This window comes from Geodermatophilus sp. YIM 151500 (assembly GCF_025716945.1).
GTDB lineage: Bacteria > Actinomycetota > Actinomycetes > Mycobacteriales > Geodermatophilaceae > YIM-151500.
Map to the genome: position 1 here is coordinate 364419 of NZ_JAOVZT010000002.1, position 57671 is coordinate 422089.

The 57671-nt window shown below is 74.9% G+C and carries 46 protein-coding genes (1 of these 46 only partly in view); 28 read left to right on the plus strand and 18 right to left on the minus strand.

Features of this window, described 5'->3' with window-relative positions:
• The first annotated feature begins 404 nt into the window (after positions 1–404).
• The 3 genes from OF117_RS05300 (at position 405) to OF117_RS05310 (ending at position 1520) form a co-directional block, all read left to right on the plus strand.
• Positions 405–581, plus strand: coding sequence for a hypothetical protein (locus tag OF117_RS05300; protein WP_263551759.1), 177 nt, complete (start codon positions 405–407; stop codon positions 579–581).
• Positions 582–689: 108 nt separating this feature from the next.
• Positions 690–1079, plus strand: a complete 390-nt coding sequence (locus OF117_RS05305) for a F0F1 ATP synthase subunit epsilon (RefSeq protein WP_263551760.1) — start codon at positions 690–692, stop codon at positions 1077–1079.
• A 39-nt stretch (positions 1080–1118) separates the two neighbouring features.
• Entirely contained in the window at positions 1119–1520 is a 402-nt protein-coding gene (locus OF117_RS05310) for a DUF2550 domain-containing protein (protein ID WP_263551761.1), read from the plus strand.
• A 10-nt stretch (positions 1521–1530) separates the two neighbouring features.
• On the opposite strand, the gene OF117_RS05315 is transcribed toward OF117_RS05310, so the two are convergent.
• Positions 1531–2160: a cob(I)yrinic acid a,c-diamide adenosyltransferase gene (locus OF117_RS05315; protein ID WP_263551762.1), complete on the minus strand. Its 630-nt coding sequence runs from the start codon at positions 2158–2160 to the stop codon at positions 1531–1533.
• Positions 2161–2307: 147 nt separating this feature from the next.
• On the opposite strand from OF117_RS05315, the gene murA reads away from it, so the two are divergent.
• Positions 2308–3588 carry a UDP-N-acetylglucosamine 1-carboxyvinyltransferase gene (gene murA, locus OF117_RS05320; RefSeq protein ID WP_263551763.1) on the plus strand — a complete coding sequence of 427 codons (1281 nt, stop codon included), beginning with the start codon at positions 2308–2310 and terminating at the stop codon, positions 3586–3588.
• A gap of 4 nt (positions 3589–3592) precedes the next feature.
• Here the strand turns inward: murA and OF117_RS05325 are convergent, their stop codons facing one another.
• A complete protein-coding gene (locus OF117_RS05325) occupies positions 3593–3949 on the minus strand; it encodes a hypothetical protein (RefSeq protein WP_263551764.1) in 357 nt (118 codons plus the stop codon).
• 294 nt (positions 3950–4243) lie between these two features.
• On the opposite strand from OF117_RS05325, the gene OF117_RS05330 reads away from it, so the two are divergent.
• Entirely contained in the window at positions 4244–6295 is a 2052-nt protein-coding gene (locus tag OF117_RS05330; protein ID WP_263551765.1) for a methylmalonyl-CoA mutase family protein, read from the plus strand.
• A gap of 31 nt (positions 6296–6326) precedes the next feature.
• On the opposite strand, the gene OF117_RS05335 is transcribed toward OF117_RS05330, so the two are convergent.
• The gene (locus OF117_RS05335) at positions 6327–7157 is read right to left on the minus strand and encodes a YqjF family protein (RefSeq protein ID WP_263551766.1); all 831 of its coding nucleotides are present in this window, start codon (positions 7155–7157) and stop codon (positions 6327–6329) included.
• An 89-nt stretch (positions 7158–7246) separates the two neighbouring features.
• Between OF117_RS05335 and OF117_RS05340 the strand changes: the two genes are divergently transcribed.
• Entirely contained in the window at positions 7247–8020 is a 774-nt protein-coding gene (locus tag OF117_RS05340) for an enoyl-CoA hydratase-related protein (protein ID WP_263551767.1), read from the plus strand.
• Positions 8021–8183: 163 nt separating this feature from the next.
• Here OF117_RS05340 and OF117_RS05345 read toward each other — a convergent pair whose 3' ends face one another.
• A complete protein-coding gene (locus OF117_RS05345; RefSeq protein WP_263551768.1) occupies positions 8184–9071 on the minus strand; it encodes a hypothetical protein in 888 nt (295 codons plus the stop codon).
• A gap of 108 nt (positions 9072–9179) precedes the next feature.
• On the opposite strand from OF117_RS05345, the gene nucS reads away from it, so the two are divergent.
• The 3 genes from nucS to OF117_RS05360 all read left to right on the plus strand — a co-directional run bounded on the left by nucS (position 9180) and on the right by OF117_RS05360 (position 12032).
• Positions 9180–9851, plus strand: a complete 672-nt coding sequence (gene nucS / locus OF117_RS05350) for an endonuclease NucS (RefSeq protein WP_263551769.1) — start codon at positions 9180–9182, stop codon at positions 9849–9851.
• An 89-nt stretch (positions 9852–9940) separates the two neighbouring features.
• Positions 9941–11722, plus strand: a complete 1782-nt coding sequence (locus OF117_RS05355; RefSeq protein WP_263551770.1) for a 3-hydroxyacyl-CoA dehydrogenase family protein — start codon at positions 9941–9943, stop codon at positions 11720–11722.
• 73 nt (positions 11723–11795) lie between these two features.
• Complete coding sequence (locus OF117_RS05360) at positions 11796–12032, plus strand: hypothetical protein (protein ID WP_263551771.1); 237 nt, start codon at positions 11796–11798, stop codon at positions 12030–12032.
• 108 nt (positions 12033–12140) lie between these two features.
• On the opposite strand, the gene OF117_RS05365 is transcribed toward OF117_RS05360, so the two are convergent.
• The 6 genes from OF117_RS05365 to mce all read right to left on the minus strand — a co-directional run bounded on the left by OF117_RS05365 (position 12141) and on the right by mce (position 18975).
• Positions 12141–12752, minus strand: coding sequence for a class F sortase (locus OF117_RS05365; protein ID WP_263551772.1), 612 nt, complete (start codon positions 12750–12752; stop codon positions 12141–12143).
• Positions 12753–12865: 113 nt separating this feature from the next.
• Complete coding sequence (locus OF117_RS05370) at positions 12866–13795, minus strand: DUF4397 domain-containing protein (protein WP_263551773.1); 930 nt, start codon at positions 13793–13795, stop codon at positions 12866–12868.
• A gap of 103 nt (positions 13796–13898) precedes the next feature.
• Positions 13899–15653: a hypothetical protein gene (locus tag OF117_RS05375; RefSeq protein WP_263551774.1), complete on the minus strand. Its 1755-nt coding sequence runs from the start codon at positions 15651–15653 to the stop codon at positions 13899–13901.
• A gap of 108 nt (positions 15654–15761) precedes the next feature.
• Positions 15762–16889 (minus strand): DivIVA domain-containing protein, encoded by a 1128-nt coding sequence (locus OF117_RS05380; RefSeq protein WP_263551775.1) that lies wholly within the window; start codon positions 16887–16889, stop codon positions 15762–15764.
• Positions 16890–17106: 217 nt separating this feature from the next.
• A complete protein-coding gene (gene ccrA, locus OF117_RS05385; RefSeq protein ID WP_263551776.1) occupies positions 17107–18438 on the minus strand; it encodes a crotonyl-CoA carboxylase/reductase in 1332 nt (443 codons plus the stop codon).
• A 69-nt stretch (positions 18439–18507) separates the two neighbouring features.
• The gene (gene mce / locus OF117_RS05390) at positions 18508–18975 is read right to left on the minus strand and encodes a methylmalonyl-CoA epimerase (protein ID WP_263551777.1); all 468 of its coding nucleotides are present in this window, start codon (positions 18973–18975) and stop codon (positions 18508–18510) included.
• 160 nt (positions 18976–19135) lie between these two features.
• Here mce and OF117_RS05395 point away from each other — a divergent pair, with 160 nt between their 5' ends.
• From OF117_RS05395 to OF117_RS05420, 6 genes are all read left to right on the plus strand, one after another.
• On the plus strand, positions 19136–20326 hold the full coding sequence (locus tag OF117_RS05395; protein ID WP_263551778.1) for an acetyl-CoA C-acetyltransferase: 1191 nt from the start codon (positions 19136–19138) through the stop codon (positions 20324–20326).
• Positions 20327–20390: 64 nt separating this feature from the next.
• Positions 20391–21416: a methylmalonyl Co-A mutase-associated GTPase MeaB gene (meaB, locus tag OF117_RS05400; protein WP_263551779.1), complete on the plus strand. Its 1026-nt coding sequence runs from the start codon at positions 20391–20393 to the stop codon at positions 21414–21416.
• Positions 21417–21433: 17 nt separating this feature from the next.
• Entirely contained in the window at positions 21434–22891 is a 1458-nt protein-coding gene (locus OF117_RS05405; protein ID WP_263551780.1) for a phytoene desaturase family protein, read from the plus strand.
• Positions 22892–23023: 132 nt separating this feature from the next.
• Entirely contained in the window at positions 23024–23560 is a 537-nt protein-coding gene (locus tag OF117_RS05410) for a MarR family winged helix-turn-helix transcriptional regulator (protein WP_263551781.1), read from the plus strand.
• A 23-nt stretch (positions 23561–23583) separates the two neighbouring features.
• Entirely contained in the window at positions 23584–25287 is a 1704-nt protein-coding gene (locus tag OF117_RS05415; RefSeq protein WP_263551782.1) for a methylmalonyl-CoA mutase, read from the plus strand.
• Positions 25288–25405: 118 nt separating this feature from the next.
• Positions 25406–26383, plus strand: coding sequence for a tetratricopeptide repeat protein (locus OF117_RS05420; protein WP_263551783.1), 978 nt, complete (start codon positions 25406–25408; stop codon positions 26381–26383).
• A gap of 108 nt (positions 26384–26491) precedes the next feature.
• Here the strand turns inward: OF117_RS05420 and OF117_RS05425 are convergent, their stop codons facing one another.
• The 5 genes from OF117_RS05425 to OF117_RS05445 form a co-directional block, all read right to left on the minus strand.
• The gene (locus tag OF117_RS05425) at positions 26492–27883 is read right to left on the minus strand and encodes a neutral zinc metallopeptidase (RefSeq protein WP_263551784.1); all 1392 of its coding nucleotides are present in this window, start codon (positions 27881–27883) and stop codon (positions 26492–26494) included.
• Positions 27884–27989: 106 nt separating this feature from the next.
• Positions 27990–30653 (minus strand): 1,4-alpha-glucan branching protein GlgB, encoded by a 2664-nt coding sequence (glgB, locus tag OF117_RS05430; protein ID WP_263551785.1) that lies wholly within the window; start codon positions 30651–30653, stop codon positions 27990–27992.
• A 75-nt stretch (positions 30654–30728) separates the two neighbouring features.
• Entirely contained in the window at positions 30729–32114 is a 1386-nt protein-coding gene (locus OF117_RS05435; RefSeq protein WP_263551786.1) for a maltokinase N-terminal cap-like domain-containing protein, read from the minus strand.
• Positions 32111–33934: a maltose alpha-D-glucosyltransferase gene (gene treS, locus OF117_RS05440; protein ID WP_263551787.1), complete on the minus strand. Its 1824-nt coding sequence runs from the start codon at positions 33932–33934 to the stop codon at positions 32111–32113. The genes OF117_RS05435 and treS overlap by 4 nt, the downstream gene beginning before the upstream one ends.
• Positions 33935–34087: 153 nt before the next feature.
• Positions 34088–36115 carry an alpha-1,4-glucan--maltose-1-phosphate maltosyltransferase gene (locus tag OF117_RS05445; protein ID WP_263551788.1) on the minus strand — a complete coding sequence of 676 codons (2028 nt, stop codon included), beginning with the start codon at positions 36113–36115 and terminating at the stop codon, positions 34088–34090.
• Positions 36116–36302: 187 nt separating this feature from the next.
• Between OF117_RS05445 and glgP the strand changes: the two genes are divergently transcribed.
• Both glgP and OF117_RS05455 read left to right on the plus strand, forming a co-directional pair.
• Complete coding sequence (gene glgP, locus OF117_RS05450) at positions 36303–38852, plus strand: alpha-glucan family phosphorylase (protein ID WP_263551789.1); 2550 nt, start codon at positions 36303–36305, stop codon at positions 38850–38852.
• A gap of 122 nt (positions 38853–38974) precedes the next feature.
• The gene (locus tag OF117_RS05455; protein ID WP_263551790.1) at positions 38975–39943 is read left to right on the plus strand and encodes an FHA domain-containing protein; all 969 of its coding nucleotides are present in this window, start codon (positions 38975–38977) and stop codon (positions 39941–39943) included.
• Between the two features lie 35 nt (positions 39944–39978).
• Here OF117_RS05455 and glgX read toward each other — a convergent pair whose 3' ends face one another.
• Positions 39979–42129: a glycogen debranching protein GlgX gene (gene glgX / locus OF117_RS05460; RefSeq protein WP_263551791.1), complete on the minus strand. Its 2151-nt coding sequence runs from the start codon at positions 42127–42129 to the stop codon at positions 39979–39981.
• Positions 42130–42207: 78 nt separating this feature from the next.
• Between glgX and OF117_RS05465 the strand changes: the two genes are divergently transcribed.
• Positions 42208–43008 carry an ABC transporter ATP-binding protein gene (locus tag OF117_RS05465; protein ID WP_263551792.1) on the plus strand — a complete coding sequence of 267 codons (801 nt, stop codon included), beginning with the start codon at positions 42208–42210 and terminating at the stop codon, positions 43006–43008.
• A gap of 8 nt (positions 43009–43016) precedes the next feature.
• Here the strand turns inward: OF117_RS05465 and OF117_RS05470 are convergent, their stop codons facing one another.
• Positions 43017–43682: a GAP family protein gene (locus OF117_RS05470; protein ID WP_263551793.1), complete on the minus strand. Its 666-nt coding sequence runs from the start codon at positions 43680–43682 to the stop codon at positions 43017–43019.
• Between the two features lie 79 nt (positions 43683–43761).
• Here OF117_RS05470 and OF117_RS05475 point away from each other — a divergent pair, with 79 nt between their 5' ends.
• From OF117_RS05475 to OF117_RS05495, 5 genes are all read left to right on the plus strand, one after another.
• Positions 43762–44331 (plus strand): TetR/AcrR family transcriptional regulator, encoded by a 570-nt coding sequence (locus OF117_RS05475; protein WP_263551794.1) that lies wholly within the window; start codon positions 43762–43764, stop codon positions 44329–44331.
• 39 nt (positions 44332–44370) lie between these two features.
• Positions 44371–45156, plus strand: a complete 786-nt coding sequence (locus tag OF117_RS05480; RefSeq protein WP_263551795.1) for an enoyl-CoA hydratase/isomerase family protein — start codon at positions 44371–44373, stop codon at positions 45154–45156.
• Positions 45157–45274: 118 nt separating this feature from the next.
• Entirely contained in the window at positions 45275–46417 is a 1143-nt protein-coding gene (locus tag OF117_RS05485) for a PLP-dependent cysteine synthase family protein (RefSeq protein WP_318014220.1), read from the plus strand.
• 350 nt (positions 46418–46767) lie between these two features.
• A complete protein-coding gene (locus OF117_RS05490; RefSeq protein ID WP_263551796.1) occupies positions 46768–47547 on the plus strand; it encodes an electron transfer flavoprotein subunit beta/FixA family protein in 780 nt (259 codons plus the stop codon).
• Between the two features lie 69 nt (positions 47548–47616).
• The gene (locus OF117_RS05495; RefSeq protein WP_263551797.1) at positions 47617–48582 is read left to right on the plus strand and encodes an electron transfer flavoprotein subunit alpha/FixB family protein; all 966 of its coding nucleotides are present in this window, start codon (positions 47617–47619) and stop codon (positions 48580–48582) included.
• 277 nt (positions 48583–48859) lie between these two features.
• Here the strand turns inward: OF117_RS05495 and OF117_RS05500 are convergent, their stop codons facing one another.
• On the minus strand, positions 48860–51247 hold the full coding sequence (locus tag OF117_RS05500; protein WP_263551798.1) for a DUF222 domain-containing protein: 2388 nt from the start codon (positions 51245–51247) through the stop codon (positions 48860–48862).
• Positions 51248–51468: 221 nt separating this feature from the next.
• Between OF117_RS05500 and OF117_RS05505 the strand changes: the two genes are divergently transcribed.
• From OF117_RS05505 to OF117_RS05525, 5 genes are all read left to right on the plus strand, one after another.
• Complete coding sequence (locus OF117_RS05505) at positions 51469–52986, plus strand: MFS transporter (RefSeq protein WP_263551799.1); 1518 nt, start codon at positions 51469–51471, stop codon at positions 52984–52986.
• 72 nt (positions 52987–53058) lie between these two features.
• On the plus strand, positions 53059–54264 hold the full coding sequence (locus OF117_RS05510) for a cysteine desulfurase family protein (protein WP_263551800.1): 1206 nt from the start codon (positions 53059–53061) through the stop codon (positions 54262–54264).
• Positions 54261–55334, plus strand: a complete 1074-nt coding sequence (mnmA, locus tag OF117_RS05515; protein ID WP_263551801.1) for a tRNA 2-thiouridine(34) synthase MnmA — start codon at positions 54261–54263, stop codon at positions 55332–55334. Before OF117_RS05510 ends, mnmA begins: the two co-directional genes overlap by 4 nt.
• Positions 55335–55479: 145 nt before the next feature.
• Positions 55480–57411: a bifunctional metallophosphatase/5'-nucleotidase gene (locus tag OF117_RS05520; RefSeq protein WP_263551802.1), complete on the plus strand. Its 1932-nt coding sequence runs from the start codon at positions 55480–55482 to the stop codon at positions 57409–57411.
• Positions 57412–57516: 105 nt separating this feature from the next.
• Positions 57517–57671 carry the 5' end (the start) of a methionine synthase gene (locus OF117_RS05525; RefSeq protein ID WP_263551803.1) on the plus strand. The gene runs 865 nt beyond the window's last position, so only the first 155 of its 1020 coding nucleotides appear in the window; its start codon is at positions 57517–57519; its stop codon lies beyond the right edge, outside the window.

A 57671-nucleotide genomic window follows, 5' to 3' on the forward strand; every position in this document is an offset into this window, starting at 1 on the left:
CCCCTCGCTTCGCGAGCTCAGCGAGGGGCCCTGCAGCCGGGCCGTTCCAGCCTGTCGCCGCGCTCGGCGCGGGCCCCTGAAGGGTGGCCGTTCCCCCCTCGCTTCGCGAGCTCAGCGAGGGGCCCTGCAGCCGGGCCGTCCAGTCCGACCACGGCCGGGTGCCCTGACGGGGCACCCGGCCGTCGTCGTCCCGGGTCGGTCACCCCGCGCAGCCGGGCGGTCGCGTTCGGCCGAGTCCGGGCCGGGACCTTTGTCCTGACTTGACCGCACACGTCGTCCGGCGCGCCGTACCTGCTTCACTGGAACGGGTGGTGTGCGATGCAATGCCTGTGGCCGGTCGGGTCACGCGCTCACCATGCAACCGACGGGCCCGAGGAGCGGGCGCAGTGGACCGAGGACGACAGGTGGACACACACGCCGCGGGGGCGGGCGGAGAGCCCGACTGGACCTGGCCGCCCTACGCCCCGGAGGAGCCCTCGGCTCCGCGGTACCGCATCGAGGAGTGGGCTCCGGCCTCGTGCGTCCGTCGTCCCTGGCTCCGGCTGGGCCGCTGGACGCTGCTGTACCGCCGGGCCGAGTGACGTCCGCCGGGCAGCCGCCTGGCAGCCCCACGTGCGCCGCTAGAGTGGCCCGTAACGCGCCGGATGGGCGCATCCGCGCCGTCGGCGCGGCGGACCCCGAGGAGTGTCGTGGCGACCCTGCAGGTCGAGTTGGTGGCCGTCGAGCGGATGATCTGGTCCGGCGAGGCCAGCATGGTCATCGCGCGGACGACGGAGGGCGAGCTCGGTGTCCTGCCCGGGCACGCCCCGCTGCTCGGGGAACTGGCACCCGGCGGGGTGGTCACCATCCGCACCGGGTCGGGGGATGACCTGGTCGTGGCCGCCCACGGCGGCTTCCTGTCGGTCACCGACCGCGGCGTGTCCATCCTGGCCGAGACCGCGGAGATCTCCACGGAGATCGACGTCGAGCGCGCCCGGGAGGCACTGCGCCGTGCCGAGTCCGCCGGCGACGATCCCGAGGCACTGGCCGCCGGGCGCCGCGCGCAGTCGCGGCTGCGGGCCGCCGGCGAGACGGTCTGACGAGCCGGTCCCGGTAGGCGCGACGCCCGGGGTGCACCCGTGACCGAGGTGGTCCTCCTCGCCGCCGCCCTCCTTGTGGTCGGGCTGGTCGCCGCCTTCCTGCTGCGCCGCCGCTTCCTGCTCTCCGGGCTGGGAGCGGTCACCATGTGGCTGCGCCCGAGCGGGTCGACCCGCTGGTCGGTCGGGGTCGGTTGGTACGGCGGTGACACCCTGCTCTGGTACCGCGCGCTGTCGCTGTCGGTGCGCCCGCAGGAGCGCCTGTGCCGCTCCGAGCTGCGCGTCGACTCACGCCGCGGCGCCGGACGCGGCGACCTGGCGCTGCCCGACGACGTCGTCGTCCTGTCCTGCCAGACCGCCGCCGGCCCGCGGGAGCTCGCCATGGACCCCAGCTGCGTGACCGGCTTCCTGTCCTGGGTCGAGTCGGCTCCGCCGGTCCGCTAGCCCGCTCGGCTCAGGCTCCCGGCGCCGCCGGGTCAGCGGCGTCGCGGGCCGCTCGCTGGGCGTGGGCACCGCTGTGCGCGCCCGGCTCCCAGAGCACGTCGCCGTCCGGGTTGGCCACGCGGGCGAGGATGAACAGCAGGTCCGAGAGCCGGTTCAGGTAGCGGGCGGTCTCGGTGTTCGTGCGCTCGGCGTCGACGGCCAGCAGGGCCCAGACGCTCCGCTCGGCCCGGCGGACGACGGTGCGCGCCTGGTGCAGCAGTGCGGCGGCGGGCGTGCCCCCGGGCAGCACGAAGCTGTTCAGCTTCGGCAGTCCGGCGTTCCAGGTGTCGCAGGCCGACTCGAGGCGCTCGGTGTAGGCGGCGGTGACCCGCAGCGGCGGGAACTCCGGCTCGGCGACCACGGGGGTGGACAGGTCGGCGCCCACGTCGAACAGGTCGTTCTGCACGCTGCGCAGCAGGTCGGCGACCTCGTCGGACGGCGCCCCGAGGGCGAGCGCCACGCCGATGACGCTGTTGGCCTCGTCGACGTCGGCGTAGGCGACCAGCCTCGGGTCGGTCTTGGCCACCCGGCTCATGTCGCCCAGGTGCGTCCGGCCGGCGTCGCCGGTCTTGGTGTAGATGCGGGTCAGCCGGACGGTCATGGCCGCGACTCTAGGCGGCCCCGTGCGGGGCGCCGCCGCCGACCGGCTCCGCCGGGTCGCCCGCCCGCCGACCGGCCGGGTCCGGCCGCCGCATGGTCCCCCGTCACCGGCCCGGGAGCCGCCGGGACGGCCCCGTAGGGTGGGCCGGTGGAGTGCTTCGAGGTGACCGGCGGGGTGCGGTTGGCCGGCCGCGTGCGGGTCACGGGCGCCAAGAACAGCGCGTTGAAGCTGATGGCGGCCGCGCTGCTGGCGCCGGGCCGCACGGCGGTCGACGAGGTCCCGGACATCCTCGACGTGGCCATCATGAGCGAGGTGCTGCGCCGTCTCGGGTGCGCCGTCGAGTACACCCGCACGCCGGGCTCCGGCGGCGGTGGCCGGGTGGTCATCGACGTCCCCGACGAACCGTCGACGGAGACCGACTACGACCTCGTCCGCCGGATGCGTGCCTCGATCTGCGTGCTCGGCCCGTTGGTGGCCCGCTGCGGCAGCGCCCGCGTCGCGCTGCCCGGCGGCGACGCGATCGGCTCTCGCGGGCTGGACATGCACATCGCCGGCCTGGAGCGCCTCGGCGCCACGATCGACAGCGAGCACGGCTTCCTGGTGGCCACCGCGCCGCGCCTCTCCGGGACCGCGATCTGGCTGGACTTCCCGTCGGTGGGGGCGACGGAGAACCTGGTGATGGCCGCCGTGCTGGCCAAGGGCACCACCGTCGTCGACAACGCCGCCCGCGAGCCGGAGATCGTCGACCTGTGCGCGATGCTGACCGCGATGGGCGCCCGGATCGACGGCGCCGGCACCTCGACGATCACCGTCGAGGGCGTCGACGAGCTGGTGCCGGTCACCTACACCGCGGTCCCCGACCGGATCGTCGCCGGGACCTGGGCGATCGGGGCGGTGATGACCCGCGGCGACGTCGTCGTCGAGCGGGGCGTGCCCGGGCACCTGACGGTCGCGCTGGACAAGCTCGCCGATGCCGGCGCGCAGGTGTCCGTCACGCCGGACGGGTTCCGCGTCGTCATGGACGAGCGACCGCGCTGCGTCGACGTGGTCACCCTGCCCTTCCCGGGCTTCCCGACCGATCTGCAGCCGATGGCGGTGGCCCTCGCCGCGGTTTCCACCGGGACGGCGCTGGTCACGGAGAACGTCTTCGAGGGCCGGTTCATGTTCGTCAACGAGCTGGTGCGCCTGGGCGCGTCGGTGCGCATCGACGGGCACCACGCCGTCGTCCGGGGCCGGGAGCGGTTGTCCAGCGCGCCGGTGGTGGCCACCGACATCCGGGCCGGGGCCGGCCTCGTGCTGGCCGGGCTGGTGTCCGACGGCGTGACCGAGGTGCAGGAGGTGCACCACGTCGACCGCGGCTACCCCGACTTCGTGGAGCAGCTGAAGGGCCTCGGCGCGCAGGTGGAGCGGGTCTCCCGGCCGGGCTGACCGGCTACTGCTCCCGACCGGGGAAGGCGATGGCCAACGCGCGGGCGCGTTCGGCGTCCTCGGGGAAGACCAGCACGTCGGTGCGGTGCGCGGCCGGGAAGCGGACGGTCGACCGGATCCCGGCGTCGGAGAGCACCGCGCGCAGCGCCAGCGCCGACTCCCGGTGCGAGAGCGTGGCGATGCGGGTGAGCAGGCCGTCGTCCGGTGACGGCGGAGGGGTGCGGCGCCGCCGGCGGGGGTGGCGCTCCGGGCTGCCGGGACCGGAGAAGGCCCAGCGGGTGAACAGGAACAGCAGCAGCAGGACGAGGATCGCGACGCCCCATCCCACCAGGAAGTGCAGGTCGCCTGCGTCGAGAAGCACCGTGGACCTCCGTCGGGACCCCTGCGAGTGTGCCACCACCACCCCGCCGCTCGCGCCGCGGCAGCGCGCCCGACCGGCGCCGCGGCCGTCCCCACGCCCCGGCGCCGCGGCCGTCTCCCACGAGCCCCGCCGTCCCCCCGCCGAGCCCGCAGGGCGCCGCGGCCGTGCTCGTGGCACTCCGCCGTGCGTGCCACGGGCCAGCGCGGGACGGCGTCCCGCCCCGGCTCGTCGAGCGGGGGGACCAACCGGCCAGGCGCGTGCTACCGGTCGGTAACTTCCCTACACTCCGGCGGCATGGCGTTCCCGTCGTCCCCGGAGCGTGACCGGCCCTGGGTGATGCGCACGTACGCGGGGCACTCCTCGCCGGCCGAGTCCAACGCGCTCTACCGGCGCAACCTCGCGAAGGGCCAGACCGGCCTGTCGGTCGCCTTCGACCTGCCGACGCAGACCGGCTACGACCCCGACTCCGAGCTGGCGGTCGGCGAGGTGGGCCGGGTCGGGGTGCCGGTCGCCCACGTCGGCGACGTGCGCGCGCTCTTCGACGGCATCCCGCTCGCGGGCACCAACACGTCGATGACGATCAACGCGACGGCCATGTGGCTGCTCGCCCTCTACCAGACCGTCGCCCTCGAGCAGGCCGCCGAGCGGGGTGATGGGCCGGCCGGGGCCGATCCCGCGGACGTGCTGGCGCGGCTGGCCGGCACGACGCAGAACGACATCATCAAGGAGTACCTGTCGCGGGGGACCTACGTGTTCCCGCCCGGACCCTCGATGCGGCTGATCACCGACACCGTCGCCTACACCGTGTCGGCCATGCCCAGGTGGAACCCGATCAACATCTGCAGCTACCACCTGCAGGAGGCCGGGGCGACGCCGGTGCAGGAGATCGCGTACGCGATGAGCACCGCCATCGCGGTGCTCGACTCGGTGCGCGACTCCGGTCAGGTGCCGCGGGAGCGCTTCGGCGAGGTGGTCCAGCGCATCTCCTTCTTCGTCAACGCGGGCGTCCGCTTCGTCGAGGAGATGTGCAAGGTGCGGGCGTTCACGCGGCTCTGGGACGAGCTGACCCGCGAGCGGTACGGCGTCCAGGACCCCGGGCACCGCCGCTTCCGGTACGGCGTGCAGGTCAACTCGCTGGGGCTGACCGAGGCCCAGCCGGAGAACAACGTCCAGCGGATCGTGCTGGAGATGCTCGCGGTGACGCTGTCGAAGGACGCCCGGGCCCGCGCCGTCCAGCTGCCGGCGTGGAACGAGGCGCTGGGCCTGCCCCGGCCGTGGGACCAGCAGTGGTCGCTGCGGATGCAGCAGGTGCTGGCCTACGAGACCGACCTGCTCGAGTACGACGACCTGTTCACCGGCTCGGTCGTCGTCGAGGAGAAGGTCGCCGAGCTCGTCGACGGCGCCCGTGCGGAGATGGCCCGCATCGAGGCGATGGGCGGCGCGGTCGCCGCGGTGGAGAACGGCTACATGAAGGCTCGGCTGGTGGCCTCGCTGGCCGAGCGGCGGCGGCGGATCGAGGCGGGCGAGGACGTCGTCGTCGGCGTCAACCGCTTCGAGGGCAGCGAGCCCAACCCGCTGCTCGCCGACCTCGACGCCGCGATCCAGGTCGTCGACCCCGCCGTGGAGGCGGCCGCCTGCGAGTCGCTGCGGACGTGGCGGGCCGAGCGCGACCCGGAGCCCGTCCGGCGGGCGCTGACGCGGCTTCGCGAGGCCGCCGGCACCGACGAGAACCTGATGGCGGCCACCCTCGAGTGCGCCCGCGCCGGCGTGACGACCGGGGAGTGGGCCGGCGCGCTGCGCGCGGTGTTCGGCGAGTACCGGGCGCCGACCGGCGTGGCCGGGGCGACCGCCGGCGGGGAGGCCGGCGGAAGCCTGGCCGTCGTCCGGGAGCGGGTGCGGGCCACCGGGGAGGAGCTGGGCGGGCGGCTGCGGTTCCTCGTCGGCAAGCCGGGCCTCGACGGGCACTCCAACGGTGCGGAGCAGATCGCCGTCCGCGCCCGGGACGCCGGCTTCGAGGTGGTCTACCAGGGCATCCGGCTCACCCCGGCGCAGATCGTCTCCGCCGCGGTCGAGGAGGACGTGCACGTCGTCGGCCTGTCGGTGCTCTCCGGTTCGCACCTGCAGGTCGTGCCGGCCGTGCTGCGCGGGCTGCGGGAGGCGGGCCTGGACGACGTCCCGGTCGTCGTCGGCGGCATCGTGCCCGACGCCGACGCCCGTCGGCTGCGCGAGCTGGGGGTGGCCCGGGTGTTCACCCCGAAGGACTTCGCGCTCACCGAGATCATGGGTCAGGTCGTCGACGTCGTCCGCGAGGCCCACGGCCTCGACCGGACGCCGACCGGAGTGTGAGAGTGCAGGATTCCTGCACCGTGGTGCTCCGTCAGGGCAGGCGGGGGCCGAAGCGGGTGTCGACGCCGGGCGAGAAGAGCACGCTGTCGGGCGGGCCGCCGCACCGCAGCCCGGCCGCCGCCACGAGGTCCTCGTCCAGGTCCAGCAGCTCCGCGGCGTGCAGCGGCCACGGCGGGTGCTCGTTGGGCCAGTAGACGGTGCGGCCGCGGCCCGCGGGCTGGTGCAGGCCCCAGCGCGAGGTGAGGAAGCCGGCCAGCGGGCCGGGATCGACCAGCCGCTCGCCGACCCGGACGGCGATCCGGCTGCGCGCCCCGCGCGGGCCCGGCCAGCGCCGCCGCGACGAGTAGGAGAAGACGTCGCCGTCCCGGCCCGTCCGCATGCGGGCCCAGACGTAGGGCAGCCCGGCGATCCAGCGGGCGGTGAGCACCGGCGCAAGTCGCTCGGCCTCCAGCGAGGCGAAGACGACGCCGCGGCGACCCTGCTCGTCGACCGAGTACAGGCGCACGTTCGTCTCGGCGAACGAGCCGAGGTACGGCAGCCCGGGCGTGCCGAGCAGGCCGATGCGGCGCATGCGGAAGGGGATCAGCCCCACCCACGTCGCGCCGTCGAAGACGTCGGGCCGCGTCCCGGCGGGCAGCAGCGGTGCGACGACGGCCGGATCGGCCCGCCAGTGCAGGAACGCGACGTCGCGCCAGCCCTGGGTGAAGACGGTGCGGCCGACGGCGCGGGGCGCGGTCGTCGTGACCGCTTCGACGGCCGCCCTCCGGGCGGCGGGCACCGGGTCGGGCACCGGGCCGGACACCGGGTCGGGTGCCGTCGGGTCGGGTGCCGTCGGCTCGCGGGCCGTCGCGTCGGGGGCCATGACGCACCAGCGTCCCAGTCCGGCGCCGCCGTTGCCGGGGACACGGTGGGCGTGGTGGAGTCGCGGCAGAGACGAGCGAGGAGGTCGGGATGGCGGGCGAGGGAGCACCACGGGTCGAGCGGGACGGCGAGGTCGTGCGCATCACCATGTGCCGGCCGGCCCGGCGCAACGCGCTGTCACGCGAGCACCTGCAGCAGCTCCTCGCGGCCGTGACCGCGGCCGGCGGCACGGACGCCACCGGGATCGTGCTCGCCGCCGAGGGCCCGGTGTTCAGCGCGGGGCACGACTTCGCCGACGTCGCCGCGGCCACGCTGCCCGAGGTGCGCAGCCTGTTGGCGCTGTGCACCGAGCTCATGCAGACCCTGCAGGACGTGCCCCAGGTGGTGCTGGCCCGGGTGCACGCGCTGGCCACCGCCGCGGGCTGCCAGTTGGTCGCCTCCTGCGACCTGGCGGTGGCCGCCGAGTCGGCCGGCTTCGCCGCCCCCGGCGGCAAGGGCGGCTGGTTCTGCCACACGCCGATGGTCGCCATCGCCCGCAACGTCGGGCGCAAGCGGGCGATGGAGCTGGCGCTGACCGGCGACGTGATCGACGCTCGGACGGCGCTGGACTGGGGCCTGGTCAACCGGGTGGTGCCCGACGCCGAACTCGACGCCGCGGTCGACGAGCTGATGGCGCGCGCGACGCGCGGCTCGCGGGCGAGCAAGGCCTGGGGCAAGCAGACGCTCTACGCCCAGCTCGACCGGCCCGAGCGCGACGCCTACAGCACCGCCGTCGAGGTGATGGCCGCCGCCAGCCAGCTGCCCGGCGCGCGCGAGGGCATGACCGCCTTCCTGGAGAAGCGCCCACCGGTCTGGCCGGACTGAGGAAGGACCTCTCCGCCCCCCACCGCTCGCGGGCTCGCGGCGGGCCCCTGCAGAGAGGCCCCCTTCCTCCCGCCCTCCACCCGCTCGGCGCGGGGCCCTGGACGGGCCGGTCCATGCCGTGACCGGCTCGGGGCGCCCCCGGGCGGACCCGGACGGGGGTGCCTCAGCCCTCCACGAGGTCGGCGCAGCCGGACTCGTGCGGCAGCAGCGGCCGCAGCAGCAACGACCAGCGCCGGCCCTCGTCGTCCACCCACGGCGTGACCGCGTTGGCCGACGCGGCCGCCTCCAGCACGGCCTGCGCCGCCTCGGCCCGGGCCGCCACGCAGGACAGCCCGAGCCGCTCGTCGAGCGCCTCGCCCGGCAGCGGCGGGCCCGGCCAGACCACCTCGGGCTGGGTCAGGCCGTCGCCGGGGTCGGTCCACCCGGTGGCGACGGCCGCGACGGCCTCGGGCACGTAGCGCTCGGAGTCCGCCCCGGCCGGCGCGATGAGCTCGTCGAGCAGCGCGGACAGCTCGGCGCGCGCCTGCTGCTGCTCGGCCGTCAGCCCGTCGGCCGGAGTCCCGGGCAGGCCGGTCACCCCGAGCGCGTAGACCTCGAGGGTCTCGGTGCCGCCGCCGGTGACCACGGTGAACCGGGTCGACGGCGCGTCGGCGACCGGCGGCGAGCCGAGGTCGGCCGCCGACCCGACGCCCGCCGCGAGCGCGCGGTCGACCAGCTCCCCCACCCGGGCCGGCTCGACGCGCTGCACCTGCAGGTTGGGCAGCGCCGGGCCGGGGTAGATCGCCGGCACCGGACCCTCGGTGATCACGCGCCCGTCGGCGTAGACGGTGGCCAGCGGGAGCCGGCCGGCCAGCATCTGCGGCGTGACGAACCCGCCGGTGTGGGCGACCTGGATCACCGGGGCGGCGGCGTCCGGTCCCGGGGCGTCGCCGGACGGCGACGCGGCGGGGTCGGCCGGCGCTCCGGCGTCGCCGCCCGCGCCCGCGGCGCAGGCCGGCAGCAGGACGGCGAGGGCCAGCAGGGCGGCGAGGCGGACCGCGGAGGTCGTCATGCCCGGCTGGACGAACCCCGGGCCCCGCCGGTTCCGCCGCACGGGGCGCCGAGACCGGTTCGAGACCCTGCCGGGGGACGGCGTCCCCGCCCGGTACCGTCGGCGCCCGTGCGCCTGGTCATCGCCCGCTGCTCGGTCGACTACATCGGCCGGCTCACCGCCCACCTGCCGATGGCGACCCGGCTGCTGCTGGTGAAGGCCGACGGTTCGGTCTCGGTGCACGCCGACGACCGGGCGTACAAGCCGCTGAACTGGATGAGCCCGCCGTGCTCGCTGCGCGACGAGCTGGCCGACGGCAGCGGCACCTGGACGGTGACCAACAAGGCCGGCGAGCAGCTGGTGATCACCATCGCGGCGGTGGAGCACGACTCCTCGCACGAGCTCGGGGTGGACCCGGGCCTGCAGAAGGACGGCGTGGAGGCCGAGCTGCAGCGGCTCCTGGCGCTGCACGTGGAGACCCTCGGCGCCGGCTGGTCGCTGGTCCGCCGCGAGTACCCGACCGCGATCGGCCCGGTCGACCTGCTCTGCCGCGACGCGTCGGGCACGACGGTGGCGGTGGAGGTCAAGCGGCGGGGGGAGATCGACGGGGTCGAGCAGCTCACCCGCTACCTCGAGCTGCTCAACCGCGACCCGCTGCTCGCCCCGGTGAAGGGCCTCTTCGCCGCGCAGGAGATCAGGCCGCAGGCCCGGGTGCTCGCGCGCGATCGCGGCATCGACTGCTGCACCGTCGACTACGCCGTCCTCAAGGGCACCGACGACCCGAGCCAGCGGCTGTTCTAGCCCGGGGCCCGGCCCTCCACGGGGCCGGGTCACCGGTGAGCGGCCCGGGTGGGAGACTGCCCGGACGGACGGCGGGAGGAGTCGGCAGCGTGGCCAGGGAACTGTCCGAGGTCGGCGTCGTGGGGCTGGGCACCATGGGCGCGGGCATCGCCGAGGTGTTCGCCCGGGCGGGGCTGTCGGTCACCGCCGTCGAGGTCGACGACACGGCGCTGGCCCGCGGGCGCGGGCACGTGGAGCACTCCACCGGTCGCGCGGTCAAGCGCGGCAAGCTCGACCCCACCGAGCGCGACGCCATCTTCGAGCGCATCCGCTTCACCACGTCGATGGAGGACCTCTCGCAGGCCGAGCTCGTCGTCGAGGCCGTGCCCGAGCGGATGGAGCTCAAGACCGAGGTGTTCGCCGCGCTGGACAAGATCTGCCCACCGGACACCATCCTGGCGACGAACACCTCGAGCCTGTCGGTCACCGAGCTGTCGGTGGCCACCGGCCGGCCGAACAAGGTCGTCGGGATGCACTTCTTCAACCCGGCGCCGGTGATGAAGCTGGTCGAGGTCATCCGCACGGTGGTGACCGAGCCGTCGGTCGTCGACGACGTCGAGGCGCTGGCCGACCGCCTCGGCAAGGTCGACGTGACCGTCGGCGACCGGGCCGGTTTCATCGCCAACGCGCTGCTGTTCGGCTACCTCAACCACGCGGTGTCGATGTACGAGAACCGCTATGCCAGCCGGGAAGACCTCGACGCCGCGATGCGGCTGGGCTGCGGGCTGCCGATGGGGCCGCTGGCGCTCATGGACCTCATCGGGATCGACACCGCCTACGAGATCCTCGACACGATGTACCGGCAGTCGCGCAACCGGCTGCACGCGCCCGCGCCGATCATCAAGCAGATGATGACGGCCGGCCTGCTCGGCCGGAAGGTCGGACGCGGCTTCTACACCTACGCCGAGCCCGACTCCGCGGAGGTGGTGCCGGACGCGCACACCCCGGCGCCGGGCAGCGCCGCGGCCGGCGCCCGCCCGGTGCAGCGGGTCGGCGTGGTCGGCTCCGGGACGATGGCCACCGGCATCGTCGAGGTCCTGGCGCTGGCCGGCTACGACGTCCGCTTCGTCGCCCGCGCCCCGGAGAAGGTCGACGCGGTGACCGCGGCGCTGACCCGCAACCTGGACAAGCAGGTGCTGCGCGGGAAGGTCGCCGAGGGCGACCGGGACGCCGCGCTCGCGCGGGTCGCCGGGACGACCTCGCTGGACGAGCTGGCCGACCGCGACCTGGTCGTCGAGGCGGTCGTCGAGTCGCTGCCGGTCAAGGAGGCACTGTTCGCCGCGCTCGGCGAGATCACCCGGCCGGGCACGGTGCTGGCCACCACGACGTCGAGCCTGCCGGTCATCCGGTGCGCGCAGGCCAGCGGCCGCCCCGGCTCGGTGGTCGGCATGCACTTCTTCAACCCCACCCAGGTGATGCGGCTCGTGGAGGTCGTCTCCACGATCGCGACCGACGCCGAGGCCGCGGCCACCGCGCACGCGGTGTGCGAGCGGCTCGGCAAGCACGCCGTGGCGTGCACCGACCGGGCCGGCTTCATCGTGAACGCGCTGCTGTTCCCCTACCTCAACGACGCGGTGAGGATGCTGGAGGCGAACTACGCCACGGCCGACGACATCGACGCGGCGATGAAGGTCGGCTGCGGCTACCCGATGGGGCCCTTCGAGCTGCTGGACGTGGTCGGCCTCGACGTCGCGCTGGCCATCGAGCGGGAGCTCTACGTCGAGTTCCGCGAACCCGGGTTCGCGCCCGCCCCCCTGCTCGAGCACCTGGTCACCGCCGGGTACCTCGGCCGCAAGACCGGTCGCGGCTTCCGCGTCCACACCGCCCGCTGAGCCGGTGCCCCGGCGCCGACCCACCCCGGCCCGGCGCCGGGGGAGCGGTCCGCCGGACCGTCGTCCCGACCCCGTGGAGGAGGCCGCCGACGGTGACTGGGCGGTGCGCCCGGTCAGCGGCGCCGCGACGGGGAAGACCTACCGCTGCCCCGGCTGCGACCAGGAGATCCGCCCCGGGACGCCGCACCTGGTGAGCTGGCCGGCGTACCCGCGGGACTCCGACCTCGACCCCTGGGACACCGACGCCGCCGCCGGCGACCGGCGGCACTGGCACACCGCCTGCTGGCGGGCGCGCGGCCGGCGGCGGTGACGGAGGACCACCCTTCCCCCCACGCCTCGCGCGCCCGGCGCGGATCCCTGGAGCGTGGCCGTGCCAGCGTGTCCCCATGCTCGCGGCCGGCCCGTCGAGGCCGTTCCGTCACGTCAGCCGGGCGAACACGATGACGTTGTCCTCGTACCTGCGCCGGTCGTCGTCGAACGCGCCGCCGCAGGTGATCAACCGCAGCTCGGCCCCCGCCGTCGGGCCGTACACCTCGTCGGTCGGGAAGGCGTCCTTCCCGACGCGGGTCACCCGGGTGACGGTGAACCGGGCGCTCGCGCCGTCGTCGAGGTCGACGACCACTTCGTCGCCCGCGCCGAGCCGGGGGAGGCGGTGGAAGACCGCCGGCCCCTCGTAGGAGTCGACGTGCCCGACCACCACCGCGGGGCCCGGCCGCCCGGGGACGGCGCCGCCGGTGAACCAGCCGGCGGTGCCGAAGTCCTGCGGCACCTCGAGCGCCCCGGCCCCGTCGACGCCGAGCGGGACGAGCCCGCTGTCCACGCCGGCGGCCGGCACCCGGATGCGCACCGGGAGGACCGCGCCGGCCGGCTCCGCCGGATCCTCGGCGCCGGTCGCCGGTTCGGGCGCGGGCAGCGGCTCGGCGAGGACGACCGGGCGGGTGCTGCCGCTCCCGGGCGTCGCCGCCGGGGCGCGGTCCGCGTCCGGGACGGCGAGCGCCACCGTGCCCACGAGCGCGACGAGCGCCAGCACCGCGGGCCGGGCGCCACGCGGCCCCCGCCGTCCGCGGTGCCGGCCGGTCCGCCGCCGTGACCAGGGCCAGGGTCGCGGGCCGCGGTGCTGGCCGCCCGGCGTGTCGAAGTGGCTCACGAGGAGCGGGACGCGTGCCGTCCGGCGCCGTGGCGCCCCGCCGGCGGCCGGTGCCGGGACGCGGTGGCCGCCGTCAGCACGACCAGCGACAGCACCGCCGCGACGGCCCAGCCCCGCGACGGCGATCCGGCCGTCCCCCCGGCCCCCGCGTCGACCCCGCCCACGGGCATCGGACCGTCCGCACCGCCCCCGGTACCGCCCTCGCGGGTGCCCAGAGGTCCGCCGGCGACCAGGCCCTCGCTGGCCGCGTCGAGGACCGGCTGCACGGTGAGCCCGCCCTGCGGCCCGTCGAGCACCAGCAGGCTGTAGACGGCTCCGGGTGCGATCTCGACCGGCAGCTCGGTCGGCGGCGCGCCGTCGGCCGCCACCTGCAGGGTGGTCGGGCCGGCCGGCACGTCGACGTAGTCCCCGGTGCTGGCGAAGGCGAGGTCGGCGGCCAGCTGCGGGCCGTCGGGCAGCCCGACGTCGAGGTTCTCGGCGCTCGCCGCGGCGCTGACGACCCGGACGCGGGCCTGACCGGCGGGTGGCGCCTGCAGCGAGTCCTCGATGATCTCCAGGCCCAGGTCGGAGAAGTACCCGACGCCGGCCACCGTGCGGGCGCTGCCGGGCTCGACCTGCACCGTCGTCGACAGCACGGGTGGCGTCGACGGGTCGGCACCCGCGGCCCGCATGCTGACCGCGTACGCGCCGGGCGCCACGTCCCGGTACTCCGAGACCGTGCCGTAGCCGACCCCGGGGAGCGTGACACCGACCGCCGGATCGGCGACCGAGTCGACGTAGACGTCGACCGCCGGCGTGTCGGGGGAGAGGTGGGCCAGCCGCAGCAGGGCGCCCCCGTCGGTCTGCGCCGCCTGCGCAGCCATCCCACCGAGCAGCGGCACGGCGGTCAGCAGGCCCACCGCCGATGCCCGCACGACTGCTCTCATCGCTGACCTCCGGTGGCTCGGGGGGCGGGCATCCGGGCCGCCCTACCCCCGAGCCGGGACTCACACGTGGGTCGTCCGGCGCGTCCATCCCGGCGTGTCGCGCTCACGGCGTGGCCGACGAGACGGCCGCGTCGGGGTCGGTAGCGTAGCGGTAACCCACCAGCACGCCCTCCGGTGTGACCTCCACGCTGTCCGGCGCGAACGGCGGCACCTGGGCGTCCAGCCAGGCCACCAGGCGGCGGGTGGCCGCGGCGCCGGGCGTGAGCGGCTCGTCGCCCAGCCGGTCCAGCAGCACCCGCCGCGCCAGCACGCCGTCGGCGTGCCCGCCGTCCTCGGGCGGGAAGGCGGCCACGCCCACGCCGTACTGCGCCGCGAGGGCGGCGACCACCGACAGCGCGCGCGGGTCGACCTCGCCCGAGCGCAGCAGCTCGGCCGCCCGGCCGCGGGCCCCGGTGGTCGGGTTGGCGAGCACGGCCGCGGCCAGCTGCCTCCGGCGCTCGAGCTCGGCCGGGGTCGGCGTCCCCGGTTCGCGGTCGACGACGCGGACGGCGCCGCCGGGGACGGGGAAGCCGGCCAGCGTGCGCGCCCCGGCCGGCGGGGGCGCCGCGGTCACGCCGAGCGCCGGAGGGGAGGTGTCGTCCGGGGGCGTGCGGCGCAGCCGGTCCTCGTCCCCCCCGGCGTGCACCAGTTCCGCCCACAGCCGCGGTGGCGCTCCGACGGCCGTCTCCTCCGGGAGCTGGCGGGCGGTCCAGTCGAGCAGCGCCCGGTAGCCGCGTTCGGGCTGCGCGCCGTCCCCGGCCCGGACGGCGAGCGCGCCGGCGGCGACCAGCGCGGCGGCGACGGCGGTCGCGGCGCCGACGCGAGCCGCGTGCGGCACGCCCCGGCGCGACGCACGGTCCGCCAGTGCGGCGAGCAGCACCGCCGCCAGGGGCAGGCACACGACGAGCGTCGGCACGCGCCCGGAGACGACCGCCACCGCGGCCGAGGCGGCGAGCGCGGTGCCGGGGACCCGCAGCCGGCCGCCGGCCAGGACCGCGAGCACGCCGACGGCGGCCAGCACGAGGGCCGCGGCGCGAGGGCCGGGACCGGACCCGGCAGCCGGCGCCCAGCGGTCGAGGAGCAGCGCGACGACGAGGAAGCCGGCCGCGGCGGCAGCGACCGGCGCCCGGCCCGGGACCCGCCGGGGCGTCGACCCGCGTCGAGCGAGCAACACGGTCGCGGTCGCCAGCAGGAGCAGCAGGGTGTCCGGGGCGACCAGCACGGCCACCGCCGCGCCGACGACGGCTCCGACCACCGCGGCGGGCGTGGGTCGGCCGGCGGCCACGAGCCAGGCGCCGGCCAGCAGCCAGGGCAGGGCGAACGTCGCGGGGCCGTCGGTCGCCGCGCCCGGGACGAGCAGGAGCGGCACCCCGAGCAGGGTCGCGGCCAGGGCGGCCGCGGGATGCGGGAGGCCGCGGCGGCGGGCCACGAGGGCGGTGAGCACCGCCGCGGCGAGCACCGCGACCAGCGCCGCCTCGCGGCCCGCGAGGGCCAGCACGGCGTAGCGGTCGAAGGCGCCGGTCAGCGTCGCGTGCAGGGCGACGTGCAGCGCGGCCAGCCCGTCCGGGGAGAGCGCGGCCGACGACGGGTCGGCCTGCGTGCCGATCCGGACGTACGCGTCGGCGGCGGCGGCCCCCTCGGCGGCGCGCACGGGGGCGCGCAGCCCGCGCACGCCGAGCAGCACCAGCAGGGCGACCGCGGCGACCCCCCACAGCGCCTCCGGCCGGACGACGGGCGCCGGGCGCCGGGCGCGCCGGCGGTGCGGGCCCGACCGCCGCGCGCGGGTTCCGTGCGGGCCGCGAGCGCGCTGGTCGGTCACGGGCCCTCCCCGGCTCGGACGTGGAGGAGCGCCGGGGCGCGGCCGGCGCCGGGATGCCGGAGGCGGGGCGCGGTCACGGGGTGCCGGCGACCCCGCCGTCCGGATCCGTCAGCGGCGGGACTCCGCCGGCTGGTCGATCGCCTGCGTCGAGGGACCGGAGACCGGCGCGGGGGCCGGGGCGCCGGGGGAGGTCGTGCCCGACGGTGCACCCGCGGGCACACCGCCCGGTCGAGGCGGCATCGGCAGCCGCGCGCCGCCGGTCGCCGGGTCGCCGGTGCGCGCCCCGGCCGGCACCGCGAACTGGGTGGTCACCGGGTCGTGCCGGGCGGGCTGGCGCGCCGCGCCGCCGTCGGGCTCGCCCGGACGCAGCTCGCCCGGACGCGTCTGCTGGTCGACCGGCGGGCGGCGGTCGCCCCCGGCGTCGGCGGCCGGGCCGGGGCGGTCGGAGAGGTCGGGCAGCGAGGCCAGCAGCTGCCGGGCCTGCAGCAGCCGGCCGGTCAGCTCGTCGCGGACGTCGCGGATGGCCTCGGCCCGCGCCTCGGCCTCGGCGACGAGCTGCGCGGCGTGCCGCTCGGCGGAGGCGATGCGCTGGCGGGCGGCCTCGGTGGAGACGCGCTCGCGTTCCTCCTCGGTCCGGGCGGCCTCGGCGCGGCGGGCGCGCTGGGCGATGTCGAAGTCCTCCTCGACCTTCGCCCGCCGGGCCTGGGACTCGGCGTCGAGCCGGGCGACGCGCTCCTGCGCCTTGGCGACCAGCTCGTCGGCGCGGATCTGCGCCTTCTGCGCGATCTGCTCGGCGTTCTGCCGGGCCTCGGCGATCATCCGCTCCACCTCGGCCTGCCCGGCGGCGTGCCGCTCGTGCATGGCCCGCTCCTCGGCGGCGGTCTGCTCGCGGACCGCCTGGGCGTCCAGCTCGGCCGCCCGCCGGATCTCGGCGGCCTCCTCCTCGGCCAGCTGCAGCATGTGCTGGATGCGCTCGCTGATGTTCTCGAACGTGGGTGCCGCCGCCGTGGCCGCCTTGCGGCGCAGCGACTCGATCTCCCCGTGCATCGCCGACAGCTGGCTGGCCAGGTCGGCCGACCGGCCGACGGCGGCGTCGCGGTCGGCCAGCGCGATGCGGTAGTCGGCCTCGAGGCGGTCGATGGTCTCTGCGACCTGGTGGCGGTCGTAGCCCCGCAGGACCACGTCGAACGAGTGCTGCGCCTCGTGCACCGGCAGGTCGTGGCGGGGGTCGTTCATGCGCTCATCCTCGCAGAGTCAGCGACAGCGCTCCGCGTGTCGTCCGGAGCTCCCGGCGTCAGGGTGCCAGGCCGACGCCGTGAACCGGCGCCGCCCCGCCGCGCCGCGTGGCGGCCCTCCTCCAGGGTCCCGCCCCGGCCCCGTCCAGAGGCTCGCCGTGAGCCTGCGAACGGTGAGGAGGACGGGGCCTTTCTCCGGTGGGGGGCAGGAGGATCTTTCAGACGCCGCGGAACCGGTTGATGGCGGTGAGGTGCCGCTCCCGCTTCTCCGGGTCGCGCACGCCCAGGCCCTCCTCGGGGGCGAGGGTGAGCACCCCGACCTTGCCCTGGTGGGTGTTGCGGTGGACGTCGCAGGCGGCCTGGCCGACCTGCTCCATCGGGTAGACCTTCGACAGGGTGGGGTGGATCAAGCCGCGGTCGATGAGGCGGTTGGCCTCCCACGCCTCCCGGTAGTTGGCGAAGTGGCTGCCGATGATCCGCTTGAGGTTCATCCACAGGTAGCGGTTGTCGTAGGCGTGCAGGTAGCCGCTGGTGGAGGCGCAGGTGACGACGGTGCCGCCCTTGCGGGCCACGTAGACGCTCGCGCCGAACGTCTCCCGGCCGGGGTGCTCGAAGACGATGTCGGGGTCGTCGCCGCCGGTCAGCTCGCGGATCCGCTTGCCGAAGCGCTGCCATTCCCGCGGGTCGGGGGTGGCCTCGTCCTTCCAGAACCGGTAGCCCTCCGCGGAGCGGTCGATGACCAGCTCGGCGCCCATCGACCGGACGATGGCGGCCTTGCCCGGGCTGGAGACCACGCACACCGGGATGGCGCCGCCGTTGAGCGCCATCTGGGTGGCGTAGGAACCCAGCCCGCCGGAGGCACCCCAGATCAGCACGACGTCGCCCTGCTTGAGGTTCGCGCCGTGGTGGCTGACCAGTTGCCGGTAGGCCGTCGAGTTGACCAGTCCGGGCGCGGCGGCCTCCTCCCAGCTCAGGTGCGCCGGCTTGGGCATCAGCTGGTTGCTCTTGACCAGCGCCAGCTCGGCCAGCCCGCCGAAGTTGGTCTCGAAGCCCCAGATCCGCTGCTGCGGGTCGAGCATCGTGTCGTCGTGGCCCATCGGGTCCTCCAGCTCGACCGACAGGCAGTGCGCGACGACCTCGTCACCCGGCTTCCACCGGTTGACCCCGGGGCCGACCCGCAGCACGACGCCGGCCAGGTCGGAGCCGACCACGTGGTAGGGCAGGTCGTGGCGCCGGGTCAGCTCGTTCTGCCGTCCGTAGCGGGCCAGGAAGCCGAAGGTCGACACCGGTTCGAAGATCGACGTCCAGACGGTGTTGTAGTTGACCGAGGAGGCCATGACCGCGACGTAGGCCTCGCCCGGTCCCAGCTCGGGGGTGCGCACCTCCTCCACGTGCAGCGACCGGCGAGGGTCCTTCTCCCGGGTGGGCAGCCCCTCGAACATGTCCTGCTCGTCGCGGCGGACGAGCACGCCGCGGTAGGACGCCGGCACCGGCAGTCCGCCCAGGTCGCCGAGGGCATCGGCGAGGATGGCGTCCCTGATCTCGTGCACGCTGGCCTCCCGGGCTCGGCGGTGCGAAGCGGGTGCGCGGATGTTACCGACCGGTAGTGCCCGCGGCGGTCAGGGGGCGGCGGCCGGTTCGACGAGCTCGACGAGAACGCCGCCGGCGTCCTTGGGGTGCACGAAGTTGACCCGGCTGCCCGACGTGCCGCGCCGCGGCCGGTCGTAGAGCAGCCGCAGGCCGCGCTCGCGCAGGGTCGCGCTCGCCGCCTCGACGTCGTCCACCCGGAAGGCCAGCTGCTGCAGCCCGGGGCCGGACCGGTCGAGGAACCTGGCGATGGTCGAGTCCGGTCCGAGCGGGGCCAGCAGCTGGATGCGGGTCTCGCCGTCCCCGACGGCGAGCATGGCCTCGCGGACGCCCTGCTCCTCGTTGGTCTCCTCGTGCACCGAGTGCACGCCGAAGGCCTGGGCGTAGAAGGCGATGGCCTCGTCGAGGTCGGGCACGGCCACCCCGACGTGGTCGATGGTCGTGAACAGCTCGGGCGGCAGTCCGGCCGGGCGTGCGGCGGGGTGCGCTGCATCGGTCACCCCGGCATCCTGCCGCGCCGCCGTCCGCCTCCGGGAGGGGGGCCTCCGGCCGGGGCGGTGCCGGGCGGCGCGCCGTCGTCCTAAGCTCGGGAGGAGGCGTGCCGTCCCCGGACGGCCCGGACGACCCGGCCGCCACGTGGCGGCCGGCACAGGAGGCGACATGTCCCGCTCGGTCATCGTCAGCGGTGCCCGGACCCCGATGGGCCGGCTGCTCGGCTCGCTGAAGGACTTCTCGGCGGCCGACCTCGGCGGCGTGGCCATCAAGGCCGCGCTCGAGCGCGCCGGCATCTCCGGCGACCAGGTCGACTACGTGATCATGGGGCAGGTCCTCCAGGCCGGCGCCGGGCAGAACCCCGCCCGCCCGGCGGCGGTGGCCGCCGGCATCCCCATGTCGGTGCCCGCGTTCACGCTCAACAAGGTGTGCCTGTCCGGGCTCGACGCGATCGCCCTCGCCGACCAGCTGATCCGCGCCGGGGAGTTCGAGGTGGTCGTCGCCGGCGGCATGGAGTCGATGACCCAGGCGCCGCACCTGCTGCCCGGCTCGCGCACCGGCACCAAGTACGGCGACACGACGCTGGTCGACGCCATGGCCCACGACGGGCTGTCCGACACCTTCGACCAGGTGGCGATGGGGGTGCTCACCGAGCAGGCCAACAGCCGCTACGACCTGACGCGCGAGGAGCAGGACGCCTTCGCCGCCGCCTCGCACCAGCGGGCCGCGGCCGCGGCCAAGAACGGGCTGTTCGACGACGAGATCACCCCGGTGCTGATCCCGCAGCGCAAGGGCGACCCGATCGAGTTCCGCGACGACGAGGGCATCCGCGCCGACACGACGGTCGAATCGCTGGCGCGGCTGAAGCCGGCGTTCGGCAAGGACGGCACGATCACCGCGGGCACCGCCTCGCAGATCTCCGACGGCGCCTGCGCGGTCGTGGTGATGTCGGCCGAGAAGGCGGAGTCGCTCGGTCTCACCCCGCTGGCCGAGATCGGCGCGCACGGCGTCGTCGCCGGGCCCGACGCGACGCTGCAGACCCAGCCCTCGCGGGCGATCGCCAAGGCCTGCGCGCGCGAGGGCATCGAGCCGGAGGACCTCGACCTGGTCGAGATCAACGAGGCCTTCGCCGCGGTCGGCATCGTCTCCACCCGCGAGCTCGGCCTGGACCCGGAGAAGGTCAACGTCAACGGCGGCGCGATCGCCCTCGGTCACCCGATCGGCATGAGCGGGGCGCGCATCGCCCTGCACCTGGCGCTGGAGCTCGGCCGCCGCGGCGGCGGCACCGGCGCGGCCGCGCTGTGCGGCGGCGGGGGCCAGGGCGACGCCCTGGTCCTGCACGTGCCCGCACGCGGTTGACCGGCTCGCGGGGCCGACCGCGCACCCCGGTCCCGTCACCGGCGCGCGCCGACGGGGGGGTGACGTGACCGACGCCGGTACCGCCGTGCAGCAGCCGGCCGCGTCCCCGGCCGGGGGACGGCGGGGCCGGCGGGCGGTCGACGTCCCGACCCTGGTCGAGCGCGCCCGCGACGGCGACGCCCGGGCGGTCGCGCGGCTGATCTCGCTGGTCGAGGACGCCAGCCCGCTGCTGCGCGACGTGGCCGCCGCGCTCGCGCCGCACACCGGGCACGCCCAGGTGCTCGGGCTGACGGGTTCGCCGGGCGTCGGGAAGTCGACGACGACGACGGCGCTGGTGCGTGCGCTGCGCCGGGCCGGCAAGCGGGTCGGCGTGCTCGCCGTGGACCCGTCGTCCCCGTTCTCCGGTGGCGCGCTGCTCGGCGACCGGGTGCGCATGCAGGACCACGCCGGCGACCCCGGCGTCTTCATCCGCTCCATGGCCTCGCGCGGGCACCTCGGCGGGCTGGCCTGGGCCACGCCCCAGGCGCTGCGGGTGCTCGACGCGGCCGGCTGCGACGTCGTCCTGGTCGAGACCGTCGGTGTCGGGCAGTCGGAGCTGGAGATCGCCTCGCTGGCCGACACCACGCTCGTGCTGGTCGCGCCGGGCATGGGCGACGGGATCCAGGCCGCGAAGGCGGGCATCCTCGAGGTGGCCGACGTCTTCGTCGTCAACAAGGCGGACCGGGACGGCGCCGACCAGACCGTGCGCGACCTGCGCTACATGCTCTCGCTCGGGGGGCGGCACTCCGAGGCGGGGCACTGGCGCCCGCCGATCGTGAAGACGGTGGCCGCCCGCGACGCCGGCAACGGCATCGACGAGGTGCTCGCGAAGGTCGACCAGCACCGGGAGTGGCTGACCGCCTCCGGGGAGGGCCTGCGCCGGCGCAGCGAGCGGGCGGCGGCCGAGATCGAGGCGATCGCCGTCGCCGCGCTGCGCGAGCGGATGGGCGACGTGCACGGGTCGGCCGCGCTCACCTCGCTCGCCGACCGGGTCGTGGCCGGGGAGACCGATCCGTACCGGGCGGCCGACGACCTGCTCGACCAGCTCTGACAGGTCAGGATGGGCGCGTGCAGGGGCAGCCGGACGCCGTCGTCGTCGGGGCCGGGCCGAACGGCCTGGCCGCGGCGCTGCGGCTGGCCGCGGCCGGCCTGCGCGTGCAGGTGGTCGAGCGGGCCGCCGTCCCCGGCGGGGGGATGCGCACCGAGGCGCTGACGCGGCCGGGCTACCTGCACGACGTCTGCTCGTCGGTGCACCCGATGGCGGCCGCCTCGCCGTTCTTCCGCGAGTTCGACCTGGCCGCGCGCGGCGTGCGCCTGCTGCACCCGGAGATCCCGTACGCCCATCCGCTCGACGGGGGCCGGGCCGTGGTGGCGCACCGGTCGCTCGCCGACACGGCGCGGGCGCTGGGCCCGGACGGCGCGGCCTACCGCCGCCTGTTCACCCCCGTCGTCGAGCACGGGGAGGACGTCGTCGACTTCTTCCTCGCCAGCGCCCTGCGCCGACCGCCCACGCGCAGCATCCCGGCCGTCGCCTGGTTCGGGCTCAACGCGCTGCCCGACGTCCGGTGGCTGACCCGGCGCTGGTTCGAGACCGACGGGGCCCGTGCCCTCGTCGCCGGTGCCGCGGCGCACTCGCTGCTGCCGCTGGACCGGGCCATCACCTCCGGTTTCGGGCTGCTGCTGGGCATGCTCGCGCACGTCGCCGGGTGGCCGCTGGTCGAGGGCGGGTCGCAGCGGATGGCCGACGCGATGGTGGCCGCCCTGGAGGAACAGGGCGGCGAGGTGGTCACCGGGCACGAGGTCACCGACCTGCGCGAGTTCGAGGGCGTGCCCGCCGTCCTGCTCGACACCTCGCCGCACGCGTTCGTGCGGATGGCCGGCGACCGGGTGCACGAGGGGTACCGCCGCTGGGTCGACCGGTACCGGTACGGGGCGGGCGTCTTCAAGGTCGACTACGTGCTGTCCTCGCCGGTGCCGTGGGCCGCCCCGGAGGTGCGCCGCGCCGGCACCGTCCACGTGGCGGGCTCGCTCGCGGAGACCATCGAGGGGGAGTCGGCGCCCGCGGCCGGGCGGGTGCCCGAGAAGCCGTACGTGCTCGCCGTCCAGCCGACCGTCGTCGACCCGACCCGGGCGCCGGACGGCGGGCACGTCTTCTGGGCGTACGTGCACGTGCCGCACGGCTCGGACGTCGACATGACCGGCGCGATCGAGGCGCAGATCGAGCGGTTCGCCCCGGGCTTCCGCGACACCGTCGTCGAGCGGCACATGATGGACGCGCGGCAGATGGAGGCCTGGAACCCCAACCACGTCGGCGGCGACATCGCCAACGGCGAGGCGTCGCTGCGGCAGATGCTCGCCCGCCCGGTGCCGCGGTGGAACACCTACAAGACGCCGCTGCGCGGGGTCTACCTCGCCTCGGCCGCCACCCCGCCGGGCCCGGCCGTGCACGGGATGTGCGGTGACAACGCGGCACGGGTGGCGCTGCGCGAGGTGTTCGGGATCCGGGAGGCACCCCCGCTCCGGTAGCGCTCCGTCCGGGCACGACGGCCCTCGGGACCAGGGGCCGGGCCCCGCCCGCGGCCCGCGCCTCGTGCGTGACGGTGGCGCGGGCGGTCCGGGCCGTGCTCCGCGGAGCTACCCGGCGGTAGTTTCGGTGGCATGGTGCGCGCGCTGGGACTGCCGTTCGACCCGATCGAGCGCGCGGGCGAGCACTGGGAGCAGCGCTTCGGGCCCGCCTCGGCGATGCGCGCGGCGACGAGCGTCTTCCGGGTCCAGCAGATCCTGCTCGCCCGTTTCGACGAGGCGCTGCGGCCGCACGAGCTCAGCTTCGCCCGGTACGAGGTGCTCGTGCTCCTCACCTTCAGCCGCACCGGCGAGCTGCCGCTCAAGGTCATCGGCAGCCGGCTGATGGTGCACCCGACCAGCGTCACCAACGCCATCGACCGGCTGGTCGCCGCGGGCTACGTGACCCGGCGGCCCAACCCGGCCGACGGCCGTGGCGTGCTGGCGATGATCACGCGCAGCGGCCGCGCGGTCGTGGAGCAGGCCACCCGCGCGCTCAGCGACCTCGATTTCGGCCTCGGCGACCTCCCGGAGGCCGAGCGCGCGGAGCTCTTCGCGATCCTCCGGCGGGTCCGGCTGGGCGCCGGTGACGTCGCGGGCGCCGATACCGCCCGGGCGGTCGACGGCGGATAGTTGGACGTCCTACTATCGGAGGCATGAGCGACGAGGCTCCCCGGACCGCCCACGACCGCTGGCAGCAGCGGTACGACGCCGCCCTGTCCACCGGCAAGGTGCGCGACGCCGACTTCACGACGCTGTCCGGGGTGACCGTCGACCCGGTCTACGGGCCGGACGACGAGCGCAGCGTCCCGGGCTTCGAGCGCATCGGCTATCCCGGCGAGTTCCCGTTCACCCGCGGTCTGCACGCCACCGGCTACCGCGGGCGGGCGTGGACCATCCGCCAGTTCGCCGGCTTCGGCAACGCCCGGCAGACCAACGAGCGGTACAAGATGATCCTGGCCGAAGGCGGCGGCGGGCTCTCCGTCGCCTTCGACATGCCGACCCTCATGGGCCGCGATTCCGACGACCCCCGCAGCCTCGGCGAGGTGGGCCACTGCGGGGTGGCGATCGACAGCGCCGCCGACATGGACGTGCTCTTCGACGGCATCGACCTCGGCGCGACCACGACGTCGATGACGATCAGCGGCCCCGCCGTCCCGGTGTTCTGCATGTACCTGGTGGCCGCCGAGCGGCAGGGCACCGACATCGGCGCGCTGAACGGCACCCTGCAGACCGACATCTTCAAGGAGTACATCGCGCAGAAGGAGTGGCTCTTCGCGCCCGAGCCGCACCTGCGCCTGATCGGCGACCTCATGGAGTACTGCGCGGAGCACATCCCCGCGTACAAGCCGATCAGCGTCTCCGGCTACCACATCCGCGAGGCGGGCTCGACCGCCGCCCAGGAGCTGGCCTACACGTTGGCCGACGGGTTCGCCTACGTCGAGCTCGGCCTCTCCCGCGGCCTGGACGTCGAGACGTTCGCCCCCGGCCTGTCGTTCTTCTTCGACGCGCACATCGACTTCTTCGAGGAGATCGCCAAGTTCCGCGCGGCCCGTCGCATCTGGGCGCGCTGGCTGCGCGACGTCTACGGCGCGAAGACGGAGAAGGCCCAGCAGTTGCGCTTCCACACCCAGACGGCCGGCGTCAGCCTCACCGCCCAGCAGCCGGACAACAACATCGTCCGGACGGCGGTGGAAGCGCTCGCCGCGGTGCTCGGCGGCACCCAGTCGCTGCACACCAACGCCCTCGACGAGGTGCTCGCCCTGCCCAGCGCGAAGGCCGCCCAGATCGCGCTGCGCACCCAGCAGGTCATCGCGGAGGAGACCGGCGTCATGAACGTCGCCGATCCGCTCGGCGGTTCCTGGTACGTCGAGGCGCTCACCGACGAGCTCGAGCGGCAGGCCGAGGAGATCTTCGCCCGGATCAGGGACATGGGCGCCGACGGCACCTCGTCCTCTCCGATGACCTCCGGCATCCTGCGCGGCATCGAGGACGGCTGGTTCACCGGCGAGATCGCCGAGGCGGCGTTCGTCTACCAGCGGGCGCTGGAGAAGGGCGACAAGAAGGTCGTCGGCGTCAACACGCTCACCGGCTCGGTGGACGCGGACGACGAACTGGAGATCCTCCGCGTCGGCCACCAGGTCGAGCTCGACCAGAAGGCCGAGCTCGCCGAGCGCCGGGAGGGCCGGGACGACGAGGCCGCCCGGGCCGCGGTCGCGCGCATGGTCGAGGTCGCCCGCACCGAGCAGAACCTGGTGCCCGCGATGCTCGACGCCGTCCGGGCCGAGGCCACGCTGGGCGAGATCTGCGACGCGCTGCGCGCCGAGTGGGGCTCGTACACGGAGCCGGCGCGCTTCTGACCGGGTCACCGTCGGCCGCGTGGTGGACGGAGCCGGTCGCCGACGCGGGATCGACGGCATGACGGCCGCGCTGAGCGCCGTCCGTCCCGACGAACCGGCGCGGTGGGAAACTGGGAACATGCAGCCCACCCGCCCCGGCCGTCCCGACCCGCGCGCCCAGGCCCAGCAGGCCCAGCAGGCCCAGATGGCCGCCTCCTTCGCCGGGGCGGTCGACCTCGCCGCCGTCAAGGCGCGCTCCGAGGCCGCCGCCCGCGCGCAGACCGCCCCCCCACCCGGCGCGGGGGAGCCGGCCGCCGCCCCCGGCTCCGCGGTCGTCGACGTCACCGAGGCGACCTTCCAGACCGAGGTGCTCGACCGGTCCTTCCAGGTGCCCGTCGTGCTCGACCTGTGGGCGGAGTGGTGCGGGCCCTGCAAGCAGCTGTCACCCGTGCTCGAGCGGCTGGCCGCCGAGGGCGGTGGCTCCTGGGTGCTCGCCAAGGTCGACGTCGACGCCAACCCGGCCCTGGCACAGGGTCTGCGGGTGCAGGGCATCCCGGCGGTGAAGGCGGTCTGGCAGGGCCAGCTCGTGGCCGAGTTCACCGGTGCGATCCCCGAGGACCAGGCCCGGGCGTTCGTCACCGAGCTGGTCCGCGCCACCACCGGCGGCGCGGCGCCCGACGGGATCGGTGCCCAGCCGCAGCCCACCGACGACCCCCGGCTGGACGCCGCCGAGGCCGCGCTCGAGCGGGGCGACCTGGCCGCCGCCGAGGCCGCCTACCAGGCCGTCCTCGCCGAGCAGCCCGACCACCCGGACGCGGGTATCGCGCTGCGCCAGGTGCAGCTGTTCCGCCGCGCCGAGGAGGCCGGGCCCGACGCCCTCGTCGCGGCCGACGCCGCTCCCGACGACGTCGCCGCGCAGACCCGGGCGGCCGACTTCCTCCTCGGCACCGGCAACGTGGAGGCCGCCTTCGAGCGGCTCGTCGACGTCGTCCGCCGGACGGCGGGGGACGACCGCGAACGCGCCCGCGAGCACCTGGTCGAGCTCTTCGCCGTCGTCGGCGACCAGGACCCCCGGGTCGGCGCCGCCCGGCGCAAGCTCACCGCGGCCCTGTACTAGGCCCCGGCCGCCGGGCTCGGAGGGGCCCTGCGACGGGTGAGGAGGACGGGTCCTCCCGGGTGAGGAGGACGGGGGCCTCCGACGCGGGGTGTGCGGCGGGTCGTTCTCCTAGGCGCCGATGTCGCAGGCCGGCAACCCCTGCACGAAACCGTTGCGGAACAGGTCGACCAACTGGAAGCCGGTCAGGTCGACGCCGGGCAGCACGTCCGGGTCACCGCCGTAGGTGAGCAGGAACTGGACGCTCTCGTCGATGTCGCCGGGGGAGATGCGGGTCCGGTCACCGGTCTGCCCCTCGAAGACCCGGCGGCCGTACCAGCCGGCCAGGCACACCGCCGAGCGCAGCGCCTCGCCGTCGTCGACGGACAGGCCCAGCTGCTCGCGCACCGCCAGGCCGTAGGGGATGGCGACCGCCGTGGCCACGGCGAAGTCCCCGAAGTCCTCGTAGGCGGGCTGCGTCAGGTCGCGCTCGTCGAAGGCGACCAGCTGCTCGTCCGCGCAGAACACCAGGTCGCGGTCGCGGTCGTCGGCGCACCGGGGCGCCCGGCCGGCGAAGGCGCCGAGCCGGGGTGGGTCGAACCGCGCACCGAGCTCGGTGAAGGCGCTCGACCAGGTGGCCGGCAGCGTCCGGTCGACGATGTCGAGCAGCTCCGGGTAGGACGCGTTGCCGCCGGACAACGCCTCGTCGTCGGTCGAGAAGCGACCCTGCGTGAACACGCGGTCGCCGGCGAAGCCGTCGCGGCAGGCGGTCGGCCCGTCGGCGAAGCCCTCCTGGAAGGCCGACACCCGGTCGAAGTAGGAGCCGTGCGCGCTCTGCGTGCGCAGGTCGGTCCCCACCGGGTCGCGCAGCAGCAGGTAGCCGCGCAGCAGCTGGTCGAGCTCCGGGGTGCGGATCTGCGAGAACTCGGCCTCCCCGGCGGCGACCCAGGCCGTCCAGGCGCCGGCGAGGCAGTCGGCCTGCGTCTCGGTCACGATCGACGCCTCCGGGTAGCCGACGCGGGCCTGGATCGCGTGCCCGAACTCGTGCGCCATCACCAGCGCGGGGATGAACCGGCCGTAGGCGGCGGCCAGCTCACCGAGGAAGCGGCGGTCGTAGGTGATCGAGTCGGAGTTCGGCGCCCGCGGGGCGGCGCAGTAGAAGGCGTTGTCGGCCACCTCCAGCGGATCGGCGCCGCAGGTGACCCCCTGCGGGTACTGGCCGGGGACGACGTCGGCGGGGTCGACGCTGAAGTAGCCGCCGGCCAGCGGCGGGAACTCCTGCCCGAAGAGGTCGGGGAAGGTCTGCGACCAGTACGTCTCGAGGTCGGCGAGCGCCGCCCGGGCCAGGTCGTCGACCGGACCGCCGCCCGCGCCCACGACCGGCACCTCGCCGGCCGGCACGTCGGGCACGGGCGCGGCGAGGGGGCTCGGTCGCCCGATGACGACGACCGAGCACCCCGCCACGAGCAGGGCGACGAGCAGCAGCGGGACGGCGACCGCCCGGGACCACGGCGGATGCGGCACGTCCCCTCCGTGCCCCGCGGACCGCCGTCCACACGCCCCGCCCGGTCACCTCCCGGCCCCTCCCGGGTCCCGCTCCGGGCGAGGGGTGGGGAGGAGGGATGCTCGCTCAGCCCTCGTGCAGCAGCCAGACCGTGCCCAGCGGGGGAGCGGCGACCACCGCCGAGTACGGCTGGCCGTGCCACGGCTCCTCGAGCGCCTCCACGCCGCCGTAGTTGCCGACGCCGGACCCGCCGTAGCCGTCGAAGTCGGTGTTGATGACCTCCCGCCAGTGGCCGCCGCGCGGCAGGCCGACGCGGTAGCCGTGGTGGGGGTTGCCCGCGAAGTTGGCCACGCAGGCCAGGACCTGGCCCTCCTGCTGCCCGCCGTCGCCGCGGGACCCGGGGGCGCCGAAGCGGAGGAAGGACAGCACGTTGCCCGAGGCGTCGTTGGCGTCGATCCAGTGGAAGCCGGCCGGGTCGACGTCCTGCGACCACAGCGCGGGCAGCTCCTTGTAGACCGCGTTCAGGTCGCGCACCAGCTGGGCCACTCCCCGGTGGGCCGGGTCGTCGAGGTGCCACCAGTCCAGCGAGCGGCTCTCGGCCCACTCGGCGTCCTGGCCGAACTCCGATCCCATGAACAGCAGCTGCTTGCCCGGGTGCGCCCACATGTAGGCGAGGTACGCGCGCAGGTTGGCCAGTTGCTGCCAGCGGTCACCGGGCATCTTCCGCAGCAGCGAGCCCTTGCCGTACACGACCTCGTCGTGGCTGATCGGCAGCACGTAGTTCTCGGAGTAGGCGTACATCATCGAGAACGTCAGCTGGCCGTGGTGGTAGCTGCGGTAGATCGGCTCCTTGGAGATGTAGGTCAGCGAGTCGTGCATCCAGCCCATGTTCCACTTGAAGCCGAAGCCCAGGCCGCCGAGGTGGGTGGGGCGGGTGACCCCCGGCCAGGCCGTCGACTCCTCGGCGATCGTCATGACGCCGGGCACCTCGCGGTAGACGGTCGCGTTCATCTCCTGCAGGAACGACACCGCCTCGAGGTTCTCGCGCCCGCCGTACTGGTTGGGTGACCACTGGCCCTCGGAGCGGGAGTAGTCGAGGTACAGCATCGAGGCGACCGCGTCGACGCGCAGGCCGTCGACGTGGAACTCCTTGCACCAGTACAGGGCGTTCGCCACCAGGAAGTTGCGCACCTCGGCCCGGCCGAAGTCGAAGACGAACGTGCCCCAGTCCATCTGCTCGCCGCGCCGCGGGTCGGCGTGCTCGTACAGCGGGGTGCCGTCGAAGCGCCCCAGCGCCCAGTCGTCCTTGGGGAAGTGCGCGGGCACCCAGTCGACGATGACGCCGATGCCGGCCTGGTGGGCCCGGTCGACCAGGTAGCGGAAGTCGTCCGGGCCGCCGTGACGGGCCGTCGGCGCGTAGTACGAGGTCACCTGGTAGCCCCAGGACCCGCCGAACGGGTGCTCGGCGACCGGCATGAACTCGATGTGCGTGAACCCGTGCTGCACCACGTAGTCGACCAGCTCGTCGGCCAGCTCGCGGTAGGACAGGCCCTGCCGCCACGACCCGGCGTGCACCTCGTAGACGCTCATCGGCCGCTCGTGCCAGCCGCCGCGGGCCCGGTCGGTCAGCCACGCCTCGTCGCCCCACTCGTACCGCGACTCGGTGACCACGGAGGCGTTGTCCGGCGGTACCTCGGTGTGGAACGCGAGCGGGTCGGCCTTCTCCCGCCACTGCCCGTCGGCCCCGAGCACGTGGAACTTGTACCGGGCGCCGACCTGGACGCCGGGCACGAAGATCTCCCAGACGCCGACCGAGCCCAGCGAGCGCATGGGGTAGGCGCGGGCCTGCCAGTAGTCGAAGTCGCCGGTCACCTTGACGCCGCGCGCGCTGGGGGCCCACACGGCGAACGACACCCCCTCGACGGTCCCGCCGGGGGTGTCGTAGCGCCGCACGTGCGAGCCGAGCACCTCCCAGAGCCGCTCGTGGCGGCCCTCGCTGATCAGGTGCCGGTCGAGCTCGCCGATGGTGGGCAGCCACCGGTAGGGGTCGTCGACGGTGTAGGTGTTCGTGCCGCCGAAACCGTCGCCGTAGGTGACCTCGATGCGGTAGTCCCCGGGCTGGTTCGGCAGCCGGGCCTCGTACACGCCGCCGCCGTGCAGCTGGCGGGCGTCGTAGCGCTGCCCGTCCTGGTCGACCACCGCGACGGAATGGGCGTCGGGCCGCAGCGTCCGCACGGCCCAGCCGTCGCCGGCCGGGTGTGCGCCGAGCACGCCGTGGGGATCGTGCGCCCAGCCCTCGACGATGGCGCGCAGCTCGTCGCCGGACACCTCGCGGGCCGCCGGTGGCGCACCCTCGCCGAGCGCCGAAGGCTCCGGGCCGCCCGCTGGTTCCGGGATGCTGTCCGCGCCGACCCTGTCGAGCACGGACCCGCCGCCGGGGGTGGGGGCCGGCGCAGCGGAGTCCTGGACGGCGGGCGTCCGGGGGGCGACGGCCGGCTCGGTCACCGCCGCCACCGCTGCGGCGGCCTTCGTGGTCGCACGCCCGGCGGCCTTCTTCACCGTGGCGGACGCGGCCTCCGTGCCCGCCGCCTCGCTCGCGGCGGCGGACCTCGTGGCCGGGGCCCTCTTCGTCGCCGGGGCCTTCTTGGCGGCCGGTGCCTTCTTGGCGGCGGTCTTCTTCGCGGTCTTCTTCGCGGCCGGTTCGGCCGGAGCGCCGGCGCTCACGGTCGCCGCGGCGTCGGAGCTGCGGGCCGTGGTGTCGGCCAGGTCGTCCCTGCGGTCGTCCGTCATCGTCTCGCCGTCCTCATCACTACCGTGTGCTCGGTCTGTCGTGCGTCCGTGCTGCCCCTACCCGCGGTGGGCGGTTCACTCGCGGCGGACCAGGCGGCCGAGGGAGTGCAGCGGGATCATCAGCCAGTGCGGGCGGTTGCGCGCCTCGTAGACGCACTCGTAGACGGCCTTGTCGGCCTCGAAGGCGCGCAGCAGCGGGGAGTCACCCTCCACGGCCGCGCCACCGCCGGCGGCGTAGCCGGCGCGGAATGCCCGCCGGTTCCGCGCGGCCCATTCCTGGGCGCGGTAGGCGCGCTGGGAGTCCTCCGGCTGCTCGACGAGCATGTGCCGGGCGGCGTAGTCGAAGCTGCGCAGCATCCCGGCCACGTCACGCAGTGGGCTGTCCAGCTCGCGCCGCGCGGCCAGCGGGCGGGCCGGCTCGCCCTCGAAGTCGAGCACGATCCACCCCGTCGCCGTGCGCAGCACCTGGCCCAGGTGGAGGTCGCCGTGCACCCGCTGCCGCACCACCGGCTCGGTGCTGCCGGCGGCGGCGGCGTACAGGGCGCGGATGCCGTCGGCGTACTGCGCCAGCGGCGGGACGACCGCGACGGCCGCCTCGAGCCGCTCGGTCATCTGCCCGGCGAGCGTGTCCAGCCACTCGGCGTCGGCCGGCTCGGTCGGCAGCACCTTCGCCAGGTCGGCGTGCACCGAGGCCGTCGCCGCCCCCAGCCGCTCGCTCTCCCCGGCGAAGTCGCCGCCGACCTCGTCGGCGTGCAGGTCACCCTCGGCGTACAGGTCGCGGACGCTGGCCGTGGCCAACCGCCAGCCGTCGCTGGCGTTGGCCACGAACCGCTGCAGCATGAGCACGGTGGCCGGGGGCGTGCCCGGATCGCGGTCGTGGTCGATCTCGGCGTGGCCGAGCAGCGGGGCGATGTGCGGGTTGCCGGTCGGGTGCAGGGCGGCGTGGATCTCGACGTCCGGGTTGAGGCCGGGCTCCAACCGCCGGAACAGCTTGAGGATCGCCTTGCTGCCGTACACCAGCGAGGTGTTGCTCTGCTCGGCCGACAGGATGTCACCGGGCAGCCCGGTGGGGAACTGCGCGCCCTCGGTGGGCACGAACCGCAGCGGGCCGACCGTGGCCGCGCCGGCCAGGTGGGTCAGCCACGACCCGGTGGCGTCCCGGTCGCGCATGGCGTCGTAGGCGTAGGCCTCCCGGTCACCGTGGGCGTCGCTGTGCCCCACCGCCCCGACCAGCGCCGAGGCCAGCTCCTCGACCGGGTGGTCGTGCCAGGACAGGGGCACGAGGTAGGTCTCGGACCCCCCGTCGGCGTACAGCACGGTCACGCGGTGGATCGACAGCACGGGGTGCGACCGGTCCAGGAAGAAGCTCTCCTCCCGGACGTCGGCCCACTCCCGGCCCTTGCCGCCGAACCAGCGCTGGTGCGGCATCCACTCCCGCAGCAGTTCGGTGAGCGCGTTCATCGGGATCCTCCCGGATCGGCCGCGCCGTCCGGCTCCGGCGCCTCGCCGGTGCCGACCAGGCCCGCGGCGAGCAGCGAGTCGGCGACGGAGGTGTCCTCCGGCTCGGCGACCTCACCGGCCGGCTGGGCCGGCCTGGCCAGCTCGAACCAGTAGAAGCCGTGCCCGGCCAGGGTGAGCATGTAGGGCAGGACGCCGATCTGCGGGAACTCGACGCGGCCGGTCATCTCGATGGGCGTCCAGCCCTCGAAGCGGCGCAGGTCCAGCTCCACCGGCTGCGGGAACCGGGACAGGTTGTTCACGCACAGGACGACGTCGTCGCCGAACTCGCGGACGAACGACAGCACCGTGGGGTTGCGGGACCCTATTTCCTCGTAGCTGCCCAGCCCGAAGGTCGGGTGCTGGCCGCGCACCTGGATCATCCGCCGGATCCAGTGCAGCAGCGACGTGGTGTTGCGCAACTGCGACTCGACGTTGGTGGTCTGGTAGCCGTAGACCGGGTCCATGTTCAGCGGCAGGTACATCCGCTGCGGGTCGGCGGTGGAGAAGCCGCCGTTGCGGTCGGGCGTCCACTGCATCGGCGTCCGGACGCCGTCCCGGTCCCCGAGCCAGATGTTGTCGCCCATGCCGATCTCGTCGCCGTAGTACAGGACCGGCGAGCCGGGCAGCGACAGCAGCAGGGCGTTGAACAGCTCGAGGGTGTTGGTGTCGTTCTCCAGCAGCGGGGCCAGCCGGCGGCGGATGCCGATGTTGGCCTTCATGCGGGGGTCCTTGGCGTACTCCGCCCACATGTAGTCGCGCTCGTCGTCGGTGACCATCTCCAGGGTCAACTCGTCGTGGTTGCGCAGGAAGATGCCCCACTGGCAGTTCCGCGGGATGGCCGGCGTCTGCGCCATGATCTCCGAGATCGGGAACCGCTGCTCCCGCCGGACGCCCATGAACAGGCGCGGCATCACCGGGAAGTGGAAGGCCATCTGGCACTCGTCGCCGTCCTCGCCGAAGTACTCGACGACGTCGGCCGGCCACTGGTTGGCCTCGCACAGCAGCACGCGGTCGGGGTAGTCGGTGTCGACGACCTTGCGCACCTGCTTGAGGAACTCGTGGGTCCTGGGCAGGTTCTCGCAGTTGGTGCCCTCCTCCTCGTAGAGGTAGGGCACGGCGTCGAGCCGGAAGCCGTCGATGCCCAGGTCCAGCCAGAACCGCAGGGCGTCGAGGATGGCCTCCTGCACCCGTGGGTTCTCGAAGTTGAGGTCGGGCTGGTGGGCGAAGAAGCGGTGCCAGAAGTACTGCTTGCGGACGGGGTCGAAGGTCCAGTTCGACACCTCGGTGTCGACGAAGATGATCCGCGCGTCGGGATAGCCGCTGTCGTCGTCGGCCCACACGTAGAAGTCGCCGTAGGGGCCGTCGGGGTCGCTGCGGCTGGCCTGGAACCACGGGTGCTGGTCCGAGGTGTGGTTCATGACGAAGTCGATGATCACGCGGATGCCGCGGGAGTGGGCGGTGTCGAGGAAGTCCTTGAAGTCGTCGATGTCGCCGAACTCGGGCAGCACGGCGGTGTAGTCGCTGACGTCGTACCCGCCGTCGCGTAGCGGCGAGGCGAAGAACGGTGGCAGCCACAGGCAGTCGACGCCGAGCCACTGCAGGTAGTCCAGCTTGTCGATCATGCCGCGGAGGTCGCCGACGCCGTCGGCGTTGCTGTCGGCGAAGCCGCGGACCAGGACCTCGTAGAAGACCGCGCGCTTGTACCACTCCGGATCGCTGCCCGGTGGGGGCAGCGCGGAGCGCTCGGCGGCGGCTGCTGCGTCGGGGACGGGAAGGGTCATCGGAGGATGTCGTCCTCGGGTCTGTCGTGGGTGGGAGGTCGCGGCCCGCCTGCGGGGGCCCGCCGCGAGCCTGCGAGTGGTCGGGGCAGGGCGGCCCCCGTGCAGGGGCCCACCGCGAGCGTGCGAGTGGTGGGGGGCACGGGGGGTCCTCTTTCAGCCGACCGGCGGGGGGAACCGCACCGGCCGCGGGAAGTCGACCGCGAAGACGTGCGCCGGCTCCCGGTAGGGGTCGAGCTCCACGTAGTTGAACTGGCCCCAGTCGTAGGTGGCGCCGTCGATCTCGTCGGTGACGGAGAAGCGCTCGTGCCAGTCCAGCCCCAGCACGGGCAGGTCGAGCGACGTCGTCCCGATCTGGGTGTTGTGGCTGTCCAGCGACACCACGACCAGGACGGCGTCGCCCGAGCCGGCGTCGGTCTTCGAGAAGCAGATCAGGTTCGGGTTGTCCACGGGGTGGAAGCGCAGCGTGCGCAGCTCCTGGAGCGCCGGGTGCGCGCGCCGGATCTCGTTGAGCCGCCGCAGGTAGGGCGCCAGGCTGCGGCCGGAGGCCTCCGCGCCGGCCCAGTCGCGCGGGCGGAGCTGGTACTTCTCGCTGTCCAGGTACTCCTCGCTGCCCGGCCGCACGGCCACGTGCTCGAACAGCTCGAAGCCCGAGTAGACCCCCCAGGTGGGGCTCGTCATCGCGGCCAGCACCGCGCGGATCTTGAACATCTGCGGGCCACCGAACTGCAGCGACGCGTGCAGGATGTCGGGGGTGTTGACGAAGAAGTTCGGCCGCATGTAGTGGCAGTTGGCGGCCAGCTCGCGGCCGTAGTCCTCGAGCTCGCCGCGCCCGGTCCGCCACGTGAAGTACGTGTAGGACTGGGTGAAGCCGAGCCGGGCGAGCTGGTGCATCATCGCCGGCCGGGTGAAGGCCTCGGCGAGGAACAGCACGTCCGGGTCGGTCTCCTTGACCTTCCAGATCAGCCAGTGCCAGAAGTTCAGCGGCTTGGTGTGCGGGTTGTCGACGCGGAAGATGCGCACCCCGGCGTCGATCCAGACCCGCAGCACCCGGAGGCACTCGGCGTAGATCCCCTCGGGGTCGTTGTCGAAGTTGACCGGGTAGATGTCCTGGTACTTCTTCGGCGGGTTCTCCGCGTAGGCGATGGACCCGTCGGGCTTGGTGGTGAACCACTCGGGGTGGCTCTTCACCCACGGGTGGTCCGGTGCGGCCTGGAGCGCGAAGTCGAGCGCGACCTCCATCCCCAGTTCCCGGGTGCGCGCCACGAACGCCGTGAAGTCGTCCATCGTGCCCAGCTGCGGGTGGACGGCGTCGTGGCCGCCCTCGTCGCTGCCGATGGCCCAGGGGGACCCGACGTCGTCGGGACCGACCTGGTAGGGGTTGCCGCCCGGGAACTGCGGCGTGTTCGGCCCCTTGCGGTTCACCCTGCCGATCGGGTGGATCGGGGGCAGGTACACCACGTCGAAGCCCATGTCGGCGACGGCCGGGAGCCGCTCCGCGGCGGTCGCGAACGTGCCGTGGGTCGGCGTGCCGTCGACGACGCGTCCCTCCGAGCGGGGGAAGAACTCGTACCAGGAGCCGTAGAGCGCCCGCGGGCGGTCGACCCAGACCTCGTACCGGGGGGAGGAGGTGACCAGCTCGCGGACCGGGTGGGCGTGCAGGTACTCCTGCAGGTCGTCGGCCAGCGCGGGGGCCACGCGGGCGGTGACGTCCAGCGACTCGTCGCGCAGCGCCGCGGCGGCCGCCTTCACGGCCTCGCCGTTCCCGCCGTCGGCCTCGGCGGCCACCCGGTCGAGCAGCCGGGCGCCCTCCTCCAGGTCGTTGGCGAGGTCCTCCGCGCCCTGGCCCGCCTCGATCTTCACCTCGACCGCGTGGTGCCAGGTCGCCAGCGGATCGCTCCACGCCTCGACCCGGAACGACCAGCGGCCCTCGCGGTCGGGGACCACCGTGCTCAGCCAGCGGTCGGGCTGGTCGCCGTAGCGCTCCATCCGGTTGAACGGGGCGGCTTCACCGTCGGGGGAGGTCCACACGACGTCCGCGGCGACCGCGTCGTGGCCCTCGCGGAACACGGTGGCGGTGATCGGCAGGTGCTCGCCCACCACGGCGCGGGCCGAGAAGGACCCGCAGGACACCACGGGCGCGACGTCGGTGATGCCGAGGCGGAGGTCAGGGCGGCCAGTCATCGCGGCCACGCTATCGAGGTCGTCCGACCTGGGCACATCGGCCGTGGTCGCGCGGCCGCCACGTTCCTGGCGCAGTGCGAGCGGCGGGACGGACGGGCGGGTGGGGCGCCTGGTGGCCATGGTGCTCCTCTGCAGCCTGAGCCGACGGTCCCCTTGCAGGGGGTGGATGGCTGGCTAGTCTCCTCGGGTGCGAGCACTGCGGCGATTCACGGTTCGAGCTGCCCTGCCGGAGCCCCTGGCGCCCCTCTCCCAGCTGGTCATGAACCTGCGCTGGTCGTGGCACCCGGAGACCCGCGACCTGTTCGAGACGCTCGACCCGGAGCTGTGGCAGACCTGCAAGAACGACCCGGTGAAGGTGCTCGGCGAGGTGTCGGCCGAGCGGCTGGCGCAGCTGGCGAAGGACCGGCGCTTCCTGCGCCGTCTCCAGGACGTCGTCGACGACCTGGAGGAGTACCTGACGACGCCGCGCTGGTACCAGTCCCTGGGCAGCGAGGCGCCCGCGGCCATCGCCTACTTCTCCGCCGAGTTCGGCATCACCGAGGTGCTGCCCCAGTACTCCGGCGGTCTGGGCATCCTGGCCGGTGACCACCTCAAGGCCGCCTCGGACCTCGGCGTGCCGCTGGTCGGCGTGGGCCTGCTGTACCGCGCCGGCTACTTCGAGCAGGGCCTGTCGGCCGACGGCTGGCAGCTCGAGCACTACCCGTCCCTGGACCCGCACGGCCTGCCGGTCAAGCTGCTGCGCCAGACCGACGGCAGCGCCGTCGTCATCAGCGTGCCGCTGCCCGAGGGGCGGACGCTGCACGCGCACGTCTGGCGGGTGCAGGTCGGCCGGGTGACCCTGCTGCTGCTCGACAGCGACATCGAGGAGAACGCGCCCACCGAGCGCGGGGTGACCGACCGCCTCTACGGCGGCGACGAGGACCACCGCCTCCGCCAGGAGATGCTGCTGGGCATCGGCGGCGTGAAGGCGCTGCGCCAGTGGTCCCGGCTCACCGGCGCTCCGGCGCCGGAGGTGTTCCACGCCAACGAGGGCCACGCCGGCTTCCAGGGCGTCGAGCGGATCCGCGAGCTGATCGAGGCCCGCGGGCTGACCTTCGCCGAAGCCCTGCAGGCCGTGCGGGCGGGCACCGTCTTCACCACGCACACGCCGGTGCCCGCCGGGATCGACCGGTTCCCGAAGGCGCTGATCGAGCGCTACTTCACCGGCTTCGGGGTCCCGCTGGACCGGCTGCTCGCGCTCGGCGCCGAGGAGGACCCGGCGAAGTTCAACATGGCGTACATGGGCCTGCGGCTGGGTCAGCGGGCCAACGGCGTCAGCCAGCTGCACGGCCACGTCAGCCGGGGCATGTTCAACCGGTTGTGGCCCGGGTTCGACGAGGGTGACGTGCCGATCGGGTCGATCACCAACGGCGTGCACGCGCCGACCTGGACCGCGCGCGAGCTCCTGGAGATGGGCACGCAGGACTCCAGCGAGGGCGACCCGGTCGACGTGGTCGGCGAGGTGCACTTCGACGGCGTCGACAAGATCTCCGCCGCCGACCTGTGGGAGGTGCGCCGCACGCTGCGCGGCCGGCTGGTCGGTGAGGTGCGCCGCCGGCTGCGCGAGACCGCCCTGTCCCGCGGCGCGACCGAGGCCGAGGTCGGGTGGACCGACACCGCATTCGACCCCGACGTGCTCACCGTCGGCTTCGCCCGACGGGTGCCCTCCTACAAGCGGCTCACCCTCATGCTGCGCGACCCGGCGCGGCTCAAGTCGCTGCTGCTGGACCCGGACCGGCCCATCCAGCTGGTCATCGCCGGCAAGAGCCACCCGGCCGACGACGGCGGCAAGCAGCTCATCCAGAAGATGGTGCGCTTCGCCGACGACCCGGAGATCCGGCACCGGATCGCCTTCCTCCCCGGCTACGACATCGGCATGGCGCGCTACCTGTACTGGGGGTGCGACGTCTGGCTGAACAACCCGCTGCGCCCGCTGGAGGCCTGCGGCACGTCGGGCATGAAGGCCGCCCTGAACGGCGGGCTCAACCTCTCCATCCGCGACGGGTGGTGGGACGAGTGGTTCGACGGCCAGAACGGCTGGGCCATCCCGACGGCCGACGGCGTCGCCGACCCCGACCGGCGCGACGACGTCGAGGCCCGGGCGATCTACGACCTGCTGGCCACGCAGGTGCTGCCGCGGTTCTACGAGACCGGGCGCAACGGCGTGCCGGCCCGCTGGGTGGAGATGGTGCGGCACACGCTGCGCGAGACCGGTCCGAAGGTGCTGGCCAGCCGGATGGTCCGCGACTACGTCACCGCGCTGTACGTGCCGGCCGCCGGGTCCGCCCGCGCGATGGCGGGCAGCGACTACGGGCCGGCCCGCACCGAGGCCGCCTGGCGCAGCCACCTGCTGGAGAACTGGTCGTCCGTCCGGGTGGCGCACGTCGAGGCGACCGGCGCGGGCGACACCCCGGAGATCGGCTCCACCCTCGGGCTGCGGGCCGAGGTCGAGCTGCCGCAGCTGGCACCCGGCGATGTGCAGGTGCAAGCGGCCTACGGCCGGGTCGACGACAGCGACGGCCTGCACGAGGTGACCACCGTGCCGATGACGCACGAGCACACCGAGGGCACCCGGCACTGGTTCACCGCGACGCTGCCGCTGGAGCGCACGGGCGCGTTCGGTTACACGGTGCGGGTCCTGCCGCACTCGCAGCACCTGGCCGATCCGGCCGAGCTCGGCCTCGTCTCGAGTGCCTGAGTCCGGCGCTCGGGACACTCGCACCACGGGTGTCCCAGCGACCCCGCGAGGTGCCGCGGTCGCCCGGCGTGGCGGGTGCGCGCGGCTGCCCGCGCGTGTCGCGGGCAACTAGGCTGGCCGTCATGCCCGACCGCTGTGAAGTCCTCCCCGGAGACGCCGTCGTCGCCCGCCGTGGCGGTGGTCTGTTGTGGGTCGACGCGCCCGGTTCGCCCGCTCTCGTGGCGGCCCTGCACGCCTGCCTCGGAATCGCCGGCCCCGGTGCCGACCGTGTCCTGTCGGCGGTCGCCGGTCAGGTGTCCTCGCTGGCCTCCGGGACGGCGTCCTTCGCCCTCGTGCTGGCCGACACCGCCGGCGGGTCGGGTACCGGTGTCGCGCTCTGGTCGGGCAAGGGTCAGCCGGCCGTCGACGGCGTACCGGTGAGCGGGTCGTCGGTGGAGGGCTGCACGCTCGCCTCGGGCTTCCAGCTGGGTCAGACCCTGTACGTGGGCCCGGGCGCGGCGGCGCCGTCCATGCCGCCGGGCGTCGCGCTCGACCTGGTCGAGGGCACCGTGCCGGGCTCGGGCGCGATGCTGCAGCTGGCGGCCCGCGCGCACTCGTCGGCCGCCCCGCCGGCCACCTCGGCGCCGTCGTCCTACACCGCCGCGTCCGACGCGGGCTTCGGTGCGGCCTCCTCGGCCTCCTCGGCCTCCTCGGCGGCCGAGCGGCCCCAGTCCGGCGAGCAGACGGCGTTCTGGCGGCCGGAGTCCGCGACGCCGGTCCTGCGCTTCGACGACGGCATGGTGGTCACCGTCGACGAGGACCTCGTGCTCGGCCGCCGTCCGGACAACCACGAGCTGGTGACCTCGGGCAGCGCGCGGGCGGTGCCGATCGCCGACACGCAGAACGTGCTCTCCTCCGCGCACGCCGCGCTGCAGCGCTCCGGCCGCGAGGTGTCGCTGGTCGACCTCGGCTCGCTCAACGGCACGCACGTCGCCGGCCCCGAGGCCACCGAGTGGACCCAGCTCGAGCCCGGCGTCGCGCACCCGCTGTCCGACGGAGACCGGCTGCTGCTCGGCTGGACGGTCATCACCTTCGAGCAGTCCCAGGACTGAAACACTGCGATCCTCCGGATCGCGGTGTCACCGTGTCAGGGCCGGCGGAGGATCCGCATGAGCCAGACGCAGCGGGACGGGATCTCGATCGGCCCAGGGGCGACGACGGCGGTGCGCGGCGGTGAGCCGGTGGCGTACTCGGTGCTCAACACCAGTTCGTAGCCGTCGCCCCACGGCGGACCGGGCAGCCGCACGGTCACCGGCTCCGGGCCGGCGTGCAGCCAGACCAGCCACGAGTCGTCGACCAGCCGGCGGCCGTGCGGGTCGCGCAACCGGACGGCGCGGCCGTCGAGGTACATGCCCAGCGTCTGCAGGCCGGTGTCGAACCAGTCGGCGACGGTCAGCTGTCCGCCGGAGGGGGCGAACCAGGCGAGGTCCCGGGTGCCGCCGACGCCGGGCAGCTCGGTGCCGGGCAGCTCGTGCCCCTCGAAGAAGGCCTCCTGGCGCAGTGCCGGCGCCTTCCGGCGCAGGTCGATCAGCCGAGTGACGTAGGCCAGCAGGTCCTCGTCGACGGCCTTCCAGTCCATCCAGGAGAGCTCGTTGTCCTGGCAGTACGCGTTGTTGTTGCCCTGCTGGGTCCGGCCGAACTCGTCGCCCGCCGTCAGCATCGGCACCCCGGTCGACAGCAGCAGGGTGGCCAGGTGGTTGCGCACCTGCCGGGCGCGGAGGGCCACGACGTCCGGGTCGTCGGTGGGCCCCTCGACGCCGCAGTTCCAGTTGCGGTTGTGGCTCTCGCCGTCGCGGTTGCCCTCGCCGTTGGCCTCGTTGCGCTTGCCCTGGTAGCTGACCAGGTCGGCCATGGTGAACCCGTCGTGCGCGGTGACGAAGTTGATGCTGGCGAACGGCCGCCGCCCGTCGGACCGGTACAGGTCCGACGAGCCGGTCAGCCGGTAGGCCAGGTCGCGGACGCCGACGTGCGCGCCGGACCAGACGTCGCGCACGGTGTCGCGGTAGCGGCCGTTCCACTCGGTCCACGGCGGCGGGAAGTTGCCGACCTGGTAGCCGCCGGGGCCGACGTCCCACGGCTCGGCGATCAGCTTGACCTGGCTGACCACCGGGTCCTGGTGGACGACGTCGAAGAAGGCGCTCAACCGGTCGACGTCGTGCATCGACCGCGCCAGCGCGGAGGCGAGGTCGAAGCGGAACCCGTCGACGTGCATCTCGGTGACCCAGTACCGCAGCGAGTCCATCAGCAGGGCCAGGACGGGCGGACGGCGGACGTCGAGGGTGTTCCCGCAGCCGGTGTAATCGGTGTAGCGGGCCGGGTTGCCCGCGTCGAGCCGGTAGTACCCGGGGTTGTCGATGCCCTTGAACGAGAGCGTGGGGCCGGTGTGGTCGCCCTCGGCGGTGTGGTTGTAGACGACGTCGAGGATCACCTCGATGCCCGCCGCGTGCAGTTCCTTGACCATGGTCTTGAACTCGGTCACCTGGCCGCCGCCGCTGCCCGCGGAGCTGTAGGCCGCGTGCGGGGCGAAGTAGCCGAGGGTGTTGTAACCCCAGTAGTTGGTCAGGCCGCGGCGCATCAGGTGCGGCTCGCTGACGAAGTGGTGCACGGGGAGCAGCTCGACGGCCGTCACCCCGAGCGAGGTCAGGTGCTCGAGGAAGGCCGGATGGGCGAGGCCCGCGTAGGTGCCGCGCAGCGCGGCCGGGACGCCGGGGTGGCACATCGTCGCGCCCCTGACGTGCAGCTCGTAGATGACCGTGTCCGACCACGACGTCCGCAGCGGCTGGTCGCCGCCCCACGGGAACGTGTCGTGGGTGACCACGCCCCGGGGCACCACCGGGGCGGAGTCCCGCCCGTCCGGGGTCGTCGAGTCGACGGCGTCGCCCGGGTAGCCGAACATCGCCGGGTCGAGCACGAGGCCGCCGTCCACGGCGTGCGCGTACGGGTCCAGCAGCAGCTTCGCCGGGTTGTAGCGCAGCCCCGCGGCCGGGTCGTACCACCCGTGCACCCGGTAGCCGTAGCGCTGACCGGGGGCGACGCCGGAGATGCGGCCGTGCCACACCTGGTGGGTGCTCTCCTCCAGGCGCTGGCGGTGCTCGGTGCCGTCGTCGTCGAACAGGCACAGGTCCACCGCCTGGGCTCCGGCGGACCAGAGCGCGAAGTTGGTGCCGGTGCCGTCCCACCGGGCACCCAGCGGCGCCGGCGAGCCGGGCCAGACCTCGAGGGCTGCGGGTTCGGTCACCCGGACGATCATGCCCTCTCCCGCCCGCGCGTGCGGCAGGGGCACTCCGTCCGGTGGCGGCGGAGGCGGGTTGGTTGGATGGGGCGCGTGCCGAGCGAACCGGTCGTCGAGATGCACGGGGTGGACGTCGTCCGGGGGCAGAACCACCTGCTGCGCGGCGTGGACTGGACGGTCGAGGCCGACGACCGCTGGGTGGTGCTCGGCCCCAACGGCGCCGGCAAGACCACGCTGCTCCAGCTGGCCGCAGCCCAGATGCACCCGACCCGGGGCGAGGTGCAGCTGCTGGGCGAGACGCTCGGCGCGGTCGACGTCTTCGAGCTGCGCCCGCGCATCGGCCTGACCAGCACAGCGCTGGCCCAGCGGCTCGCGCCGTCGGAGCGCACCGGCGACATCGTGGTGTCGGCCGGGTACGCGGTCGTCGGCCGCTGGCGGGAACGCTACGACGTCCACGACCTCACCCGCGCCGGGATGCTCATGGAGCAGTGGGGTGTGGCCGCCTTCGCCAACCGGCCGTTCGGGACGCTCTCGGAGGGGGAGCGCAAGCGCGCCCAGATCGCCCGCGCCCTCATGCCCGACCCCGAGCTGCTGCTGCTCGACGAGCCGGGCGCCGGCCTCGACCTCGGCGGGCGCGAGGACCTCGTCTCCCGGTTGACCGACCTCGCCCGCTACCTCTACGCGCCGGCGCAGGTGCTGGTGACGCACCACGTCGAGGAGATCCCGCCCGGGTATACGCACGCCCTCCTGCTGCGGGAGGGGGCGGTGGTCGCGTCCGGTCCGCTGGACGACGTCCTCACCGGCGAGGCGCTCTCGGAGGCGTTCGGGCTGCCGCTGACCCTCGACCGGCAGGACGACCGCTTCACCGCCCGCCGCGCGGCGTAGCGGCGCAGTCAGGCGGTCGCGGCGACGACTCCGGCACCGATCGCCAGCAGGGTCAGCCCCGCCGCGGCCGGGACGCTGCGCGGCACCGTGCGCTCACGGCCGATGCGGTCGTAGACGCGCGCCAGCCGGCGCCGGACCCGGTCGCGGTGCAGCGTGCCCAGCACCAGCAGGACGAGGCAGGGCAGGCAGTAGACGACGTCGTAGAGCGCGAGCACGCGGACGCCGGCCCCGGTCGGCACGTCGGCGGCAATGAGCCGCTCGATGGCGATGAACAACGGGAAGGCGTTGGGCAGGTCGGCGCCGGTGACCAGCACGCCGATCGGCGCGGCGGTCCAGGGCGAGAACCACGCCGGCAGCTCGACGGCCCCGCGGCGCCGCTCGCGCAGCCTCCGGACGGCGACGACGAGCAGGGCCAGCGCGGTGAACGCGAAGGCGACCCGCCGGATCCACACCAGCCCGCCCGACACCGCCTCTGCCGCGGCCCCGGCGGACAGGAACACCACGGTGCCCAGCGCCAGGACGACGGCGTAGCAGCCGAGCACGAAGGCGAGCGCAGACGCCACCGGCCGGCGCATCGGCGACAGCAGGATCAGCGCGACGCCGGCGATGGTGGCCGGGTTGAACGAGTCCACGGCGGCGAGACCGGCGATGCCGGCGGCCAGGGCGGGGGTCATGGACGGACAGCGAGGCTTGGCATGAGACTATATTAGCTCATCTGAGACATATATGTCTCATGGGGACTAGGATCGCGACGTGACGTCCCGTGATCCCATCGCCGACGCGGCCGCCCGCTTGCTCGCCGCCCGGCCCACCGCGTCGATGGCCGAGGTCGCCGCGGCGGCCGGTGTCAGCCGGGCGACGCTCTTCCGCCGCTACCCGTCGCGGTCCGCGTTGGTGATCGAGCTGAGCCGGCGTGCGGTCGAGGCGTACACCGCGGCGGTCGAGGAGGCGCGGCTGGAGGAGGGGCCGGCGGCCGACGCCCTCGCCCGGCTGCTCGGCGGGCTCACCCGCCTGGCGCCCGGGTACGGGCTGCTCGCACTGCAGCCGATCGACGAGGCCGTCGAGGCCGACCTGCTGGCGCTCGCGGCGGAGACCGACGACCGGGTGCGCCGCATGGTGCACCGCGGCCAGGAGTCCGGCGACCTCCGCGTCGACGTGCCGGCCGAGTGGGTGCTGTCCTCGGTCACCTGGCTGGTGGTGGCCGCGGCCGACGGCGTCCGCCTGGGCCGGCTCGCCGCAGGGGACGTCGAGCGGCTGCTGACCATGACCGTCCTCGACGGCCTGCGGCGACGGGGCGCGAGCGCCGGCGACGCGGCTGGCTAGGGTCGCTGCGACGACGTCGTCGCAACCAGGAGGACCCCCGTGGCCGAGCCCGAGTTCGTGACCCTGACCGTCGAGGACGGGGTGGGCACCATCCGCCTCGACCGGCCGAAGATGAACGCGATCGACGAGCAGCTGCACCGGGAGGTGCGCGCCGCCGCGCAGCAGGCCACCCAGGACCCCGACGTCCGGGCCGTCGTCCTGTACGGCGGGGAGAAGGTGTTCGCCGCCGGTGCCGACATCAAGGCGATGAGCCGGCTCGACCGGGCGGGCATGGTCACCTGGGGACGGGAGCTCACCGCGTCGTTCACCGAGGTGTCGCACATCCCGAAGCCGGTGATCGCGGCGATCACCGGCTATGCGCTGGGCGGCGGCTACGAGCTCGCGCTGTGCGCCGACTTCCGCGTGCTCGGGGCGAACGCCAAGATCGGCCAGCCGGAGATCCTGCTCGGCGTCATCCCCGGTGCCGGCGGCACGCAGCGGCTGGCCCGCCTGGTCGGCCCGGCCAGGGCCAAGGACCTGGTCTTCACCGGTCGGCACGTCGGTGCGGAGGAGGCGTTGGCCATCGGGCTGGTCGACGCCGTCGTCCCGGACGACGAGGTGCGGTCGACGGCGGTCGCCATGGCCCGCAAGTTCGCCACGGGGCCGCCGCTGGCGCTGGCCGCGGCGAAGAAGGCGGTCGACGAGGGCCTCGACCTCCCGCTGGCCCAGGGTCTGGAGCTGGAGAGCCGGCTGTTCGCCGAGCTCTTCGACACCGAGGACCAGAAGGCCGGCATGAGCAGCTTCCTGGAGCACGGCCCGGGCAAGGCCACGTTCACCGGGAGGTGACGTCGGCCGTGCCGGAGCTGTGCGATCGGGTGCACGCCGTACCGGGCGTCGAGGGGTGCGTCCGTGCGCGGAGCGCGCCGACCGGTGGGCCGACGGGGGCCGGACGACGGGCGACGGCGTGAGCTCCGCCGGGCCCGACGCCGGGACGACCGATCTCGGGGACGTCGACAGGTCCGATCCGGCCGGCCGGGCGTGGGTGGACCGGGCCGTCGCCGCCGTGGAGGCCGACGCGCGGCGCAGTGCCGACACGCACCTGCTGGTCCACCCGCTCCCGCCGCAGTGGGGCGTCGATCTCTACCTCAAGGACGAGTCGACCCATCCGACCGGCAGCCTCAAGCACCGCCTGGCCCGCTCGCTGTTCCTCTACGGGCTGTGCTCGGGGCAGATCACCGAGGGCAGCACGGTGGTGGAGGCGTCGAGCGGTTCGACCGCGGTGAGCGAGGCCTACTTCGCGCGCATGCTCGGCCTGCCGTTCGTGGCGGTGATGCCCCGCTCGACCAGCCCCGAGAAGGTGGCGCTGATCGAGTTCCACGGCGGTCGGTGCCACTTCGTCGACTCCGCGGCGGAGATCTACGACGCCGCCCGCCGGCTGGCTGCCGAGTGCGGAGGTCACTACCTCGACCAGTTCACCTACGCCGAGCGGGCCACCGACTGGCGGGGCAACAACAACATCGCCGAGTCGGTCTTCGAGCAGCTGGCCCTGGAGCGGCACCCGGTGCCCGAGTGGGTGGTGGTCGGCGCGGGCACCGGCGGCACCAGCGCCACCATCGGCCGCTACCTGCGCTACCGGCGGCTGCCCACGCGGCTGGCCGTCGTCGACCCGGAGGGGTCGTCCTTCTACCCGTCCTGGCGCGACGGCGACCCGACGGCGGCGACGGGGCGCCCGTCACGCATCGAGGGAATCGGCCGCCCGCGGGTGGAGCCGTCGTTCGTGCCGACGATCGTCGACCGGATGCTGTGCGTGCCCGACGCGGCCTCGCTCGCGGCGATGCGCCACCTGGAGCGGATAACCGGACGCCGGGCCGGCGGCTCCACCGGGACCAACCTGTGGGGCGCCTACCAGCTGGTCGCGGAGATGGTCGCCGCGGGGCGCAGCGGGAGCGTGGTCACGCTGCTGTGCGACGGCGGCGAGCGCTACGCGCGCACGTACTACTCCGACGACTGGGTCGCCGGGCAGGGCCTGGACCTCAGTCCACCGACCGCGACGCTCGAGCACTTCCTCGCCACCGGGGAGTGGCGACCGCCGGGCGACGGAGCGTGACCGGGCGCCCGGTGCTCGGCGTCCGCCCGGCGCCCCGGTCTCCCGCCCGCCCGGGTGCGGACCGGTCGGCGAGGGGCGCCGGCGACCGCCGTCCGGCGACGGCTGAGGTGTCGGTCGGCCCGGTGTCCGGTGTCCAGTGTCCGGTGTCCGGTGTCCGGTGTCCGGTGTCCGGTGTCCGGTGTCGACGTCCCGGGTCGCCCGCGGCCGCCCTGCGTGACCTGGGTCACCGTGGGCGGCCCAGGGGCGGGAGACCCCCGCGCCCGGCGGTAGCCTCGGTGCTCGGAGCCCAGTCCGGCTGCACGGCGGGCAGCGCCCCGCGTCCCGATACCGCGTCAGGTAGGTGAGCCCCGATGAACATCGTCGTTCTCGTCAAGCAGGTCCCCGATTCCGGCAGCGAGCGGAAGCTGGACCCGGCCGACAACACCGTGGCGCGCGCCGGAGCCGACAACGTCATCAACGAGATGGACGAGTACGCCATCGAGGAGGCGCTCGTCGTCAAGGAGGCCCACGGCGGCGAGGTCACCATCCTGACCGTCGGCCCGGATTCGGCGGCCGACGCGATCCGCAAGGCGCTGTCGATGGGTGCTGACCGGGCGGTGCACGTGACCGACGAAGCGATGCACGGCTCGTGCGCGGTGCAGACGTCGGCGGTGCTGGCCGCAGCGCTGCAGCAGATGGACTACGACCTGATCCTGTGCGGCGCGGAGTCCACCGACGGGCAGGTGTCGGTGATGCCGGCGCTGCTGGCCGAGCGGCTGGGCATCCCGCAGCTGTCCGGGGCGCGCAAGCTCACGATCGACGACGGCGTGGCCAAGGTCGAGCGGCAGACCGACGGCGGCTTCTGGGCGCTCGAGGCGCCCCTTCCGGCGATCGTGTCGACCTGGGACACCATCAACGAGCCGCGCTACCCCTCCTTCAAGGGGATCATGGCGGCGAAGAAGAAGCCGGTGGAGACCAAGACGCTGGCCGACCTGGGCATCGACCCGTCGACCGTGGGGTTGGCCAGCGCCACCTCGCAGGTGCTGGACTTCTCCGGTCGGCCGCCGAAGGGGGAGGGCGTCAAGGTCGCCGACGAAGGCGACGGTGCCGACAAGCTCGTCGAGTACCTCGCGAGCCAGAAGATCGTCTGACTCCGTCGCGGCGGTCCCGCCTCCCCGACACGCACGCGTCAGAGAAGACGTAGAGGAGCAGCGAAAGACATGGCAGAGGTCCTGGTCCTGGCCGAGCTCGACCCGACCGGTGACGGCGTCCGCAAGACGACGCTCGAGGCGCTGACCGCCGCTCGTGCCCTCGGCGAGCCCGCCGCGGTGGTCACCGGCGCTCCCGGCTCCGCCGCGAAGGTGCGCGAGAAGCTGGCCGAGTACGGGGCGGCCAGCGTGTACGTCGCCGAGTCGCCCGAGTTGGACGACTACCTGGTCGCGCCGAAGGCCGAGCTGCTGGCGAGGCTCGTGGCCGAGACGTCGCCCGCCGCAGTCGTGATCCCGTCGTCGGCGGAGGGCAAGGAGGTGGCCGCGCGGCTGGCGCTCAAGACGGGCTCGGGCTTCCTCACCGACGTCACCGAGATCGCTGCCGACGGCACGGCCACCCAGGTGGCCTTCGCCGGTGCCACCGTCGTGCACGCCAAGGTCACCACCGGCACGCCGATCTACACGCTGCGCGGGAACTCGGTCACCGCAGAGCTCGCGCCGGCCGCCGGCGAGGAGAAGCCGGTCGAGGTCGTCGTCTCCGAGGAGGCGAGGAAGACCCGGGTGCTCGACCGCGTGGTCGAGCAGAAGTCGTCGCGGCCGGAGCTGACCGAGGCCTCGATCGTCGTCTCCGGCGGCCGCGGCGTGGCCAGTGCGGAGAACTTCTCGATCATCGAGGGTCTGGCCGACTCGCTCGGCGCGGCAGTCGGCGCCTCGCGCGCCGCCGTCGACTCCGGCTTCTACCCGCACACCTTCCAGGTGGGGCAGACCGGCAAGACGGTGTCGCCGCAGCTCTACATCGCCGTCGGCATCTCCGGGGCGATCCAGCACCGCGCCGGCATGCAGACCTCGAAGACGATCGTCGCGGTGAACAAGGACCCCGAGGCGCCGATCTTCGAGTTGGCCGACTTCGGCGTGGTGGGCGACCTGAACACCGTCGTCCCCGAGGCGACGAAGAAGATCATCGCCCGCAAGGGCTGAGCGGGATCGCCCGCAAGGGCTGAGCGTGGTCGCCCGCAAGGGCTGAGCGGGATCGCCCTCAAGGGCTGAGCGGGATCGCCCGCCCGGATCGAGCACGTCACGCATCGAGCGCCGCACCCGGTGGGGTCGGCGCTCGATGCGTGTCCGGGGACGGTACGACGCGGCCGCTGGAGGCGACGCACCGCGCAGACCGCCTGTCGACCAGCGCGAACGCGAGGACGGCGATCGCCGGGGCGAGGCTCGGTGTGGGGCCAGCCCCGCGCATGCGCGAGCACGGTCAGAACGGGGGGAGATCGTCGTCGGCGCCGTAGCGGGGTGGGTGGGTGACGATCACGTCGCCGCTGGGCGTCTGGACGGCGAGGCCGTCGTCGTCGGCCGGGGCGATCCGCCAGCCGGGGGCCTGGTGCTTGAGCCGGTGATGGGTCTCGCACAGGCAGCACAGGTTGGTGTGCGCGGTGGGGCCGTGCGGCCAGGGGCGCTGGTGGTCGAGGTCGCAGCGGCGGGGTCGGGCGCGGCAGCCGGGAAACCGGCAGCGCCGGTCGCGCAGCCGGACGAAGCGGGCCAGCGCGGCCGGCGGCTCGTAGCCGTCGGTGCCCGGCGGTGGGCCGAGCGGCTGCAGCCGGCAGAGGCCGGTGGCGTCGGTGAGCGCGACCAGGGTGCCGCGCAGCTTGTCGACCACGGCGATGTGCGGGCGGTGGGCCAGCGCGGTGCCGGCGGTGTCGCGGACGGTGAGCAGCGCGGCCAGGTCGAGCAGGTCGCGCTGGTCGCCGTCGGTCCACCGGCCGGCGCGGGCGGCCGCGGCCGCGCCGGCGGCGGCCCGGGTGCGGGCCTGCTGCTGGCGGGTGTCGAGGTCGGCCCGGCGGCGCTGCAGCGCGGCGGCGAACGAGCCGCCGGAATCCGGCTCGCCGCCGGCGGAGCGCGGCTCGGCGCCGGTCGGCCCGCCCTCCGCGGCGGTCACCGCGGGGGTATCCGGCGTTCCGGCCGGTGCGGGTTCGGTGGTGGCGGGTTCGGTGGTGGCGGGTTCGCCGGCGCTTGCCTCGCCCTCGCTCGCCTCTGCGGCACGGGGTTCGGTGGCGGCGGGTTCGCCGGTGCTTGCCTCGCCGTCGCTCGCTCCGGCGGCACGGGGTTCGGTGGCGGCGGGTTCGCCGGTGGTCGCCTCGCTGGTGGCCTGCGCGGCCGCCCCCGGCGCGCCGGGCGCGTACCCGGCGGGGCGCTCGTCCGGCCCGCCGTCCTCGCCGTCCGCGGTCGCGGGCCGGGGCAGCAGGCCCAGCGCGTAGGCCAGCTCGCGGACCATCTCGGCGGGCACCAGCACGCCGTCGACCTCGCCGGGCTCGCCGCCGCCGCGCAGCGTCTCCGCGGACGCCACCACGGTCAGGTCGATCTGCACCGCGGGCAGGTCGTTCTCCCCCGGCCGCAGGATCAGGTCGGCCAGGCAGTCGGCCATCCGCTGGGCGCGGGTCCGCTCGTCGCCGGGGCCGCCGGTGGCCTCGGCGAGCGCCTCCAGGGTGCGCAGGCAGGCCTGGCCGACCGGCCCGGCCAGCACCGCGGTCAGCTCGGCCATGCCGTCGGCGCCCTCGGCCAGGCCGACCCGCCGCGCGCGCAGCGCGCGGACCATCCGCCCGGCGGCGGCCTCGGCGTCCAGCCGCGCCACCACCCGGCGGGCGGCGGCCTTCAGCTCCGGCGGGGTCTTGGCGCCCAGCCGGGCCAGCAGCCGCGCCTCGGCCTGCGCCCGCACGCCTGGGTCGTCGACCGCGCCGACCACCTCGCCCAGCACCGCGGCGTGCGCCGGAGTCAGCCCGCCGTCGCCGAGCGCGGCCAGCGTGCCGGGCAGCCGCTCGACCAGCACCACCGCCTGCTCCAGCAGCGCGGTGGCCGCCGCCCGGGAGATCCGCAGCGCGACGGCCACCTCGTGCACCGCCCACTCGCTGACCTCGGTCAGCGCCGCCGGCCTCGCCGCCCGGGCGGCCGCGGACAGCGCGCCGGTCTGGCCCGGCGCCCGGTCGAAGGCGCCGGCCGGCCGCTGCCGGGCGAAGGCGTGCAGCGCCCTCGCCCGCGCCGCGGCCTGCCGGGACAGCTCCTCGTGCGCCACCCGGGCCTGGTCCAGCGCGTCCACTCCGTGCTCGAGCAGCACCGCCAACGGCGGCCCGGCCGCACCGTCCCCGGCCGCCGGACCGCAGTCCTCCCGCGGTCCCGCGTCACCCGGCTCTCCGCCGGCGTCGAGCGGCGGCGACGGAGCGCGGTCCGCCCGGTCGGTCGCCTGATCCGCCGTCGCGTCCGCGCCACCGGGCTCGGCGGTCCGGTCGGCCGACGGCGCGGCCGCGCTGCTCCCGAGCGCGCCCGCGCGGCCCGCTTGCGTGCCGACGGGGCCGGGATCGGCTCCGCCGGACCCGGCCGGCACCTGCACCCGCGGGTCCGCGCCGCCGGACCGTCCGCGGGCGGACGGCCGGGCACTCGGGCCGGGCCGCGCCGACCCGTGCCGGCGGCCGGTGTAGGAGAACCGGCGTCCGGTGCGCCGGCACGGGTGGACCAGGTCGAGCACGCAGCCGCGCTCACCGGCCGACCACGCGCCGCCGCTCGCGGGGCCGGCCGACTCCAGGCGGGCGGCCAGCCGCCGTTCCGATGACGAGCCGCCGGCAGCAGCGACCGCTCCACCATCATCGAACACGTGTTCGATGATAGCACCATGGCGAGTCGCTGACCAGCCGTTTCCCTCGTCCCGGCCGTTCGCACCGGGAGCGGCGAGTCGTCACCAGAAAGGTGGTGCGGCCGCTCGGTGGTGCGCTGCACACTTCGCGGCGTCGCGTGCCGGCGACCGCACGAGCGCTGCGGCGCGCGGAGGTCGGCGGGAAGCGTGCGGAACCGTGAAGAGTTGGCGGGGGAGTGGGCGTGCGGAGCGGAGGATCGTCGGCGGGGGTGCTGGACCGCGAGCACCGGCGGACGACGGTCGGCCTGCTGACGCTGGTCACGCTCATCGCGTTCGAGGCGATGGCCGTGGGGACGGCGATGCCGTCGGCCGTGACCGAGCTCGGCGGCCTGGCCTGGTACGCCTGGCCCTTCAGCGCCTTCCTGGTCGCGTCGGTCGTGGGCATGGTGCTGGGCGGCGAGGCCGGCGACCGTCGCGGTGCGCGGACAGCCCTGCCGCTCGGCGTCGCCGTCTTCGCCGCCGGACTGCTCGTCGCCGGATCGGCCGGAGCGATGGCCGTGCTCGTGGTGGGGCGCGCGGTGCAGGGCCTGGGCGCCGGCGTGATGGTCGTCCTCCTCTACGTCATCGCCGGTCAGGCGTTCGCCCCGGCCCTGCGACCACGCCTGTTCGGGGCCATCTCCGCGGCCTGGGTGCTGCCCGCGCTGGTCGGCCCGCTCGTCGCGGGTCTGGTCACGACGCATGCCGGCTGGCGGTGGGTCTTCCTCGGTCTCCTGCCCCTGGTCCTCGTCGGGCTCCTGCTCGTGGTCTCCGCCGGTCGCCGCCACGCCGCAGTGGTGGGGGACGGCGCACTGGCGGCTGCTCACGACGGGACGTCGGCCGGTGCCGGTGAGCGCGGGGCGTCGGCCGGTGCCGGTGAGCGGATCTCCGAACGCCGTGGGACGGCATCGACGACGTCCGGAGCCGGCGCCGGCGTCCGCACCGGACGGGCCCGGTGGGCGCTGCTGGCGGGTCTCGGCATCGCCGCACTGCAGTACGCCGGCCAACGCCTGGACCTGCCCGCGCTCGCCGTCGCCGCCGCCGGGATCGCCGCGCTGGCCGCCGGCCTGCGCCGCCTGCTGCCGCGCGGCACCGCGCGCGCGGCGCGGGGGCTGCCCGCGGTCATCGCCTCGCGGGGGCTCCTGGCGGGCGCGTTCTTCGGCATGGACGCGCTGATCCCGCTGACGCTGACCGCCGTGCACGGCTACGAGCCGACCGCGGCCGGCCTGCCGCTGACCGCCGGCGCGATCGGGTGGGCACTCGCCTCGCACCTGCAGGGCCGCCGTCCGGATCTGCCGCGGGAGCGCGTGCTGCGCGCCGGCTTCGTCCTGCTCGCCCTCGGCCTGGCGGGCACCGTCCTGGCCGCGCTGCCGGCCTTCGGCGGCTGGCCGGTGTACCTCTCCTGGACGGTGGCCGGGCTGGGCATGGGCCTGGGCATGCCGAGCGTGGGCGTGCTGCTGCTGGACCAGTCGCCCGAGGACACGCGCGGGGAGAACTCCGCCGCGCTGCAGATCGCCGACGTCACCGCCTCGGCACTGTGCATCGGCCTGGCCGGGGTGCTGGTGGCGGCCGCGACCGCCGGCGCCTTCTCCCTACCGCTCGCCGTGGTCGGCGCGATCGTCGGGCTCACCGCCGTCGCCCTCGTCGGTGTCCGGGTGGCCGGCCGGGCGGCCGCTCCGCCTCGCGAGGCCAGCGCACGCCGCGCGACTACCCTGGCGCGGTGACCGAGTTCGCGAGGTCACGAAGGAGCCCAGCATGACGGTCAGACGGCCGACGAGCGCCCGCGAGGAGGGCAGATGACCTCCTCGGTGCCGGTCTACCTCGACCACGCGGCCACCACGCCGGTGCTCCCCGAGGTGCTGGCCGCGATGACCGAGCAGCTGGGCCGCGTCGGCAACGCGTCGTCGCTGCACGCCAGCGGGCGGGCGGCCCGGCGCGCGGCCGAGCAGTCGCGCGAGCGGTTGGCCGAAGCGGTGGGCGCGCGGCCCTCGGAGGTGCTGTTCACCAGCGGCGGCACGGAGAGCGACAACCTCGCCGTCAAGGGCCTCTACTGGGCCCGTCGGGCCGCGGACGCGCACCGCCGGCGGATCGTCGTCAGCCCGGCCGAGCACCACGCCGTCCTCGACAGCGTCGAGTGGCTGGCCAAGCACGAGGGCGCGGAGGTCGCCTGGCTCGCCGTCGAGACGGACGGGCGGGTGACCCCGGCGGCGCTGGCCGAGGCCCTCGGCGACGGCCGCGACGTCGCGCTCGTGAGCACGATGTGGGCCAACAACGAGATCGGCACGGTCAGCGACGTCGCGGCCCTGGCCGAGCTGGCGCACGGCGTCGGCGTGCCCCTGCACACCGACGCCGTCCAGGCGGTCGGCCAGGTCCCGGTCGACTTCACCGCGAGCGGCGTCGACGCGCTCACCCTGACCGGCCACAAGCTCGGCGGTCCGATGGGCGCCGGTGCGCTGCTGCTGCGCCGGGACGCGGAGTGCACGCCACTGCTGCACGGCGGCGGTCAGGAGCGCGACGTCCGCTCCGGGACCCTCGACGTCGCGGCGATCGTCGGGCTCGCCGTCGCCGCAGCCGGCGCCGTCCGCTCGCGGGTGGGGCGCACCGCGGAGATCGGCCGGCTGCGCGACCGGCTCGTCGCCGGGGTGGTGGAGCAGGTGCCCGACGCCCAGCTCAACGGTCCGGCGCTGGACGACGTCGTCGCCGGCGGGCCCGGGCGGCTGCCGGGCAACGCGCACCTGTCCTTCCCGGGCGCCGAGGGCGACGCCCTGCTCATGCTGCTCGACGCCCAAGGCGTCGAGTGCTCGACCGGATCCGCGTGCAGCGCCGGCGTCGCACGGCCCAGCCACGTGCTGCTGGCCGTGGGCGCCGACCCGCACCGGGCGCGCAGCTCCCTGCGCTTCACCCTCGGCCACACCTCCACCGACGCCGACGTCGACGCCCTGCTCGCCGTCATCGGCCCGGTGGTCGACCGCGCGCGGCGCGCGGGGCTGGGCCGTCGATGAGGGTGCTCGCCGCGATGAGCGGCGGCGTCGACTCCGCCGTCGCCGCCGCGCTGGCCGTCGACGCCGGGCACGACGTGACCGGCGTGCACCTGGCGCTCTCGCCCGACCGGCAGACCCTGCGCAGCGGCGCCCGGGGCTGCTGCAGCGTCGAGGACGCCCACGACGCCCGCCGGGTCGCCGACGAGCTGGGCATCCCCTTCTACGTCTGGGACCTCGCCGACCGCTTCACCGAGGACGTCGTCGACGACTTCGTCGCCGAGTACGCGGCCGGCCGGACGCCGAACCCCTGCCTGCGCTGCAACGAGCGGATCAAGTTCGCCGCCGTGCTGGACCGGGCCCGCGCCCTCGGCTTCGACGCCGTCGTCACCGGCCACCACGCCCGGCTCGCCGACGGCGTCCTGCGCCGGTCGGTCGACCTGGCGAAGGACCAGTCCTACGTCCTCGGCGTCCTCACCGCCGACCAGCTGGCGGGAGCCGTCTTCCCCCTGGGCGGCATGACCAAGGAGCGGGTGCGGGAGATCGCCGCCGAGCGCGGCTTCGCGGTGGCGGCCAAGCCGGACTCGCACGACATCTGCTTCATCCCCGACGGCGACACCCGCGGCTTCCTCACCCGCCGGCTCGGGGAGCGGCCGGGCCCGGTGGTCGACGCGGCGACCGGGACGACCGTGGGGCAGCACGCCGGTACCTACGGGTTCACCGTCGGCCAGCGCCGCGGCCTGGGCGTCGCGGTCGGCGACGCGCGGCCCCGCTACGTGCTCGGCATCGAGCCGGTCAGCCGGACCGTCACCATCGGCACCGCCGAGCAGGCCGGCGTCACCGGGGTGCGGACCGGCCCGCCCACCTGGACGGCGCAGGCGCCCCGGCTGCCCCTGACCGCCGGGGTGCAGCTGCGGGCGCACGGCGCGTCCGTGCCGTGCGCGGTCCACCCGGACGACGGCGGCGGGCTGCGACTGGTGCTGGCCGAACAGCAGCGCGGCGTCGCGCCGGGGCAGTCCGCGGTGCTCTACCACCCCGACCCGGTCGAGGGCGACCGCGTGCTCGGCCAGGGCACCATCACTCACGCAGCGTGACCGAACGACTCCCATATCGGCCTGGGTCTTCCTCGCTCTCCCGGGTTACCCTGCCTCGACGGGGTGGCAAATCCGCAGGACGGAGGACGCCTAGCCGAAGGATCAGGACAGGGCGGTCGCGACCGGACCGCGATGGAGGTCGACGGTGCGATCGCTGAGAGCGATGTCGATGAGCCTTGCGACGGCTGCGGCCATGGGCGGGCCCGTGGTGGCCGACGCGCTCGGTGTCGCCCTCAGCACGACGTCCACGGACGACGTCGCCGTCCAGCTGGTCGCCATGAACGACTTCCACGGCCGCATCCAGGCCACCTCCGGCGACGACAGCAAGCTGGTCGAGCCCGGCCCGGACGGCCAGTACGCCACCCCCGACGACACGACCCTCCTCGTCGGGGGTGCGGCCCACGTCGCGGCCACCGTCGACCGGGTCCAGGAGGGCTTCTGGCAGGAGACCGCCGGCCGCCCCGGCGCGTCGTTCTTCGTCGGCGCCGGTGACCTCATCGGCGCGTCACCCTTCCGGTCGACCGTCTTCAAGGACGAGCCCACCGTCGAGGTCCTCGACGAGATGGGGCTGGACCTGTCCTCGGTCGGCAACCACGAGTTCGACCGGGGGACCGAGGAGCTGCGTCGCCTGTCCGCGGCCACGGACGGCACCTGGAGCGACGACGTCACCGCCTGCCAGGGCGTCACGCCGGACGTCGACGGGTGCTTCGGCGAGGGCGCCTACGCGTTCGACGGCGCGCAGTTCCCCTATCTCGCCGCCAACGTGGTCGACCGGGCCACCGGCGACCCCATGCTCCCGCCGTACCAGGTGCTGCAGAGCGGGTCCGGGCCGCGGCTCGCGCTGATCGGCGTCACGACCCGCACCACCGCCGACCGGGTGCTGCCCGACGGGATCGGCGACGTCGCCTTCATCGACGAGGCGCAGGCGGTCAACCGCTGGATCCCCGAGATCCGCGACCAGGGCATCGAGGCCATCGGCGTGCTGGTGCACGAGGGCGGCGACGACCTCACCCCCGAGCCGCAGGACCCCAACGGCTGCGGCGACCTGCAGGGCCCGATCGTCGACATCAACGCCCGCATCGGCCCGGCGGTCGACCTGGTGATCAGCGCGCACACGAACGCCGCCTACAACTGCCTCCTGCCGTCGGCCGCCGGCGGGGCCCCGCGACTGGTCACCCAGGCCGGCTACTACGGCCGGCTGGTCACCGACATCCGCCTCGTGCTCGACCGCGAGACCGGGGAGGTGGACCGGCGCGCCACCTACGGCGCCACGAACGTCCCCGTCACCCGCGACGTGGTCGACGAGGACGTCGCCGCCGTCGTCGACTACTGGGGCTCGCGGGCCGAGAAGGCGGGGGCCGCTGTGGTCGGGCGGCAGACCGACGACCTCGACCGCGCCTACGCCGGGGGGCGGGTCGTGCAGGACTCCGAGTCCACGCTCGGCAACGTCATCGCCGACGCGCGGCTGGCCGCCGCCCGCTCGGTGCCCGCGCTCGGCGGTGCCGACATCGCCTTCGTCCACCCCGCGACCATCGGGGAGGACCTCGACTGCACCTCCGGCCTGGGCGCGAGCGAGGAGGACGGCGAGATCACGCGGGCCGAGACCTACACCGTCCAGCCGGCCCTCCACACGGTCGACGTCGTCGAGATGACCGGCGCGGGCATCGAGCGGGTGCTCGAGCAGCAGTGGGCGATCCGGGCGGGCGACGAGACCTTCGTGCAGCTGTCGGTGCCCGGCAACGTGCGGTACACGTTCGACCCCGCGGCGCCGATCGGCGAGCGCATCGACCCCGCGCAGGTCACCATCGACGGCGCCCCGCTCGACCTCGACCGGGTGTACCGGGTCGCCGCCAGCTCCTTCCTGCTCAGCGGGGCGGACGGCTTCGGCGCCTTCCTCGACGGGCGGGTGCGAGGCGCCGTCCCGGTCACCGGTCCGTCGGCGAACGAGGTCCTGACCAGCTACCTCGCCTCCGGCGACGCCGTGCAGCCCCCGGCCCTGGACCGCGTCGTGTCGGCCGATCCCGCCCGGCCGTTCGACGACGACGGCAGCGACGACTACTTCCCCGGCCGCTGCTGACACCGCACCACCGCTCGGGCCGGCGCCCGTCGCGGCTCCGGCCCGACCTGCGACCCGAGCCGGAGGCCCGTCGAGCCGGGTGATCCGTCGGGCTACCGTCGGCACGTGGTTCCGAACCAGTCGACCGGTGGGGACCGGTGGTCGTCCGTCGAGACCCGCTGCGGCGCGACCGGCATCGGCTCGCTGCCCGGCACCGATCCGGCCGAGGCGCTGCGCACGGTGCTCGGCGAGCTGCCCGACCTGCCGCACCTGCCCGAGCT

Coding starts and splice junctions, on each gene's coding strand:
- OF117_RS05330 (WP_263551765.1), top strand. CDS start 4,244: ATGGCGTTCCCGTCGTCCCCGGAGCGTGACCGGCCCTGGGTGATGCGC.
- OF117_RS05335 (WP_263551766.1), bottom strand. CDS start 7,157: ATGGCCCCCGACGCGACGGCCCGCGAGCCGACGGCACCCGACCCGACG.
- OF117_RS05435 (WP_263551786.1), bottom strand. CDS start 32,114: ATGAACGCGCTCACCGAACTGCTGCGGGAGTGGATGCCGCACCAGCGC.
- OF117_RS05345 (WP_263551768.1), bottom strand. CDS start 9,071: ATGACGACCTCCGCGGTCCGCCTCGCCGCCCTGCTGGCCCTCGCCGTC.
- OF117_RS05445 (WP_263551788.1), bottom strand. CDS start 36,115: ATGACTGGCCGCCCTGACCTCCGCCTCGGCATCACCGACGTCGCGCCC.
- OF117_RS05395 (WP_263551778.1), top strand. CDS start 19,136: ATGTCCCGCTCGGTCATCGTCAGCGGTGCCCGGACCCCGATGGGCCGG.
- OF117_RS05510 (WP_263551800.1), top strand. CDS start 53,059: ATGACCTCCTCGGTGCCGGTCTACCTCGACCACGCGGCCACCACGCCG.
- OF117_RS05465 (WP_263551792.1), top strand. CDS start 42,208: ATGGGGCGCGTGCCGAGCGAACCGGTCGTCGAGATGCACGGGGTGGAC.
- OF117_RS05415 (WP_263551782.1), top strand. CDS start 23,584: ATGAGCGACGAGGCTCCCCGGACCGCCCACGACCGCTGGCAGCAGCGG.
- treS (WP_263551787.1), bottom strand. CDS start 33,934: ATGACCCTTCCCGTCCCCGACGCAGCAGCCGCCGCCGAGCGCTCCGCG.
- OF117_RS05470 (WP_263551793.1), bottom strand. CDS start 43,682: ATGACCCCCGCCCTGGCCGCCGGCATCGCCGGTCTCGCCGCCGTGGAC.
- OF117_RS05370 (WP_263551773.1), bottom strand. CDS start 13,795: ATGAGAGCAGTCGTGCGGGCATCGGCGGTGGGCCTGCTGACCGCCGTG.
- glgB (WP_263551785.1), bottom strand. CDS start 30,653: ATGACGGACGACCGCAGGGACGACCTGGCCGACACCACGGCCCGCAGC.
- OF117_RS05410 (WP_263551781.1), top strand. CDS start 23,024: ATGGTGCGCGCGCTGGGACTGCCGTTCGACCCGATCGAGCGCGCGGGC.
- OF117_RS05315 (WP_263551762.1), bottom strand. CDS start 2,160: ATGACCGTCCGGCTGACCCGCATCTACACCAAGACCGGCGACGCCGGC.
- OF117_RS05495 (WP_263551797.1), top strand. CDS start 47,617: ATGGCAGAGGTCCTGGTCCTGGCCGAGCTCGACCCGACCGGTGACGGC.
- OF117_RS05380 (WP_263551775.1), bottom strand. CDS start 16,889: ATGAACGACCCCCGCCACGACCTGCCGGTGCACGAGGCGCAGCACTCG.
- mnmA (WP_263551801.1), top strand. CDS start 54,261: ATGAGGGTGCTCGCCGCGATGAGCGGCGGCGTCGACTCCGCCGTCGCC.
- OF117_RS05490 (WP_263551796.1), top strand. CDS start 46,768: ATGAACATCGTCGTTCTCGTCAAGCAGGTCCCCGATTCCGGCAGCGAG.
- OF117_RS05420 (WP_263551783.1), top strand. CDS start 25,406: ATGCAGCCCACCCGCCCCGGCCGTCCCGACCCGCGCGCCCAGGCCCAG.
- OF117_RS05340 (WP_263551767.1), top strand. CDS start 7,247: ATGGCGGGCGAGGGAGCACCACGGGTCGAGCGGGACGGCGAGGTCGTG.
- OF117_RS05455 (WP_263551790.1), top strand. CDS start 38,975: ATGCCCGACCGCTGTGAAGTCCTCCCCGGAGACGCCGTCGTCGCCCGC.